The organism is Vibrio sp. D431a, assembly GCF_030248655.1.
Classification (GTDB): domain Bacteria; phylum Pseudomonadota; class Gammaproteobacteria; order Enterobacterales; family Vibrionaceae; genus Vibrio; species Vibrio alginolyticus.
Window position 1 is genome coordinate 1 of record NZ_JAHGAP010000051.1, and the last position, 49,357, is coordinate 49,357.

46 protein-coding genes and 5 tRNA genes are annotated in these 49,357 nt (G+C 46.0%); 39 read left to right on the forward strand and 12 right to left on the reverse strand.

The window, feature by feature from the left end:
• The first annotated feature begins 54 nt into the window (after positions 1–54).
• The 5 genes from KJB35_RS26365 (at position 55) to KJB35_RS26385 (ending at position 596) form a co-directional block, all read left to right on the forward strand.
• Positions 55–131: transfer RNA gene (locus tag KJB35_RS26365), tRNA-Met, on the forward strand.
• Between the two features lie 30 nt (positions 132–161).
• A tRNA-Gly gene (locus KJB35_RS26370) sits at positions 162–237 on the forward strand.
• Positions 238–273: 36 nt separating this feature from the next.
• A tRNA-Gly gene (locus tag KJB35_RS26375) sits at positions 274–349 on the forward strand.
• A gap of 36 nt (positions 350–385) precedes the next feature.
• Positions 386–461: transfer RNA gene (locus tag KJB35_RS26380), tRNA-Gly, on the forward strand.
• A 58-nt stretch (positions 462–519) separates the two neighbouring features.
• Positions 520–596 (forward strand) — tRNA-Met (locus KJB35_RS26385).
• Positions 597–1,216: 620 nt separating this feature from the next.
• Here KJB35_RS26385 and queG read toward each other — a convergent pair.
• Positions 1,217–2,344 (reverse strand): tRNA epoxyqueuosine(34) reductase QueG, encoded by a 1,128-nt coding sequence (queG, locus tag KJB35_RS26390; protein WP_065274931.1) that lies wholly within the window; start codon positions 2,342–2,344, stop codon positions 1,217–1,219.
• 276 nt (positions 2,345–2,620) lie between these two features.
• Here queG and tsaE point away from each other — a divergent pair, with 276 nt between their 5' ends.
• From tsaE to hflC, 8 genes are all read left to right on the forward strand, one after another.
• On the forward strand, positions 2,621–3,085 hold the full coding sequence (gene tsaE / locus KJB35_RS26395) for a tRNA (adenosine(37)-N6)-threonylcarbamoyltransferase complex ATPase subunit type 1 TsaE (protein WP_005381372.1): 465 nt from the start codon (positions 2,621–2,623) through the stop codon (positions 3,083–3,085).
• Positions 3,079–4,788, forward strand: a complete 1,710-nt coding sequence (locus tag KJB35_RS26400; protein WP_005381374.1) for an N-acetylmuramoyl-L-alanine amidase — start codon at positions 3,079–3,081, stop codon at positions 4,786–4,788. Before tsaE ends, KJB35_RS26400 begins: the two co-directional genes overlap by 7 nt.
• Positions 4,789–4,806: 18 nt before the next feature.
• Positions 4,807–6,819: a DNA mismatch repair endonuclease MutL gene (mutL, locus tag KJB35_RS26405; RefSeq protein WP_213908166.1), complete on the forward strand. Its 2,013-nt coding sequence runs from the start codon at positions 4,807–4,809 to the stop codon at positions 6,817–6,819.
• Positions 6,816–7,748 (forward strand): tRNA (adenosine(37)-N6)-dimethylallyltransferase MiaA, encoded by a 933-nt coding sequence (gene miaA, locus KJB35_RS26410; protein WP_005381378.1) that lies wholly within the window; start codon positions 6,816–6,818, stop codon positions 7,746–7,748. Before mutL ends, miaA begins: the two co-directional genes overlap by 4 nt.
• Before the next feature lie 194 nt (positions 7,749–7,942).
• Positions 7,943–8,206, forward strand: coding sequence for an RNA chaperone Hfq (hfq, locus tag KJB35_RS26415; protein WP_005381379.1), 264 nt, complete (start codon positions 7,943–7,945; stop codon positions 8,204–8,206).
• Positions 8,207–8,244: 38 nt separating this feature from the next.
• Positions 8,245–9,534 (forward strand): ribosome rescue GTPase HflX, encoded by a 1,290-nt coding sequence (hflX, locus tag KJB35_RS26420; RefSeq protein ID WP_005381380.1) that lies wholly within the window; start codon positions 8,245–8,247, stop codon positions 9,532–9,534.
• 45 nt (positions 9,535–9,579) lie between these two features.
• The gene (gene hflK / locus KJB35_RS26425) at positions 9,580–10,785 is read left to right on the forward strand and encodes an FtsH protease activity modulator HflK (protein WP_017633728.1); all 1,206 of its coding nucleotides are present in this window, start codon (positions 9,580–9,582) and stop codon (positions 10,783–10,785) included.
• Positions 10,786–10,787: 2 nt separating this feature from the next.
• Complete coding sequence (gene hflC, locus KJB35_RS26430) at positions 10,788–11,768, forward strand: protease modulator HflC (RefSeq protein WP_005381382.1); 981 nt, start codon at positions 10,788–10,790, stop codon at positions 11,766–11,768.
• A gap of 63 nt (positions 11,769–11,831) precedes the next feature.
• On the opposite strand, the gene KJB35_RS26435 is transcribed toward hflC, so the two are convergent.
• Entirely contained in the window at positions 11,832–12,017 is a 186-nt protein-coding gene (locus KJB35_RS26435; RefSeq protein ID WP_005381383.1) for a DUF2065 domain-containing protein, read from the reverse strand.
• A gap of 172 nt (positions 12,018–12,189) precedes the next feature.
• Between KJB35_RS26435 and KJB35_RS26440 the strand changes: the two genes are divergently transcribed.
• Positions 12,190–13,506 carry an adenylosuccinate synthase gene (locus KJB35_RS26440; RefSeq protein WP_005381385.1) on the forward strand — a complete coding sequence of 439 codons (1,317 nt, stop codon included), beginning with the start codon at positions 12,190–12,192 and terminating at the stop codon, positions 13,504–13,506.
• A gap of 216 nt (positions 13,507–13,722) precedes the next feature.
• Complete coding sequence (locus tag KJB35_RS26445; protein ID WP_005381388.1) at positions 13,723–14,358, forward strand: tetratricopeptide repeat protein; 636 nt, start codon at positions 13,723–13,725, stop codon at positions 14,356–14,358.
• A gap of 80 nt (positions 14,359–14,438) precedes the next feature.
• Here KJB35_RS26445 and hmpA read toward each other — a convergent pair whose 3' ends face one another.
• Positions 14,439–15,623: an NO-inducible flavohemoprotein gene (hmpA, locus tag KJB35_RS26450; protein WP_047103962.1), complete on the reverse strand. Its 1,185-nt coding sequence runs from the start codon at positions 15,621–15,623 to the stop codon at positions 14,439–14,441.
• Positions 15,624–15,780: 157 nt separating this feature from the next.
• Here hmpA and nsrR point away from each other — a divergent pair, with 157 nt between their 5' ends.
• The 5 genes from nsrR to trpS all read left to right on the forward strand — a co-directional run bounded on the left by nsrR (position 15,781) and on the right by trpS (position 21,573).
• Positions 15,781–16,206 (forward strand): nitric oxide-sensing transcriptional repressor NsrR, encoded by a 426-nt coding sequence (nsrR, locus tag KJB35_RS26455; protein WP_017633731.1) that lies wholly within the window; start codon positions 15,781–15,783, stop codon positions 16,204–16,206.
• A 115-nt stretch (positions 16,207–16,321) separates the two neighbouring features.
• The gene (gene rnr, locus KJB35_RS26460; RefSeq protein ID WP_258488485.1) at positions 16,322–18,829 is read left to right on the forward strand and encodes a ribonuclease R; all 2,508 of its coding nucleotides are present in this window, start codon (positions 16,322–16,324) and stop codon (positions 18,827–18,829) included.
• A gap of 70 nt (positions 18,830–18,899) precedes the next feature.
• Complete coding sequence (rlmB, locus tag KJB35_RS26465; protein WP_005381395.1) at positions 18,900–19,643, forward strand: 23S rRNA (guanosine(2251)-2'-O)-methyltransferase RlmB; 744 nt, start codon at positions 18,900–18,902, stop codon at positions 19,641–19,643.
• Between the two features lie 110 nt (positions 19,644–19,753).
• Positions 19,754–20,440: a phosphoglycolate phosphatase gene (locus KJB35_RS26470; RefSeq protein WP_005382834.1), complete on the forward strand. Its 687-nt coding sequence runs from the start codon at positions 19,754–19,756 to the stop codon at positions 20,438–20,440.
• Positions 20,441–20,556: 116 nt separating this feature from the next.
• Complete coding sequence (gene trpS / locus KJB35_RS26475; protein ID WP_213908164.1) at positions 20,557–21,573, forward strand: tryptophan--tRNA ligase; 1,017 nt, start codon at positions 20,557–20,559, stop codon at positions 21,571–21,573.
• 57 nt (positions 21,574–21,630) lie between these two features.
• On the opposite strand, the gene KJB35_RS26480 is transcribed toward trpS, so the two are convergent.
• The gene (locus KJB35_RS26480) at positions 21,631–22,005 is read right to left on the reverse strand and encodes a hypothetical protein (protein ID WP_172563468.1); all 375 of its coding nucleotides are present in this window, start codon (positions 22,003–22,005) and stop codon (positions 21,631–21,633) included.
• Positions 22,006–22,548: 543 nt separating this feature from the next.
• Between KJB35_RS26480 and KJB35_RS26485 the strand changes: the two genes are divergently transcribed.
• From KJB35_RS26485 to KJB35_RS26510, 6 genes are all read left to right on the forward strand, one after another.
• Positions 22,549–25,503: an ExeM/NucH family extracellular endonuclease gene (locus KJB35_RS26485; protein WP_176311187.1), complete on the forward strand. Its 2,955-nt coding sequence runs from the start codon at positions 22,549–22,551 to the stop codon at positions 25,501–25,503.
• A gap of 189 nt (positions 25,504–25,692) precedes the next feature.
• Positions 25,693–26,280, forward strand: a complete 588-nt coding sequence (locus KJB35_RS26490; RefSeq protein ID WP_017821744.1) for an aminodeoxychorismate/anthranilate synthase component II — start codon at positions 25,693–25,695, stop codon at positions 26,278–26,280.
• Between the two features lie 361 nt (positions 26,281–26,641).
• Entirely contained in the window at positions 26,642–27,853 is a 1,212-nt protein-coding gene (locus KJB35_RS26495) for an aspartate aminotransferase family protein (RefSeq protein ID WP_005381420.1), read from the forward strand.
• Between the two features lie 109 nt (positions 27,854–27,962).
• The gene (gene astA, locus KJB35_RS26500; RefSeq protein WP_005381422.1) at positions 27,963–28,982 is read left to right on the forward strand and encodes an arginine N-succinyltransferase; all 1,020 of its coding nucleotides are present in this window, start codon (positions 27,963–27,965) and stop codon (positions 28,980–28,982) included.
• Positions 28,983–29,010: 28 nt separating this feature from the next.
• On the forward strand, positions 29,011–30,468 hold the full coding sequence (gene astD / locus KJB35_RS26505) for a succinylglutamate-semialdehyde dehydrogenase (RefSeq protein ID WP_053303044.1): 1,458 nt from the start codon (positions 29,011–29,013) through the stop codon (positions 30,466–30,468).
• Positions 30,469–30,716: 248 nt separating this feature from the next.
• Positions 30,717–31,508 (forward strand): DUF1338 domain-containing protein, encoded by a 792-nt coding sequence (locus tag KJB35_RS26510; protein WP_005381426.1) that lies wholly within the window; start codon positions 30,717–30,719, stop codon positions 31,506–31,508.
• Between the two features lie 136 nt (positions 31,509–31,644).
• On the opposite strand, the gene crp is transcribed toward KJB35_RS26510, so the two are convergent.
• From crp to KJB35_RS26540, 6 genes are all read right to left on the reverse strand, one after another.
• Positions 31,645–32,277, reverse strand: a complete 633-nt coding sequence (gene crp, locus KJB35_RS26515) for a cAMP-activated global transcriptional regulator CRP (RefSeq protein ID WP_005381432.1) — start codon at positions 32,275–32,277, stop codon at positions 31,645–31,647.
• A gap of 240 nt (positions 32,278–32,517) precedes the next feature.
• Positions 32,518–33,387, reverse strand: a complete 870-nt coding sequence (locus KJB35_RS26520; RefSeq protein ID WP_005381434.1) for a phosphoribulokinase — start codon at positions 33,385–33,387, stop codon at positions 32,518–32,520.
• 125 nt (positions 33,388–33,512) lie between these two features.
• A complete protein-coding gene (locus KJB35_RS26525; protein ID WP_005381436.1) occupies positions 33,513–33,725 on the reverse strand; it encodes a YheU family protein in 213 nt (70 codons plus the stop codon).
• 33 nt (positions 33,726–33,758) lie between these two features.
• Positions 33,759–34,766, reverse strand: a complete 1,008-nt coding sequence (locus KJB35_RS26530; protein WP_086047073.1) for a hydrolase — start codon at positions 34,764–34,766, stop codon at positions 33,759–33,761.
• Between the two features lie 87 nt (positions 34,767–34,853).
• Positions 34,854–35,342, reverse strand: coding sequence for a TIGR02444 family protein (locus tag KJB35_RS26535; RefSeq protein WP_033907158.1), 489 nt, complete (start codon positions 35,340–35,342; stop codon positions 34,854–34,856).
• Positions 35,339–37,258, reverse strand: coding sequence for an ABC transporter ATP-binding protein (locus KJB35_RS26540; RefSeq protein ID WP_042523641.1), 1,920 nt, complete (start codon positions 37,256–37,258; stop codon positions 35,339–35,341). Before KJB35_RS26540 ends, KJB35_RS26535 begins: the two co-directional genes overlap by 4 nt.
• 209 nt (positions 37,259–37,467) lie before the next feature.
• Between KJB35_RS26540 and kefG the strand changes: the two genes are divergently transcribed.
• From kefG to KJB35_RS26565, 5 genes are all read left to right on the forward strand, one after another.
• Positions 37,468–38,061, forward strand: a complete 594-nt coding sequence (kefG, locus tag KJB35_RS26545) for a glutathione-regulated potassium-efflux system ancillary protein KefG (protein WP_213963179.1) — start codon at positions 37,468–37,470, stop codon at positions 38,059–38,061.
• Entirely contained in the window at positions 38,045–39,841 is a 1,797-nt protein-coding gene (gene kefB / locus KJB35_RS26550) for a glutathione-regulated potassium-efflux system protein KefB (RefSeq protein WP_017633740.1), read from the forward strand. The genes kefG and kefB overlap by 17 nt, the downstream gene beginning before the upstream one ends.
• A gap of 33 nt (positions 39,842–39,874) precedes the next feature.
• Entirely contained in the window at positions 39,875–40,075 is a 201-nt protein-coding gene (locus KJB35_RS26555) for a YheV family putative zinc ribbon protein (protein WP_005381449.1), read from the forward strand.
• A gap of 92 nt (positions 40,076–40,167) precedes the next feature.
• Positions 40,168–40,719, forward strand: coding sequence for a peptidylprolyl isomerase (gene slyD / locus KJB35_RS26560; protein WP_005381451.1), 552 nt, complete (start codon positions 40,168–40,170; stop codon positions 40,717–40,719).
• Positions 40,720–40,849: 130 nt separating this feature from the next.
• A complete protein-coding gene (locus tag KJB35_RS26565) occupies positions 40,850–41,791 on the forward strand; it encodes an isoaspartyl peptidase/L-asparaginase family protein (RefSeq protein WP_031812779.1) in 942 nt (313 codons plus the stop codon).
• Between the two features lie 83 nt (positions 41,792–41,874).
• On the opposite strand, the gene KJB35_RS26570 is transcribed toward KJB35_RS26565, so the two are convergent.
• Both KJB35_RS26570 and KJB35_RS26575 read right to left on the reverse strand, forming a co-directional pair.
• Positions 41,875–42,102 carry a SlyX family protein gene (locus KJB35_RS26570; RefSeq protein ID WP_005381455.1) on the reverse strand — a complete coding sequence of 76 codons (228 nt, stop codon included), beginning with the start codon at positions 42,100–42,102 and terminating at the stop codon, positions 41,875–41,877.
• On the reverse strand, positions 42,099–43,085 hold the full coding sequence (locus tag KJB35_RS26575) for a WD40 repeat domain-containing protein (protein WP_017633742.1): 987 nt from the start codon (positions 43,083–43,085) through the stop codon (positions 42,099–42,101). The genes KJB35_RS26570 and KJB35_RS26575 overlap by 4 nt, the downstream gene beginning before the upstream one ends.
• Positions 43,086–43,213: 128 nt before the next feature.
• Here KJB35_RS26575 and fkpA point away from each other — a divergent pair, with 128 nt between their 5' ends.
• The 8 genes from fkpA to fusA all read left to right on the forward strand — a co-directional run bounded on the left by fkpA (position 43,214) and on the right by fusA (position 49,189).
• The gene (gene fkpA / locus KJB35_RS26580) at positions 43,214–43,996 is read left to right on the forward strand and encodes an FKBP-type peptidyl-prolyl cis-trans isomerase (RefSeq protein WP_017821751.1); all 783 of its coding nucleotides are present in this window, start codon (positions 43,214–43,216) and stop codon (positions 43,994–43,996) included.
• Positions 43,997–44,139: 143 nt separating this feature from the next.
• Positions 44,140–44,862: a transcriptional regulator gene (locus KJB35_RS26585; RefSeq protein WP_005382804.1), complete on the forward strand. Its 723-nt coding sequence runs from the start codon at positions 44,140–44,142 to the stop codon at positions 44,860–44,862.
• Positions 44,859–45,254, forward strand: a complete 396-nt coding sequence (tusD, locus tag KJB35_RS26590; protein WP_017633744.1) for a sulfurtransferase complex subunit TusD — start codon at positions 44,859–44,861, stop codon at positions 45,252–45,254. The genes KJB35_RS26585 and tusD overlap by 4 nt, the downstream gene beginning before the upstream one ends.
• Entirely contained in the window at positions 45,251–45,607 is a 357-nt protein-coding gene (gene tusC, locus KJB35_RS26595) for a sulfurtransferase complex subunit TusC (RefSeq protein ID WP_054730477.1), read from the forward strand. The genes tusD and tusC overlap by 4 nt, the downstream gene beginning before the upstream one ends.
• Positions 45,608–45,614: 7 nt before the next feature.
• Positions 45,615–45,890 carry a sulfurtransferase complex subunit TusB gene (gene tusB, locus KJB35_RS26600; RefSeq protein WP_042523643.1) on the forward strand — a complete coding sequence of 92 codons (276 nt, stop codon included), beginning with the start codon at positions 45,615–45,617 and terminating at the stop codon, positions 45,888–45,890.
• Between the two features lie 177 nt (positions 45,891–46,067).
• Positions 46,068–46,442: a 30S ribosomal protein S12 gene (gene rpsL, locus KJB35_RS26605; protein ID WP_004399892.1), complete on the forward strand. Its 375-nt coding sequence runs from the start codon at positions 46,068–46,070 to the stop codon at positions 46,440–46,442.
• Between the two features lie 101 nt (positions 46,443–46,543).
• The gene (gene rpsG, locus KJB35_RS26610) at positions 46,544–47,014 is read left to right on the forward strand and encodes a 30S ribosomal protein S7 (protein WP_005382796.1); all 471 of its coding nucleotides are present in this window, start codon (positions 46,544–46,546) and stop codon (positions 47,012–47,014) included.
• A 75-nt stretch (positions 47,015–47,089) separates the two neighbouring features.
• Positions 47,090–49,189: an elongation factor G gene (gene fusA / locus KJB35_RS26615; protein ID WP_005382794.1), complete on the forward strand. Its 2,100-nt coding sequence runs from the start codon at positions 47,090–47,092 to the stop codon at positions 49,187–49,189.
• Positions 49,190–49,357 lie beyond the last annotated feature (168 nt).

A 49,357-nucleotide genomic window follows, 5' to 3' on the forward strand; every position in this document is an offset into this window, starting at 1 on the left:
TGTGTCGCTCCAGTTATATAGTTCTCACGGTACTCAACGGTGACACAATACGGACGCGGGGTGGAGCAGCTTGGTAGCTCGTCGGGCTCATAACCCGAAGGTCGTCGGTTCAAATCCGGCCCCCGCAACCAAATTCCATTAATAGCGACTGCTGTTAATATGCGACACTAGCTCAGTTGGTAGAGCGCAACCTTGCCAAGGTTGAGGTCACGAGTTCGAACCTCGTGTGTCGCTCCAATATATAGCCCTCATCGTGCTCAACGGTGACAAAATGCGACACTAGCTCAGTTGGTAGAGCGCAACCTTGCCAAGGTTGAGGTCACGAGTTCGAACCTCGTGTGTCGCTCCAATATATAGCCTTTATCGTGCTTAACGGTGACACAAGGCGACACTAGCTCAGTTGGTAGAGCGCAACCTTGCCAAGGTTGAGGTCACGAGTTCGAACCTCGTGTGTCGCTCCAGTTTCTTTTTATAAATGAAAGCAAAGCCTTCATCATCAACGAAGATGAAGCACTCGGACGCGGGGTGGAGCAGCTTGGTAGCTCGTCGGGCTCATAACCCGAAGGTCGTCGGTTCAAATCCGGCCCCCGCAACCAAATACAAGACGATAGATTGAGTACTTATTTAGTATACAATTGTTAAGTCGTCTACGGATGCGCCGCTTGATTCAACGCCTGCTTCTCGCAACCAATCACATCGCTCTTTTCATAATGCTGCGAAGCATGAATCCCCAAAAGCTAAACTTTTATCCGCATCATATGATGTCGGACGATTTCGTTTGTGTTTAAAACACGATATGAATCGGCTGACGTACAAGTATGATGAGGCTTCGCGTGTTTTATCTACTTTAATTAACAGAGTTATCCACATACGTCGTTCTGTGGATAAGTTGGTTGATAAAGTGTTTTTAGCTTGACTTTTTATGATGGGGAAGAAAGATCTTTTCTCTAAAGTGAAGTGGAAACAACAAAGAAATATCAATTAAATCTTTGTTATATAAAGAAAAAATAAGTTTTTTGTCGGATCGAGTACGTTAAAATACGATCATTAACTGGTATTTTTTTGATCCTAGTCATTTCTCCGAGCTGTGTTTAACTTTTTTCTGCTAGCTTGTTTTTCTTGAATCTCAAATTTTTTTCCACATTACAAAATTGAGAACAAGGTCATGAATTGAACATGCAAAAGTACTTTCAATCTCTTGCATATAGACTACGCTCTATGCGTCTCTCGGCAGTCCCTTCTCGACTATCCTTATTAAGCGTTGCTTTTTCGTCTCTATAGATGAATTACTCTCAGTGGGGAGTTGATTCAGTTGCTCTGTCAAAGCCCATTTAATGTGCTCATCAAGTAATTTATTTTCACCTTGCCGACTTTCCAGCGCATCTATGATTCGCTGACTATATTCTGCATTACCAAGTGCGACAGCGATGTTACGTAGCCACTGTATATGACCAATACGACGGATAGCGGAGCCTTCCATATTTTTTAGAAAAGTCGCTTCATCCCAGTTAAACATGTCGACGAGGTCAGGGTTTTTGAAACTGTCACGACGGTGGAAATCATCTTGCTCCGTTATGTCGGCGTAGCGGTTCCATGGGCAAACCAATTGACAGTCGTCACAACCATAAATGCGGTTACCCATTGGCTTTCGAAACTCTTCAGGAATCACGCCACCGAACTCGATGGTGAGATAAGAGATACAACGCCTGGCATCGACAACTTTGTCTTCAACGATGGCTTGTGTTGGGCATGATGTAATGCATGCTTTGCATTTACCGCACTGATCAACGCTTGGCTCATCAACGGGTAGTGGTAAGTCGATAAGTAGTTCACCTAAAAAGAACCACGATCCACAGTCTTGATCTAAAATCAGGGAATGTTTCCCGGTCCAACCTAAGCCCGCTTTTTGGGCGAGAGGTCGCTCTAATATTGGTGCGGAATCAACGAAAGGTCGGTAACCATATTGACCAACCTCTTGTTCAATAAGTTTGCCGAGCTTATTTAGCTGCTTTCTGACGAGCTTGTGATAATCGCGCCCTAGTGCGTAGCGGCTAATATAGGCATGACTTTTATTCGCGAGGTTCGAAGCGAATTGAGCCTCTGGTGGCAGATAGTCCATCCGGACGCTGATAACACGAACGGTTCCCGGGAGTAGCTCATGGGGTCTAGCACGCATCATACCGTGACGAGCCATCCAATCCATTGAGCCGTGATAGCCTGCATCAAGCCATTTTTGTAGTGCTGCTTCATGTTCACTCAGATCAACGTCGCAGATCCCAACTTTTTGGAAGCCGAGTTCTTTTCCCCAAACTTTGATTTGTTGTGCGAGTTGTTCGTAGTTCATGTTAACCACCGGAATAAAGGGGGGCGGATCTTAACGGATCTCTGGCTTTGGTGCTACCCAGTTAGGTACGTTTTTGATGTTGTGAATACTGCTTATTGACGTCATTTGCATATATTCTAAATCTAGGTCGATACTAAGATGATTAAGATACCGTTTATTGGATACTTTTTTCGCACATATGACATTTGAAAGCTTGTCTCTCAAAACCAACACGGTTTACTATTCCTGTTCTTTTGATTTTTATATAGTCAACGATCATTAGTTAGAGAAGCATCAATGAGCACGAAACAATTCAATTTAAAAGATGAGCATGAAACGGTTGCACTAGGCACCGCTTTGGCTCAGCTTTGTTCCCAGCAAACCACAATTTATCTGCATGGTGATTTGGGTGCAGGTAAAACAACCTTTAGTCGTGGTTTTGTCCGTGCTCTTGGTCATCAAGGTAACGTGAAAAGTCCAACTTATACTCTAGTCGAACCGTACCAGTTGGATCAGTGGCAAGTATATCACTTCGACCTTTATCGTCTTGCGGATCCTGAAGAGCTTGAGTTTATGGGTATTCGAGACTATTTCACAGACGATGCGATTTGCTTGGTTGAATGGCCTGAAAAAGGGCATGGCTTACTGCCACAACCGGATCTTGATGTAAACATTCGCTACCAAGGTGAGCAACGTGTAGCCGAACTAACAGCTAATAATGATTATGGTGTGCAGTTACTCAGTCGATTGGAGCTATGTTGAGTTTTTCAAATTTTAGAGTAGTGGCGACGTTTGTCGCCACTTTTCTCCTTCTCATCCCCAATTTAGCATTTGCTAACGTCGTTAAGAGTTTTCGAGTTTGGCCTTCACCTGATGAAACACGTGTTGTCATCGATTTAGGCTCGGAAGCTGACTATTCCTATTTCTCTTTATCAGGGCCGGATCGCCTTGTCGTGGATTTAAAAAGCACGACGATGCAGGCCAAACTGCCTGTTACTGTTACGGATAGCCCTGTTTTAAAACTGGTACGAAAAAGCTCGCCTCCAGAGAAGGGCACTTATCGTTTGGTGTTTGAACTAAAAAAGAGCGTTCAAGCGGAATTATTTAAATTAAGCCCAACACCAGGTGGGCAGTATGGTCACCGCTTGGTGATTGATTTACCGCACGGTAAGAAGGCATCGACCTCTAAACCGAGTAAGCCAGCGGCGGCCAGCAAAGACATGAGTTCAGTTCAACGAGCTCAAGAAGTGTTAATTGTTATCGACCCTGGTCACGGTGGGGAAGACCCTGGCTCTATTGGCCCTTCACGTCGTAAGTACGAGAAAGATGCGGTATTGAGTATCTCAAGAAAAATTGCTGCTCAGCTCGATGCGACTCCTGGTATTAAAACGCGCATGACTCGTACGGGAGATTATTTTGTAAACTTAAACCGTCGTGTCGCGATTGCTCGTGAAAATGATGCGCACTTGCTGATTTCCATTCACGCAGATGCGTTTACTTCACCGAAGCCTCGCGGTGGATCGGTCTTCGTACTAAATACTCGTCGTGCAAATACCGAAATTGCTCGTTGGGTCGAGAACCATGAGAAACAGTCTGAGTTATTGGGCGGCTCGGGTAATGCGTTCTTCACGAAGACAAAAGATCGTAACGTGAACCAAACTTTGTTGGACTTGCAGTTTAGTCATTCACAAAAAGAAGGCTATAAACTGGCAACAGAAATCCTAGGTGAGATGGGACGTGTTGCGCACCTGCATAACACCAAACCGATCAACACCAGCCTTGCGGTTTTACGCTCTCCACAGATTCCGTCTGTGCTAGTGGAAACGGGCTTTATTTCTAACCCAACAGAAGAGCGTTTACTGTTTCAACGAGCGCACCAAGATAAGTTAGCTCAGGCTATCACTAAGGCGGTCGTCAAGTACTTAAAAGATAACCCACCAGAGGGTACGGTGTTCTCGCCTTCAGCGAAGCCAATGGTACATATTGTAAAGCGTGGCGAGTCATTATCGGTGATCGCGAACAAATATGGGCTTAGCTCTAAAGCGCTGATGTCGGCAAACAACTTGAAGTCGACAGGCTTGGCAATTGGTCAGAAGCTCAACATTCCTTCTGCTGGTACGATTAAAGTGCCAAGTAAACCGATTACTGTTGAGACAGAAACCATTACGCACAAGGTTAAGTCTGGTGAGTTCTTAGGTAAGATTGCGAATCACTATAAAGTGAAGGTTTCAGATATCCGCCGAGAGAATAACTTGAAGTCAGATACCTTGTGGGTAGGGCAAAAGTTGAAGATAACGGTCGCGGTAAAAGATAAACCGATTCGTAAGCACAAGGTTTCTCGGGGTGAGTTCCTTGGCAAAATAGCGTCCAAATACGGCGTTAGCGTATCGAGCATTCGTAAAGCGAATAACTTACGCTCTGATCAGCTAGCGGTTGGGCAAGTCCTGATCATTCCAAACAAGTAGGTGAGCTCCTAACTCATTATGACGATTAAAATTTTGCCAGCCAGACTTGCAAACCAAATCGCCGCAGGGGAAGTGGTCGAAAGACCTGCTTCTGTGATTAAAGAGCTGGTTGAAAATAGTCTTGATTCTGGCGCAACTCGAATCGATATCGATATCGAGAAAGGAGGCGCAAAGCTGATTCGTGTTCGTGATAACGGAAAAGGTATCGCGAAAGATGAACTCGGCTTAGCGCTCAGTCGTCATGCGACATCTAAGATACATACCTTAGATGATCTCGAAGCCATTATGAGTCTAGGTTTTCGCGGTGAAGCGTTAGCCAGTATTAGCTCAGTCTCGCGTTTGACGCTCACGTCGCGTCCTGCGGCACAAGAAGAAGCCTGGAGTGCCTACTCCGAAGGGCGTGATATGCAGGTGAAGCTTAAGCCAGCAGCGCACCCGATTGGCACTACCGTTGAGGTGTTGGACTTATTTTTTAATACTCCAGCGCGTCGCAAGTTTCTTCGTACGGAGAAAACCGAATTTGCTCATATTGATGAGTTATTGAAACGCATTGCGTTAAGCCGCTTTGATGTCACCATCAATGTGCGTCATAACGGCAAGATCATCCGTCAATATCGCGCGGCGAAAAATCAGCTTCAAACCGAAAAGCGTATTGCTGCTGTCTGCGGTAATGCGTTTGTGCGGCATATGCTCAGAATCGAGCTTGAGCATCAAGGGTTAAAGTTACATGGGTGGATTACCACACCAGAGGGAGCAAGGCAGCAAAGCGATTTACAATATTGCTATGTGAATGGCCGAATGATGCGTGACAAATTAATCAATCACGCGATTCGTCAAAGCTATGAAATGAGCTTAAAGCCAGATCAGTTTGCTGCGTATGTGCTCTTTATTGAGCTAGATCCGCACCAAGTAGATGTGAATGTTCACCCTGCTAAGCATGAAGTGCGTTTCCACCAAGCTCGTTTGGTGCATGATTTCATCTATCAAGCTTTGACGGATGCACTTTCACAAAGCGCTGTGATTGATAAACCACAGGTGAATGAATCGGCATTTCATCGCGTGGAACCGACTGAATCCGAAGAGATTGAGCATTCGCCAGAGCCTGAAAAAGTACAAGAGCCAGCATCTTCACCGGTGCCAGAGCGGGTTTATCAAGCGATAGAGAGTACACCGGCTTATCCTAGACGCAGTGATTATGAAGTGAAGCCTCGTAATAGCGGTCCTAGTGAGACCTCCGTGCGAGAGGCGCGCGTAGTGGAGTCATTCAAACGTAATGATTGGGTGGAATCCAAACCTGCACCAAAGCCAAGTCACAGTAAAGAGCGCCACGTAGAACCAGCGCCAACTAAACAAGAAGTACGCGCTTATCACGAGCTGCTGAAAACGCCAGAGTTTGAGGCTCAGGCAGTCACTCCAATAGCGCCCCAAACGATAACTTCGCACACATCAATGCCATCGATTACTGCATTAGGCAAAGCGCTGATGGTGGTCGATGAACAATTTGTTTTGATGAGCAGTGACAGTGGGGCGGCGTTAGTCTCGTTACCTAGAGCAGAATTTTATCGTGTAAAAGGCCAGCTCACTCCAAGCGATGGTGCACTCAAGGCACAACCTCTGCTTGTTCCTCTATCTATTAAGTTAGAGCCCAAATTAGTGAGACTGGCCCAAGATTATCAACAAGATTTGGCATTGCTTGGTATTCAATTGAAAGCGAGAAACGAGCACGCCTTAATGGTGATGGGCGTCCCAGCTCCGCTGCGTCAACAAAACTTACAAAATTTAGTACCAGATCTGTTATCTTACGCGCAATCTTGTGTGAACGAAGGTATAGCAGCGGCTCAGATGCTGTCTGAGTTGATAGATTGGCTCGCATTACAGGTCACGACAATGAAGAGTCACTATACTTTTTCTGAAGCCATTCAAATTATTGCGGAACTTGAACAGCTAAGACATGGTCAATTGCCATTAGAAGATACAAAATTCGTATCCGCTGTTGATTTCTCTGCCACGATAGCCAAATTAAAACCATGACAGATAAACTACCTTTGGCGCTATTTTTAATGGGGCCAACTGCATCAGGCAAAACTGAGCTGGCGATTCGTCTTCGTCAAAAATTTCCGATTGAGATCATCAGTGTTGATTCTGCTTTGATCTACAAAGGGATGGATATCGGTACGGCGAAACCGGATGAAAAAGAGTTAAGTTTGGCGCCTCATCGCTTGATAGATATTTTGGATCCAAGTGAATCTTACTCTGTCGCCGACTTTCGTCGAGATGCATTGAAAGCGATGGATGATATTGTTGCAGAAGGAAAAATTCCACTTCTTGTGGGTGGAACAATGCTGTATTACAAGGCGTTACTTGAAGGTTTATCACCACTTCCTGCTGCAAATCCTGAAATTCGTCAGCAAATTGAACAAGAGGCATTGACTAAAGGTTGGTCAGTGTTGCACGATGAACTAAAAGAGGTTGATCCTGTGTCAGCCGCGAGAATCCATCCCAATGATCCCCAACGTTTATCTCGGGCATTGGAAGTTTTTCGCATTTCAGGTAAAACTTTGACTGAATTGACTCAAACGAAAGGTGAAAGCCTACCATACCGAGTCAAGCAGTTTGCAATAGCTCCCAAGGATAGGGCAGAACTTCACCGTCGGATTGAACTCCGTTTCGAGAAGATGATGGAAGCGGGCTTTGAAGAAGAAATGAAAGCGTTACATTCGCGAAAAGATCTTCACCCCGATCTTCCTTCCATACGATGCGTCGGTTACCGACAGATGTGGGAGTATTTAGATGGGGAGTGTACACGTGACGAAGCGGTATTTCGTGGCGTATGCGCGACTCGTCAATTGGCCAAGCGTCAAATCACCTGGTTACGCAGCTGGGATGATTTAACTTGGTTGGATAGCGAGAACATTGAACAGGCATTAGAAACGATGTCGGAAGCAATAGCATCTGATTGACATAGCTGTGTATAATGTGATCGTTTTTGCGTGAACGCACTCTCAAAGGATCTGTTGTTGGCGGTTTTTATACTATGCTGCTAATTACTTAGAGTGCATTTTTGATTCGTTTAGCTCAGATGCAAAAGCCGTATCTTTTGCATTGCACCACTAGCTAAATAATTACAACTACAAATTAAATAAGGAAAATAAAAATGGCTAAGGGGCAATCTCTACAAGACCCATTTCTAAACGCGCTACGTCGTGAGCGTATCCCGGTATCTATCTACCTTGTGAATGGTATTAAACTACAAGGTCAGATCGAATCATTCGATCAATTTGTGATCCTGCTGAAGAATACTGTTAACCAAATGGTGTACAAGCACGCGATCTCAACAGTTGTGCCGGCTCGTCCAGTGAGCCATCACAGCGGTGAACGTCCACAAGGTGAGCGTCCACAAGAGAAATCTGAAGATTAATTCTTCATCGAGTATTTTTAAAATAAGGAGTTGATTGCTTGTTTGACCGTTATGAATCCGGTGAGCGAGCCGTACTTGTTCATATCAACTTCACGCAAGAAGGTGAATGGGAAGATCTGGCTGAGTTCGAAATGCTGGTTTCTTCTGCTGGGGTAGAGGCGCTACAAGTGGTAACTGGTAGTCGTCAATCCCCACACCCGAAATACTATGTCGGAGAGGGTAAGGCCCAAGAGATTGCTACAGCGGTACAATCAACTGGTGCCGAAATTGTGATTTTTAATCACGCCCTCTCTCCTGCCCAAGAACGTAACCTCGAAGCACTGTGCCAATGTCGAGTTCTCGACCGCACTGGTCTTATTCTCGATATCTTTGCTCAACGAGCTCGAACACACGAAGGTAAGCTACAGGTAGAGCTGGCTCAACTTCGTCATATCTCTACTCGTTTGATTCGTGGTTGGACACACCTTGAAAGGCAGAAAGGTGGTATCGGTTTACGTGGCCCGGGTGAAACCCAGCTGGAAACCGACCGTCGCTTATTGCGTGACAGAATCAAAGCCATCCTGCGACGCTTAGACAAAGTAGCGAAGCAGCGTGAACAAGGGCGCCGCGCCCGAAATCGAGCTGAAATCCCAACGGTTTCACTTGTGGGTTACACCAACGCGGGTAAGTCGACACTCTTCAACCGTATTACAGAAGCTGGCGTGTACGCGGCTGATCAATTATTTGCTACTTTGGACCCGACTTTACGTAAGATAGAGTTAGCAGATGTTGGTCCTGCCATCTTGGCAGACACGGTTGGTTTTATTCGACATTTGCCACACGACTTGGTTGCGGCCTTCAAGGCAACCTTGCAGGAAACGCAAGAAGCTGACATTTTGTTACATGTTGTTGATGCCAGTGATGAGCGTTTTCGTGAGAATATTCAAGCTGTTCATGAAGTACTAGAAGAGATCGACGCGCATGAAGTGCCGACTCTGGTTGTCATGAACAAAATCGACAATCTAGATTCGCAGAAACCACGTATAGAACGAGACGAGGAAGGCGTACCTCGCGCAGTTTGGGTTTCAGCAATGGATGGGTTGGGCATTGATGTCCTGTTTGAGGCTCTGACGGAACGTCTGGCGTCACAAATGGTCGAGCATCAGTTGCGAATTCCTCCACAGTATCAAGGACGATTCCGTAGTACCTTCTTCCAAATGAAGTGTATTCAACGTGAGGAATATGACCAGGATGGTAACTTGTTGATCGATATTCGAATGCAGCAAGTAGATTGGTCTAGACTTGAAAAAAGAGAAGGGGCAGTTTTGACTGGCTTTATAGTCACTTAAAGGACTGCTACAGTATAACGTCATATCAAATGATGGAGCTTTCTAATGGCGTGGAATGAGCCTGGAAATAACAACGGCAACAATGGCCGCGATAATGACCCTTGGGGTAATAATAATCGTGGTGGCCAGCGTCCTGGTGGCCGAGATCAAGGTCCGCCAGATTTAGATGAAGTGTTCAACAAACTGAGTCAAAAGCTGGGCGGCAAGTTTGGTAAAAAAGGCGGCGGTGGTTCTCCAATCGGCGGCGGTGGTGGTAGTGCAATTGGCTTTGGCGTGATTGCTCTGATTGCTGTTGCGGTTTGGTTTTTCGCTGGTTTTTACACCATCGGTGAAGCAGAGCGTGGTGTTGTACTGCGTTTAGGTAAATACGATCGTATCGTAGACCCAGGTCTTAACTGGCGTCCTCGCTTTATTGATGAGTACGAAGCGGTAAACGTACAAGCGATTCGTTCACTACGTGCATCTGGTCTAATGCTGACCAAAGATGAAAACGTTGTAACAGTTGCGATGGATGTTCAGTACCGAGTGACTGACCCATACAAATACTTGTACCGTGTAACCAATGCAGACGACAGCTTGCGTCAAGCAACGGATTCTGCACTACGTGCAGTAATTGGTGACTCATTGATGGATAGCATTCTAACCAGTGGTCGTCAGCAAATTCGTCAAACTACGCAAGAAACACTGAACCAAATCATTGATAGCTATGATATGGGTCTGGTACTTGTTGATGTGAACTTCCAGTCTGCTCGTCCACCAGAGCAAGTGAAAGATGCGTTTGATGATGCAATCGCAGCACGTGAGGATGAAGAGCGTTTCATTCGTGAAGCTGAAGCATACAAGAACGAAATCTTGCCTAAGGCAACGGGTCGTGCAGAGCGTTTGAAGAAAGAAGCACAAGGTTACAATGAGCGTGTCACTAACGAGGCTCTTGGTCAGGTAGCACAGTTCGAAAAACTACTACCAGAATACCAAGCAGCGCCTGGTGTAACGCGTGATCGTCTGTACATCGACGCAATGGAAGAGGTGTACTCAAGCACTTCGAAAGTGTTGATTGACTCGGAATCAAGCGGCAATCTTCTTTACCTTCCAATCGATAAGTTGGCGGGACAAGAGGGCAAAGCAGATACCAAACGTAAATCGAAGTCATCTTCAACCTATGATCAAATTCAACTTGAGTCAGATCGTACACAAGAAGACACTTCGAACACGCAGTCTCGTTCAACAGGTTCACGTCAAGGGAGATACTAAGAATGCGTAAGTTAATGATCCCTGTACTGGTAATCGCACTGGCATTAATGTTGATGTCTTTGTTTGTGATTCCTGAAGGTGAGCGCGGTATCGTGGTTCGATTTGGTCGTGTCTTGAAAGACAACAACGACATCACTCGAATTTACGAGCCTGGTCTGCATTTCAAGATGCCTTTGTTTGACCGTGTGAAACAACTTGATGCACGTATCCAAACAATGGATGGCCGTGCAGACCGTTTCGTAACGTCTGAGAAAAAAGACGTTATCATTGATACCTACGTGAAGTGGCGTATTGAAGATTTTGGTCGCTACTACCTCGCGACTGGCGGTGGTAACTCGCTAACGGCAGAGGCACTACTTGAGCGTAAAGTGACGGACGTGCTTCGTTCTGAAATCGGTGCTCGTGAAATCAAACAGATCGTATCTGGTCCACGTAACGATGATGTGCTACCAGAAGACGCAAGTGCCGATGTTGTCGCAACTGAAGCGGCTCGTGAGGCGCTTGAGATTGATGGTGAACGCGACCTAATCATGTCTGAAGTATTGAAAGACACGCGTGAAAGCGCAATGAAAGACTTGGGTGTTCGTGTCGTTGATTTCCGAATGAAGAAAATCAACCTGCCTGATGAAATCAGTGAGTCTATCTACCGTCGTATGCGTGCGGAGCGTGAGTCCGTTGCTCGTAAGCACCGTTCTCAAGGTCGTGAAAAGGCGGAAGTTATTCGTGCTCAAGCAGAACTAGAAGTAGCAACTATTCTAGCTGAAGCTGATAAAACTGCGCGTGTGACACGAGGTGAAGCGGATGCTGAAGCTGCGAAGATTTATGCTGAAGCGTACAACAAAGACCCTGAGTTCTTTAGCTTCCTACGCTCGCTACGTGCGTATGAGAAGTCCTTCAGCTCTAAGAGCGATATTCTGGTGCTTGATCCGAAGAGTGAGTTCTTCCAATACATGAACCAGTCGAAGGGCAGCATGGAGAAATAATCTCCGCGTCTCATTGAAATAAAAGGCTCCTTAGGGAGCCTTTTTTGTATCTGATGCTAAGTGTTAGCTCATCATGATGGCGATGACGGCTCCAGCAACTACTAGGCAGCCACCGATGCGTCGTAGCTGATTGTTGGGTTGTTCACTTAATTGAGCCACCATATTCCGCCAACCGTTAGGAGCAATCAGTGGCCCAATGCCTTCCACGATCAAGACGAGCCCAATCGCCAACCATATGGATTCAGACATAGCGCTTTCCAGTCGAATAGAGAAAGCTAAATACTATCAGTGATATGCTGATTTCAAAATGAACAAAGCGGCAAGATGACATTCTGGTAGCGACTCTGTGAACAAAAAATGACTGCAAGAAGTGAGATTCGGTGCTAGAATCCATTTTTAACTAGCAATCAGACTTGGAAAGATGGGAAATAACGTAGTCGTTCTAGGCACCCAATGGGGTGACGAAGGTAAAGGTAAAATCGTAGACCTTTTAACTGAAGATGCAAAATACGTGGTACGCTACCAAGGCGGTCACAACGCAGGTCACACTCTCGTAATTGACGGTGAAAAAACCGTTCTTCACTTAATTCCATCAGGTATCCTTCGCGATAACGTAAAATGTGTTATCGGTAACGGTGTTGTACTATCACCTGAAGCTCTACTTAAAGAAATGAAGCCTCTTGAAGAGCGCGGTATTCCAGTACGCGAGCGTCTTTTCATTTCTGAAGCATGTCCGCTAATTCTTCCTTACCACGTTGCAATGGACCAAGCTCGCGAAATCGCTCGCGGTAAAAAAGCTATCGGTACTACTGGTCGTGGTATCGGTCCAGCATACGAAGATAAAGTTGCTCGTCGCGGTCTACGCGTTGGCGACCTATTCGATATGGCGACTTTCGCAGAGAAGCTAAAAGAAGTCATGGAGTTCCATAACTTCCAACTAGTTAACTTCTACAAAGCGGAACCAGTAAGCTACGAAGAAGTACTTGAGCAAGCGAAAGGCTACGCTGAACTACTAACGTCAATGGTTATCGACGTAACTGACGAACTAGACGCAGCACGTAAGCGCGGCGACAAGATCATGTTCGAAGGTGCACAAGGTACACTACTTGATATCGACCACGGTACTTACCCGTACGTAACGTCTTCTAACACGACTGCTGGTGGTGTTGCTGCAGGTTCTGGTTTTGGTCCTCGTCACATCGGTTACATCTTGGGTATCGCAAAAGCGTACTGTACTCGCGTTGGTGCTGGTCCATTCCCGACTGAACTATACGACGGTTTAGATAAGCAAGATCCAATTGGTAAGCACTTAGGTGAAGTTGGCCACGAGTTCGGTGCGACAACTGGTCGTCTACGTCGTACAGGTTGGTTCGATGCTGTTGCTATGCGTCGTGCAATCCAAATCAACTCTGTATCTGGTTTCTGTCTAACTAAACTAGACGTACTAGATGGTCTAGAAGAGCTAAAAATCTGTACTGGTTACAAGATGGAAGATGGCTCTGTGCTAGAAGTTTCTCCGATGGCTGCTGAAGCATTCGAAAAAGCAACGCCAATCTACGAAACAATGCCTGGTTGGTCTGAGAATACATTTGGTGCTAAGTCACTAGATGCTCTACCACAAGCAGCTCTTGACTACATCAAGCGTATTGAAGAGCTAACTGGCGTTCCAGTAGACATCATCTCTACAGGTCCTGACCGTAACGAAACTATCATCAAAGTTCACCCATTCGAAGCTTAATTGATAGCCGTTAAAGATTGCAAAAGCCGACCTTATGGTCGGCTTTTTTGTATCTGAACAAAAACAGCGTGACTCTCATATGGCAAGCTTTTGCCTCTTAGCCTAAATCAGAGGCAAAAATTGTCTAAAGCTTAGCTGTTTTTTGCCGATAAGGTTATCAAGCAGAGGAGATCCTTCACCGATCTTTGGTTTCTTAGATACCTTAAGGGTACGTTTATGAAGTTACGAACAGTGGCTGCTTCACTGTTGTTGACCTTGGTTGCTACCACAGTGAAAGCCAATGTTGCTGATGTGGGGGCACCAGTTCCGATCTATACCGAAGCAGAGCTGATAAAGCTTATTGAGCAAAATAAGCACTTACAACGTGTGCGCGCTGATAACTGCCAGCTGGTGGAGGATATCGTAGCTCGTGCGACTCGAATTAACTTACCCGCTTATGAATTTCTGTACGGAGATATGTTGGCTTGGGGGGTGTGTGTCGAGCAAGATGTCGAACTGGGTCTTTACTACATCGAAAATGCAGCGCATCAGGGGTTACCAGCTGCACTAGAGCAGATTGGCCGATACTATTCGCGTGGCACTTTAGTACAGCAAGATAAAGAACGTGCAATTCCATATTTGCGAGAAGCTGCGTCAATGGGAAACCTAAACGCGCGTATTCATCTGGCCGAGTTGCTTTTACGTGATTATGGCAGTCCACTCGATTACGAAGATGCGTATCGTTGGTTATATAACTCTGTCACAGCAGATAAGCGGCAGCATAAGCGCATAACTGTATTGAGAAACGGCCTTGAACAGCGCATGCCACAAAACGTTATTGCTCGAGCTAAACGGCGAGACACCTTTTGGTAACGCTTCAATATTGCAAACAACTTCATACAACAAAGCCCACGTCACGTGGGCTTTGTTGTTTTCCCGATAGCTGATAGCGCTTAAACCACTTTGTGTGGACCGAAGCATTCGTAATGGAATTGCTCTTCTGGTACGCCAAGTTCTAATAGCTGTTTCGCTATGTGCTGCATAAATCCTACAGGGCCACAGAAGTACACCTGCACGTTATCTTGCTTTAATGCAGCTTCAATTTCATACAGATTGACAAAGCCCGTGAAGTGGAAGTCTTCACCTAGTTTGTCTTCTGCCGTTGGTTGGTTATACCAAATGAGCGCGTTCATATTTTCTTTTTCTGCAACGAGTTGGTTTACGTGTTGCTTGAAAGCATGCTGTTGGCCATTTTCGGTTGCATGAACCCAGGTTACAGGTGCTTGATGTGCTGAGAGACTTTCTAGCATTGACAGCGTTGGAGTAAGTCCCACACCAGCAGATATTAGAACAACGGGTGTTTGTGGTTCGGCATCCATAAAGAAGTCACCGGCAGGGGCCGCAAGCTGCACTTTTTCGCCAATGTTCAGGCTATCGTGCAGGTAGTTCGACACTTTTCCGCCTTCTTCACGTTTTACCGAGATACGGTAAGTGTTCTCTTGGACCGCAGAAGACAGACTATATTGGCGAATTTCTTGGTTTTCTAACTGGTCACTGTTGATGTAGATGCCAAGGTATTGTCCCGGTTTATACGGCGCCACTTTTTGACCATCGGTTGGCTTGAATACAAAGCTGCAAATGTGTTCGCTCTCAATCTTTTTATCGACTAATTCAAATTCGCGTAGACCGCGCCAGCCGCCTTCCAAAGCTTCATTTTGTTGGTAAATTTGTTCTTCGCGCTGAATAAATACATTCGCAAGTACGCCGTAAGCCTCAGCCCAAGCATCCAACACCTCTTGACCTGGATTAAAAAGCTCATCGATTGTCGCAAGTAAATGCTTACCAACGATTTGGTACTGATCTTCTGTGATCAAAAAGCTCGTGTGCTTATGCGCAATTTTCTCTACTGCGCCAAGCAGAGCTGGCAAATTTTCAATATTGGCAGCATAGGCACAGATAGCGTTGAATAATGCTTCACGCTGATCGCCGTTACGCTGGTTACTCATGTTAAAAATATCTTTCAACTCAGGGTTATGAGTAAACATACGCTCGTAAAAGTGCGCGGTCAGTTTTGGTCCTGTTTCGGCGATGAGTGGTGCGGTCGCTTTGACGATCTCGATAGTTTGATTGCTGAGCATAAGGGCTTCCTACTTTAAGTTGTATTTATAATGCATGTTTAAAGTTGTATCTCAAATGTATCTTTCGATCAAGAAAAGATTTACACTTTTATCGATAGCTCAAGTTTGGGGTTTTAGCATCACCAGCGGGTTATTGAGTCGCACTTTGGGAGAGAATATGCAGTTAACTAGTTTCACTGATTATGCGTTGAGAACCTTAATTTTCTTGGCTTCGTTGCCGGAAGATGAGTTAACCAGCATTACCGAAGTGACGGATTTATTTGGTGTGTCACGCAACCATATGGTTAAAGTTATCAATCGGTTAGGGCAGTTGGGTTATGTCCATACCGTGCGCGGAAAAAACGGTGGTATCCGGCTGATGAAGCCAGCGTCTGAAATCACAGTTGGTGGTGTTGTGCGCGATTTAGAGCCGTTAGATTTAGTCAACTGTGGTGTGGATTTTTGCCATATTACCCCTGCTTGCCGCCTCAAAGATAAATTGGCGAAAGCAAAAAGTGCCTTTCTGGCGGAGTTGGATAACTGCACGATTGAATCCTTGCTCAGTGACAATTCTGAACTTTTGATCTTGCTGGCTCGTCCTTAACTCATTTGCATGCCTAGAGTCGATCTCGATCATTCTTTTTTCAAAGCAATTCTGTAGCTTATCGAGAGACTCAGATATACTAGCCATATACCTTCCTTGCTAGATAGGCGTGCCTATGTCAGACAATATTCCAAACGATCCTTTTGCAGATCGTGAATCCAAAAATTACGAAAATCCAATTCCAAGCCGAGAGTTTATCATCGAGTTTCTAGAGCAAGCGGGCGTTCCAATGAATCGTAACGACTTGTTTGAGGCACTAAAGCTTGAGGGCGAAGAGCAATACGAAGGGTTGCGTCGTCGGCTACGTGCGATGGAGCGAGATGGCCAACTGGTGTTTACCCGCCGTCAGTGCTATGCATTGCCTGAAAAACTTGAAATGGTGAAAGGTTACGTGATTGGTCATCGTGATGGCCATGGTTGGGTACGTCCAGAAGGCAGCGTCGGCAAGGATGATGATATTCTGTTACCGCACCATCAGATGAAGAACATCATCCACGGTGATTTTGTCTTAGTGCAACCGACAGACAACAGCAAGCGCGGCCGCCGTGAAGGACGTTTGGTGCGTGTGCTAGAGGAGCGCAATGATCAAATCGTTGGTCGTTTCTTCCTTGAATATGGATACTCCTATGTTGTCCCAGATGACTCGCGTATCAGCCAAGATATCCTGATCCCAAATGAGTACAAAGCGGGTGCACGCATGGGTAACGTAGTCGTAATTGAAATTACTGATCGTGGCTCACGCTCACGCGGCATGATGGGTAAAGTGGTTGAAGTCCTTGGTGAAAACATGGCACCAGGTATGGAAACACAAATTGCGATTCGTACACACCAAATCCCTCACGAATGGCCAGAAGCCGTCGATAAACAAATCGAAAACTTAGGCGAAGAAGTACCAGAAGAAGCGAAAGTTGGTCGTGTGGATCTACGTGATTTGCCACTAGTGACCATTGACGGCGAAGACGCACGAGACTTTGATGATGCCGTTTACTGTGAAAAGAACAAAGAAGGTGGTTGGCGTTTATGGGTAGCGATTGCTGACGTCAGTTACTACGTTCGTCCTGACTCTGCGTTGGACAAAGAAGCGATCAATCGTGGTAACTCAGTATATTTCCCTTCGCAAGTTGTGCCAATGTTGCCAGAAGTACTGTCGAACGGTCTATGTTCGCTTAACCCGCAAGTAGATCGCTTGTGTATGGTGTGCGAAATGACCATTTCCGATACAGGTAAGCTGTCTGGTTACAAGCATTACGAGGCGGTGATGAACTCGCACGCTCGTCTCACATATAGCAAAGTGAGCGCGATTCTAGAAGGGGATGAAGAACTACGTGAGCGCTACCAGCCGCTTGTTTCTCATCTAGAAGAGTTGCACAAGATGTACAAAGTGCTGAAAGAAGCACGAGATCAACGCGGTGCAATCGAATTTGAAACCGTTGAAACCAAATTTATTTTCAATGCGGAACGTAAAATCGAAAGCATTGAGCCAGTAATTCGTAATGACGCGCATAAGATCATCGAAGAATGTATGATTTTAGCCAACATTGCTTCGGCATCGCTGGTAGAAAAAGCGAAAGAGCCCGCGCTTTATCGTATCCACGAATCTCCAGGTGAATTACGCCTGCAAGGTTTCCGTGACTTCTTAAGTGAACTTGGTCTTGAGCTAAAAGGTGGTTTAGAGCCTTCACCAACGGACTATGCTGATCTCGCACGTCAAATCTCCGGGCGTCAAGATCAAGAGTTGATTCAGACCATGCTGCTACGCTCAATGAAGCAAGCGGTATACAACGCAGATAACGCGGGGCACTTTGGGTTGGCATTGAAACGCTATGCGCACTTTACGTCGCCAATTCGTCGTTACCCTGACTTGTTACTTCACCGTGCAATCAAGTATCTGATTGCTAAAGAAGAAGGTCGTAATCAAGATCGCTGGACACCAACAGGTGGCTATCATTACTCGTTTGACGACATGGATTTTTACGGCGAACAATGTTCGATGACAGAGCGCCGTGCTGATGATGCAACACGTGATGTTGCGGATTGGCTGAAGTGTGAATATATGCAAGACCACGTCGGTGACGAACTAGACGGTGTTATTGCTAATGTCACTAGCTTTGGCTTCTTTGTACGTTTAACGGATTTGCACATCGATGGTTTGGTGCATATTTCTACCCTTGCGAACGACTACTATCAATTTGACCCGATTGGTCAACGACTTATTGGTGAAAGTTTCGGTAACATCTACCGCTTAGGTGATGCAGTAAAAGTAAAAGTACTGGCTGTTAACCTCGATGATAAGCAAATTGACTTTGAATTGGTCGAAACAAGTCGTAAGCTACGCGGCGAAGGTAAGACTGCGAAGAAACGCGCAGCGGAAGCAAAGCGCAAAGCGAAAGATAAAAAACGCGCTGCGACTCGCTCTTCATCGAAGGAAGGTGGCGCGGCTCGTGCAGTTCCTGCGATAGAGCCAACTAAACGCCCAGAAGAAACGGGCGCAACGAGTAAGCGTAATGGCCCAAAACGTGGTGACGCCGAAGGCAACGAGAAGCCTAAAGTGAAAAAAGCACGTAAAAAGAAGCCGCACAGTAAGCCGAAGAAAACCAAGCGCACTAAAAAAGAAGCGCAGTAGTAGGTTGAAGCGCCAACTTAGTTCAAACTTGGTTGGCGCAGGCAATACGACCAGAACAACAGGTTAAACAATGAGTAACGAATTTATCTACGGCATTCACGCAGTGAAGGCGGTATTGGAGCGCGAACCAGAGCGTTTTATCGAGGCGTACGTTTTAAAAGGTCGTCAAGATGATCGCCTAATGCCAATCCTAAATGATCTTCAGGTTTGTGGTGTTTCTATTCAGCAGATGACACGTAAAACTTTGGATGACAAAGCGCGCGGTGCAAATCACCAAGGCATCATCGCTCGTGTGAAACCAGCGAAGCAGCTGAATGAGAACGATATAGATGACATCCTGGCGCAGCACGAATCACCACTGCTATTAGTGTTAGACGGAGTGACCGATCCACACAATCTTGGTGCGTGTTTACGTAACGCAGATGCGGCAGGTGCTGCGGCGATCATCGTACCGAAAGATCGTTCTGCGCCAATGAATGCGACGGTAAGTAAAGTCGCTTGTGGTGCAGCTGAAGTCGTACCATTGATCCGAGTAACGAACTTGGCTCGTACTATGCGTACATTGCAAGAGAAAGGCATCTGGTTTGTTGGTACTGCGGGTGAAGCAACGCACGACATCTACCAAGCCAAACTGACTGGACCCCTTGCTATCGTAATGGGGGCAGAAGGTGACGGTATGCGTCGTCTGACTCGTGAAACCTGCGACGATTTGATTAAGATCCCAATGGCTGGTAGCGTTTCAAGCTTGAACGTATCTGTAGCATCCGGCATCTGTTTGTTTGAGGCAGTTCGTCAGCGTATTGCTGCAAAGTAACGACGAAACAAACAGTTACTGTAGAATCAGACATAATGATAAAAACAAAGGATGGGGTGCCATCCTTTGTCGTTTTCACCGATTTATAAATAAAAATCCTCAGGGAAGTTATGACTCAACAAGACATTAAATTCATCGCCTTCGATCTAGATGGTACTTTGCTTGATAGCGTGCCAGATCTAGCTGTCGCGGCAGACCAAGCAGTACAGGCGCTTGGCTTTCCATCGGTTTCAGAAGAACAAGTTCGTGATTACGTGGGTAACGGTGCAGACGTGCTTATTGGTCGCTCATTAAGCCAAAGCCTGACCATCAACCCGGAGCTGAGTGAAGAGCTTCGTGCTAAAGCGCGTGTATTGTTTGATGATTACTACGAGCAAAGCGGTCACAAGCTAAGTCATCTTTACCCAACGGTAAAAGAGACACTAGCAGAGCTGCACAAAGCGGGCTTTGTTATGGCGTTGGTGACTAACAAACCTTCAAAGTTTGTGCCTGACGTTTTGGAAAAGCACGACATCGCAAAATACTTCGTTGATGTCCTTGGCGGTGATGCATTCCCAGAGAAAAAACCAAACCCAGTAGCATTGAACTGGTTGATGGAAAAGCACCAAATCCAACCAAGTGAAATGCTGATGGTTGGCGACTCGAAAAACGACATTCTCGCAGCAAAGAATGCAGGCTGTGCCTCATTTGGTCTGACATATGGTTACAACCACGGTGAACCTATTTCAGCATCAAATCCAGATTTCGTCGCTGACAGTTTGGCAGAATTATTGGACGTTGTAGCGGTTTCTGCATAACGGCTACAAAAGAGCTTCCAAAATACTCGTTAATGAGTACACTGAGTAAACCGTGCACCTATTACTGCACGGTTTTTTTCATTTAATTAGATTAAGAAGTCAAAGGAATCATTCTAATGAGCAAACCCATTGTATTGAGTGGTGTTCAACCTTCAGGTGAACTAAGTATCGGTAACTACTTGGGTGCTCTACGTCAATGGCAGCAGATGCAAGACGATTATGATTGCCAATATTGTGTGGTAGACCTTCACGCGGTTACGGTTCGTCAGGACCCTAAAGCGCTGCATGAAGCAACTCTAGACGCACTGGCAATTTGTCTGGCAGTTGGTGTTGACCCGAAGAAGAGCACGCTATTTGTTCAGTCACATGTACCAGAGCATGCTCAATTAGGTTGGCTTCTTAACTGCTACACTCAAATGGGTGAGCTGAGCCGTATGACTCAGTTTAAAGACAAATCGGCACGTTACGCGAATGACGTAAACGTCGGTCTATTTGACTACCCGGTGTTGATGGCGGCTGACATTTTGCTTTACGGTGCACACCAAGTACCTGTAGGCAGTGACCAGAAGCAACATCTAGAATTAGCGCGCGATATCGCAACGCGTTTCAACAATATTTACTCGCCAGAGCAGCCAATCTTCCAAGTTCCAGAGCCTTACATTCCGACAGTAAATGCGCGTGTAATGAGCCTTCAAGACGCAACGAAGAAGATGTCTAAATCTGATGACAACCGTAAGAACGTTATCACGCTGCTGGAAGAGCCTAAGTCGATCCTTAAGAAGATCAACAAAGCGCAAACCGATACCGAAACGCCACCAAGTATCCGTCATGATATCGAGAACAAGGCGGGCATTGCTAACCTAATGGGTCTGTACTCCGCGGCGACAGGCATGAGCTTCGAAGAGATTGAAGCGAAGTACCAAGGCGTAGAAATGTATGGCCCATTTAAGAAAGATGTTGGTGAGGCAGTTGTAGCAATGCTTGAGCCAATTCAAGCAGAATATCACCGTATTCGCGCTGATCGTGCTTACATGGACGAGGTAATGCAGCAAGGCGCTGAAAAAGCCTCGGCACGAGCGGCTGAAACGCTTAAGAAAGCATACGAAGCAGTAGGTTTTGTAGCTCGCCCATAGTTGCTAAGAACGAATACGAAAAAGCTCCACTTTGGTGGAGCTTTTTTTATGCCTGTATTACTGAAATGGTGTGTCTTTCATACAGCGTTCCATGTCGTAATATTCAACACGTCCTCGAGCCCCTAGAAAGGCAGACTTCACAACCATGCCTCTATCAATGAAGTAACTAAGCTGTACGCATGATATATCGTAGCTGAGTTCTTTAATTCTCGCTGGAATCCAGTAGGTTCCTGGCGTTCTTAGACGCTGAGTAAAGGTAATAACACCCTCGTCACTGACTTCTAGCTCTTCAATACCATCCAGTTCATTTTTGGCTGATTCGATGATGTCTTGATTCGCCGTAGGTTGAAGTGGCTCACTGGCGGTCAACTGACACCCCGCTATCAAGCCAAGTAGGGAGATAGCTAGCACACTGCGTTGAATTTTTTTCATTTGTCGTTCCTGGGTTTACAGCTAATGAGATCTTATTGTCTCGCGCAGGTGTTATATCTTTTGTGTATGTTTTTGGCTAGTGAGTAATGAAAAGTTATTGAATAAATCATGAAAACTTTGAAGTATGAGGGGCCTGTATAAGAGAGAACGAAGCGAGTAATAGATTCTTGGGCTTGAACAGTGATACAAGTGAAAATTAAAGCATTCTAAATTAGTGACTAATTATATTTTTTATTTGTAACGGAACGGTTGGGTTAATAAGCCACTCAACAAGTGATGTATTTTCTACTCCTTAACATGAAGTGAAAAAGTAAACTGAGTAATCAATCTAAATTCTGACTTGTTTATCAATAGCGCTCTGTATTTATTACAAAAAATGTTTGAATGGGATGCTCTGGCATATTTTCTTATATTCACATGTGATTCATTTCACGGCTTTAATTACTCATTCTTATTTATTTCATAAATAAACCTGATAGTAGACGCAAATGGCAGGCTCTAACCAGAGCTAAGTTTGCATTTACATAAATATCAGGTATGACAATGGACACGTTAATCAAACCCTCAATACTCGCATTAACCATCGCCAGTGCACTTAGTGCAAACGCGAACGCAGAGATTATTATTTCCCAATACGTAGAAGGCGGCGCTTATAATAAAGCGGTAGAGATCGCTAATACGGGTGATACTGCGGTGACACTCACTGGCTACGAGTTGGCGAAATCATCAAACGGTGGTGGTACTTGGGGTAGCACATTCGACCTTAGCCAAGTGACGCTACAAGCTAACCAAGTGTATGTACTGGCGCATGGTGACGCGAGCGATACCATCAAAGCTGTCTCGGATATCACAGATAAAAGCGTTGCGAACTTTAACGGTGACGACCCGATCGCACTGCTTAAAGATGGTGAAGTGCACGACATCATCGGTGTGATGGGTGACGTAGATTTTGGTAAAGACACCACATTAGTTCGTAACAGTGATGCACTAACCCCTTCTGCTACTTATGATGCATCTCAGTGGACGGCATTTGAGAAAGACAACATTGACGGCCTTGGTGAGCTGAATGCGACTGAGCCACCAGCCCCATTCGCCTGTGAAGTAGACGGTCAGCAACCTAAATTCACTACCATTCAAGATATTCAAGGTGAAGGCGACACATCTCCATTCATTGATGGTTACCCATACATTACCGGCGAAGATCACTTCGTAACGGGTGTCGTGACTGCTGTTACTACAGGCTTAACCAAAGGTTTCTACCTACAAGCATTGGAAAGCGACAACAACGACAAGACCTCAGAAGGCTTGTTCATTCATACCGACGCGGCGGACACGGCGCTGAAAGCTGGTGATGTTGTTTGTGTGAAAGGTAAAGTTCAAGAGTATTACAGCAATACTCAGCTTGCTTCTGATGCTAACAGCTATGTGAAAACAGGCACCTCTGAAACCCCTCGAGTTACCGATCTTGTTATCAAAGAAGGTGAGACACTACGTGATGCGCTAGAGCGTCATGAAGGGATGCAAGTTGAGTTAACCTCGGCAAGTGACTTGTTTGTAACTCGCAACTTCTCTTACGACTACGATTCACGTCGTAACAATATGATGCTCTCTCATGAAGCGCCATTGTTAAAGCCGACTCAATTACACGCGGCAGAGAGCGATGCAGCCGTTGAGCTAGCAAAAGACAACGCAGCAAACCGCGTATACCTAGAATCAGATGGCAAAGCACCAAACGGCCAAATCCCATACTACCCAGATTTTGCTAAAGATGCAGACCAAGATGGCTCTTCAGAGCAGCACATTCGCCTTGGTTCTCGAGTAGAAGGTCTTCAGGGTGTCGTGGCTTACAGCTACAACGAATACCGCCTGATTGCGACCAATGAAGTCGATAACACCAACTTTGTGACTTCAGGTGAAGGCTTCGATGTGGCTCGTAAAGATGCCCCAGCGATTGCGGACTCAGATTTGCGTATTGCAAGCTTCAACGTACTGAACTACTTCAACTCCGTGGCTGACAGTGGCCATGAAAACCCAACCGGACAAAACCGTGGTGCGACTAACCTAGATGAGTTCCTGATCCAACAAGCGAAAATCGTTGCGGCGATGAACAAGATGGACGCTGACATCATTGGTTTGATGGAAGTGGAAAACAACGGCTTTGGTGATGGCAGTGCTATCCAAAACTTAGTTGATGCCCTAAATGCTGAGATTGATGACGCTGAAGATCATTACACGTATGTCGAAATCGAAGAGCAAGACAAATACCAAGACGAATACTTTGGCAGTGATGCGATCATGGTGGCGATTTTATATCGTGCTAACGCAGTAACGCCAAAAGACGCTGCAAAAGTGATCATCACGCCAGAGCAGCACATTGCAGAAAACACAATTACTCGTAAAGAGGGCACAGAAAGTAACCCTGCTTACGATAAGTACCAACGCCACAGTCTACTTCAGACCTTTACGGTGAAAGAGACGGATGAAGATTTGTCTATTGTCGTAAACCACTTTAAGTCGAAAGGCTCTGAGTGTATTGAAGAGTGGATTGCCGGTGTAGAAGATTCTGAGCCAGCGGATCTGCAAGGCAACTGTAACAACTTCCGCGTTTCTGCTGCGCACGCAGTGGGTGAAGCGTTGAAAGAGGTGAAAGGCGATGTATTGCTCATGGGCGACCTCAATGCTTATGGCATGGAAGACCCACTTCTGACACTGACTGATTACTCGAAAGAGAAATACGGCCGTGACATTTATACTGCTGCTTACACAACCATTGGTGATGGTGAACTTCAAGTAGAGAAGACCAAAATTGAAAAAGGTTACGGTCTGCACAACTTAAACACGTTGCTGCACGGCACTGATACGTTTTCTTACACCTATTCGGGCGAGCTGGGTAATTTGGACCACGCATTGGCAAGCAGCAGCCTAGCGCAAAAAGTGGTAGCAATTGAAGATTGGCACATCAACTCACTAGAGAGTAACTTGTTCGAATACAGCAGCAAGTACACAGGTGATATGCCGAAGTACAAAGATGCGTTCTCTGCTTCTGACCACGATCCAGTGATCATCGCGATTGATTTACCAGATGATGACATCGATTTACCGAAAGCAGGTGACAACTTAGCAGTCGATGTCCGTTTACCACCAACGGCGGTTGTGGGCGATATTGTTACGGTGAACTTAACGCCATCCACACAAGCGGCTGCGGCAAGCAGCGATACGAAAGCTTACTCGGCTAGCCAAACTTTAGTTCAAGCTGATATTGATGCGCGTAGCGTGAATATTGAGTTTGAACAAACGCCAGAGCAAGGTAATTATCAGTTAGAAGAGAAAGTGACTGACTCGACAGGTAATATCGTGAAGTTTAGCTCTGTTCGTGATGTTTCAATGACGCAAACTGAAGCTGGAACAGAAGTGTCGAAGGATTCAGATGGTGGTTCGTTTGGTTTTGGAGCGCTATTTGCGCTGCTAGGTCTCGGCTTATTCCGCCGTCGCCGCTAAGCGAATTTATTTCCTGATAAACCTTTCCTAAATAGCTGTAAAGACCAAAGGCCAGCCTATGCTGGCCTTTTTATTCAGCAAAAACTTGCCTTTCTTGCTTGGTATAGCAAAATACCGCCCTTGATTGTCACGAACGTGGCGATTCACTACGTAAGCATTGCCAAAACGGATTGGAGCAACCGACCCTTTATGTTGTTGATCATCGATAACTACGACTCTTTTACCTACAACCTTTACCAATACTTCTGCGAGCTTGGTGCAGACGTAAAGGTGGTGCGTAACGATGAAATCGATATCCAAGGCATTGAGGCGCTCAACCCAACTCATTTGGTGATCTCGCCAGGGCCATGTACGCCGAACGAAGCAGGTATTTCACTGAAAGCGATAGAACACTTCGCTGGTAAGCTTCCAATATTGGGTGTTTGCCTTGGCCATCAAGCGATAGCGCAAGTGTTTGGGGGCGAAGTGGTACGTGCACGACAAGTGATGCACGGTAAGACCTCGCCGATTCATCACAACGGTCGTAGTGTGTTTAAAAATCTGAATAACCCACTCACGGTAACCCGTTATCACTCTCTTGTGGTGAAAAACGGTACTTTACCCGACGTGTTTGAACTGACCGCATGGACAGAACTGCCTGACGGAAGCATGGATGAAATAATGGGTTACCAACATAAAACCTTGCCAATTGATGCGGTGCAGTTCCACCCAGAATCAATCAAAACTGAGCAAGGTCACGAGTTGCTTGCGAACTTTTTAGCACGCAAAGCGATCTGATCGCGATCACTTTTCTTAACAAATCATTCATCTTTTTGCTGAGGTGAGCGGATTGCAAAACTATGCGATTCTCTCGAGTCTCTTTGTCTATTCATGTCTTTTTAAACCTTCTATCCCCTGTATTACATAACATTTATAAAAAATCACTTCTCTATTTTACTTTCTTGATGCATAAATAGTCATAAGCAGTGATTAATGGAAGTTGCTTTCGAGAACGAAAAGAATAAATCACTATTGAAATGGTTAATTAAATGTAAATACAATGCCGCAATAGCTTAAATGCAAAACATTATTTGCTGGCAAAGAGAGCCGGTTAAATTCGCTTATCTGCTACGCATGCGGTATCAAGAAGGAATGTGCAATGACAACGGAAATTAAAGTAGAGCGCGGTTTATTCGATGAGGTAATGGTACCTTGCTATAACCCGATGGAAATGATCCCTGTTAAAGGTGAAGGTTCACGTGTTTGGGATCAGGAAGGTAATGAATACATCGACTTTGCTGGTGGTATTGCAGTGAGCTGTCTTGGCCATTGTCATCCAGTAATGGTAAACGCGCTAACAGAGCAAGCTAACAAGCTTTGGCACTTAAGTAACGTTATGACGAACGAACCAGCCCTTCGTCTGGCGAAAAAGCTAACAGAAGTGAGTTTTGCTGAGCGAGTGTTCTTTGCTAACTCTGGCGCAGAAGCAAACGAAGCCGCTTTGAAGCTGGCACGTCGTTATGCAGCAGACGTTCATGGCACTGAGAAATCTGAAATCATTGCATTCAAACAAGGTTTCCACGGTCGTACATTCTTTACCGTAACGGTTGGTGGCCAAGCGGCATACTCTGACGGCTTCGGTCCTAAGCCAGGCGACGTGACACACCTTCCTTACAACGATATCGAAGCTTTACAAGCACACATGTCTGATCGTACTTGTGCGGTCATGATGGAGCCACTACAAGGTGAAGGCGGCATCGTGCCACCAACGCCTGAGTTCGCTCAAGCGGTTCGCGAGCTGTGTGACAAACACAACGCCTTACTGATCTTCGATGAAGTGCAAACTGGTAATGGCCGTACAGGTAACTTCTACGCTTACCAAGGTTTAGGTATCACGCCAGATATTCTAAGTACTGCGAAATCACTTGGTGGCGGTTTCCCAATCGGTGCAATGCTAACGACAGCAAAATTGGCAGAGCACATGAAAGTGGGCACTCACGGTTCTACATATGGCGGTAACCCACTAGCGTGTGCGGTTGCAGAAGCGGTTGTAAATGAAGTTACCAAGCCAGAGGTGTTGGCTGGTGTGCTAGAACGCGAAGCAATGTTCCGTGAAGGTCTAGAGAAGATCAACGCGAAGTACAACATCTTCTCAGAAGTGCGCGGTCAAGGCCTATTACTTGGCGCTGCACTAAATGAAGAATGGCAAGGCCGTGCGCGTGACGTGCTGGTTGCTGCAGGTAAACAAGGTCTCATGGTATTGGTTGCGGGTGCCAATGTCGTACGTTTCACACCATCACTCGTTATCACACAACAAGAAATTGAAGAAGGCTTGGCGAAACTGGATAAAGCGATCGCGACTTTAGTTTAAGCGCGATATCAGTTTAAACGTCAACGCAGACACCCCCGTCAAGGATCTCTGATGGGGGAATTGTTCCTACAATATAGTTAGGATCTTCTTGCATCTGGAGGGAGTATTGATGCTAGTAGTTCGCCCTATCGCGATGTCGGATTACGACGCACTGCACACTTGTGCGGTGGAGTCTGGTCACGGATTTACATCTCTACCGGTTAACGAAGAACTGTTAACCAATCGAATCAAACATTCAGAGTACAGCTTTGGTAAGCCAGATGTGGCAGAACCAGGCGATGAAGGCTACCTGATGGTTGGCTTTGACTCTGAAACGGGTGAGGTTGCGGGTACCACCGGAATCGAAGCATCTATCGGCTGGGATGTCCCATTTTACTCATATCACATTAGTAAAGTCGTGCACTCGTCGCCAAAGCTTGGCGTTAACAACGTCGTTAAACTGCTTACTTTTGGTAATAACTACACGGGTAACAGCGAAATTTGTACCTTGTTCTTGCGTGAGAAATTCCGCCAAGGTCTGAATGGTCGTCTAATGTCGAAGTGTCGTTTCCTAATGATGGCAGAGCACCCAGAGCGCTTCTCTGAAACGATCTTTGCGGAGATGCGTGGCGTTTCAGACGACGAGGGTAATTCACCATTCTGGCAATGGCTTCAAGAGCATTTCTTCTCTATCGATTTCACGCTTGCAGATTACCTGACAGGTATCGGCAAGAAAGGCTTTATCGCCGACTTGATGCCGAAACTGCCTATTTACATCAACCTGCTCAGCCCAGAAGCGCAAGCCGTGATTGGTCAAGTACATGACAACACGCGTCCAGCGCTGAAGCTGCTTGAGCGTGAAGGTTTTACCAACCGAGGCTACGTCGACATCTTCGATGGTGGCCCAACGGTTGAGTGTGATCTGCGTAATATTGAGTCGGTACGTCATTCATTCCGCGCGCAAGTCAAAATCTCTGAACATTCCAGCACACAAGACTTCTTGATGTGTAATTCATCTTTCGAGAACTTCCGTGCGACAGTCACTAAGGCGGCGTATGACGCAGAGACACAGAGCGTAATGATCGCACCAGACGTTGCGGATGCACTTTCGGTTGAAGAAGGGGATTTCGTTCGCCTTCTTCCGCAGTAACAGACGACAGAATTTAAGGATAGAAACAATGACACATTGGATTGCAGGTGAATGGGTACAAGGTCAGGGTGAAGCATTTACGTCTCTGTCGCCGTACAACCAAGAAGTGATCTGGCAAGGCAAAGGTGCAACGGCAGAGCAGGTGAACCAAGCGGTATCTGCAGCGCGTGAAGCGTTTATTGACTGGAAAAAGCGTTCATTTTCAGAGCGTGAGGCAATCGTGTTGGCTTTTGCGGAGAAAGTAAAAGAGAACAGCGAAAAAATCGCCGAAGTGATTGCCAAAGAAACCGGTAAGCCGATTTGGGAAACGCGCACTGAAGCAGCAGCCATGGCAGGTAAAATTGCCATTTCGATTCGCGCTTATCATGACCGCACTGGTGAGGCGAGCCGTGAAGCAGCAGGCAACCAAATCGTATTGCGCCACCGCCCATTGGGCGTTATGGCGGTGTTTGGTCCTTACAACTTCCCAGGCCACCTACCAAATGGTCACATTGTGCCTGCGCTACTGGCTGGTAACACGGTAGTCTTCAAACCGTCTGAGCAAACGCCATGGACGGGTGAATTGGCAATGAAGCTATGGGAAGATGCCGGTCTGCCGAAAGGCGTGATTAACCTTGTTCAAGGCGCGAAAGAAACTGGTATCGCCCTCGCTGACGCAAAAGGCATTGATGGCGTACTGTTTACGGGTAGCGCGAATACGGGGCATGTATTACACCGTCAATTTGCGGGTCAACCGGGCAAGATGCTCGCACTAGAAATGGGTGGTAATAACCCGATGGTGATCTCTGATAAATATGGTGATTTGGATGCCACGGTTTATACCATCATTCAGTCAGCGTTTATCAGTGCTGGGCAGCGTTGTACGTGTGCTCGTCGTTTGTATGTGCCATTGGGTGAAAAAGGCGATGCGCTTATCACCAAGCTCGTTGAAGCGACACGCAATATTCGCGTAGACCAACCATTTGCAGAACCTGCGCCATTTATGGGACCGCAAATTTCGGTCGCGGCAGCCAAGTTTATTCTTGATGCACAAGCTAATCTACAGTCTCTTGGCGGTGAAAGCTTGATTGAAGCGAAAGCAGGAGAGGCGGCGTTTGTTTCTCCTGGCATCATTGATGTAACGAACATTGCTGAGTTACCAGATGAAGAATACTTCGGCCCACTTCTGCAAGTGGTGCGTTACGAAGGGTTAGACAAAGCCGTGGCGCTAGCAAACGATACGCGCTTTGGCTTATCTGCTGGTTTGGTCTCAACCGACGACCAAGAATGGGAATACTTCGTTGACCACATTCGTGCTGGCATCGTGAACCGTAACCGCCAGCTCACTGGTGCAAGCGGTGATGCGCCATTTGGTGGCCCGGGGGCGTCGGGTAACTTGCGCCCAAGCGCTTACTACGCAGCAGATTACTGTGCGTACCCAATGGCATCAATGGAAGGTCAAGAAACTGTCTTGCCTGCAACATTGAGTCCAGGTGTAGCGCTATAAGTTTTAATAATAGAGTCGCAACTATGCATTGCGGCTCACCTTGCCGGCGCATCATTTAGGTATGGGTTGTAGTGATCGTTGGCAGAACACGAAAAGTGAGCAAAGACTCGGAAAAGCGTGTTGACTGACTGGCATTTACCGTCACAGGTTGATGGTTGCTCGTTCATTATTCTGGACAACTTTTGTTGTGAACGGGCAGCCAACTTCCGCTTACCTTTAAACTCTACATCTCGTAACAAGGAGTCGTTATGACGCCCGATGTGTTATTTGAATCGCTATGGCAAGATTACATTCAACGTCTTTGCCCTTCGGCTGCTAAAGTGCATCAGCTGCTTCAAGAAGATGAGCCTCTGATTAATGATCATATAGCTTTACGTACCTTCAATATCGCGCCTCTTGGTATTGAAACTCTAGCTAAGCCATTTGTAGCTATTGGTTACAAGGCGTGTGGTGATTACGTTTTCGAAAGCAAAAAGCTGGTTGCTAAGCACTATGAGCACCCAGATCCGAAGCAACCTAAAGTCTTTATTAGTGAGCTAAAAGTTGAAGAGTGCTCGTCTGAGCTACAAGAGATTGTGAAAAATTTGGTGGCACAAGTCGATGCTGACAAGCTGAACGATAGCGCATTCTTACATGGTGGACGCTTGTGGGATTTAAGCTTTGCTGATTACCAAACGTTGGCTAAAGAAAGTGAGTACGCATCTTGGCTTGCGGCGCATGGTTACGGAGCAAACCACTTCACGGTGAGCGTTAACCAGCTCAATGAATATGAAGAAGTGAAGCAGGTAAACGATCATCTGCGTACCGCTGGGTTTACCATTAATGAAAATGGTGGTGAAGTGAAGGGCACTCCTGAGGTGTTGCTAGAGCAGTCATCGACCATGGCAGATAAAGTAGCGGTTCGTTTTAGCGAAGGCACTGAAATTATCCCTGGCGGGTTTTATGAATTTGCTAAGCGCTATCCGATGGAAAATGGTGATTTGTACCCAGGTTTCGTGGCCGCTTCAGCTGACAAAATCTTTGAAAGTACGAATGGCTAAGTTTTAGGGTTAACCTGTTAAGCTTACTCATTAGTGTTCGCTGCACCCTATCTCATTTGGTCATGAGTAAATAAAAAGCCACCAATGTTGCCATTGGTGGCTTTTATAATTTTGTTCGTGTCACTCTAGTTCGAGATTAACGAGTACCGTAAACCACGATGGTTTTACCGTGAGCAGAGATTAGGTTCTGCTCTTCTAGCATCTTCAAGATACGACCTACTGTCTCACGAGAACAGCCAACAATTTGACCGATTTCTTGACGAGTGATCTTGATTTGCATGCCGTCTGGGTGAGTCATTGCGTCTGGTTGTTTTGCAAGGTTCAGAAGCGTCTGAGCGATACGACCAGTTACGTCTAGGAACGCCAGGTCACCCACTTTTTGGCTAGTTACTTGAAGACGACGAGCCATCTGCGCAGAAAGACGCATTAGGATGTCTGGGTTTACTTGGATAAGCTGACGGAACTTCTTGAAAGAAATTTCAGCAACTTCACAAGGAGATTTAGCACGAACCCAAGCTGTGCGCTCTTGGTCTTCCTCGAATAGACCAAGTTCACCAATAAAGTCTCCTTGGTTTAGGTAAGAAAGGATCATCTCCTTACCTTCTTCGTCTTTGATAAGAACCGCAACAGAACCTTTAACGATGTAGTACAAAGTTTCTGCCTTTTCGCCCGCGTGAATTAGCGTGCTCTTTGAAGGGTACTTATGAATATGACAGTGTGAAAGAAACCACTCTAATGTTGGGTCGGTTTGAGGTTTACCTAGAACCATAATATCTCACTTCCTCTGCAGGGTACGCTTGCGCTATCCATATTTTAGCTAAGCCTGAATTAGGCCTACTAGAATAAGAGCACTTTTTATATGCTGCAAGCTCTCTTGTGTTTCGGTAAGAAATAGTATCCTTTTTCGAAAACGATTTCTTGATTTTAATCGTGCCATGATTGAGATTTTGTAAGCAAAACTGTGCACATGATCACGGTATGAAAAGTAAACATCTTCGCTGGCAGGTTTTTAGCCAATTTTCCCTGTTTCGATGAGCTGTTGTAGGATAGGCCGAACTATGAGCTCCATTGCAAAGCTCATCTTACCGCCGGGTACGACAATCGTGTTGTGGCGTGACATGAATGAGCCATCAATCATGGCCAGCAGATATGGGAAGTCGACATTCTTGATACCGCGTAGGCGAATCACCACAAAACTCTCATCCAAACTAGGGATGCCTTTTGCATTAAGTGGGTTGGAAGTATCAACGGTCGGTACGCGCTGGAAGTTGATGTGAGTACGAGAAAACTGAGGAGTGATATAGTTGAGGTAATCGTCCATGGATCGCACGATTGAGTCCATTACCGCTTCACGCGAATGGCCGCGATCGCGAGTGTCGCGTACGAATTTTTGTATCCACTCTAAGTTCACAATCGGCACCATGCCAATTAAGAAATCCACATGTTGAGCAACATTAACATCGCCATCGACCACGCCACCATGTAACCCTTCATAAAACAGAACGTCGCTGTTTTCGGGTAAGTCTTGCCACGGTGTAAACGTGCCTGGCATTTGATTGTAGGGAACCGCTTCGTCAAACGTGTGCAGATAACGGCGCACGCTGCCAGTGCCGTCATGCCCGAACTTACGGAAAAACTCTTCTAATCCCGGGAAGTCATTAGCTTGTGGGCCAAAGTAGCTAATGTGTCGACCTTGCTCGCGGGCTTTGCGGATTTCGATGTCCATTTCTGGGCGAGTAAAGCGATGGAAGCTATCGCCTTCAACCCATGCGGGTTTAACGTTCATCATATTGAACATTTTACGGAAGGCTTCAGATGTAGTGGTCGTGCCGGCACCGGACGAACCAGTAACCGCAATAATTGGGTGTTTAGCTGACATGACAAACCTTGTCGAAAATTACTTACCTGTAATGTGCAGTAGAGTTACTACTGCACGGTCGATATCCCACTATAGCACGTAACAATACCTTGTCATCGAGTGGGATACGGTAAAATGTGAAGGGTCTAAAATTTTGTTTTATGCTGAATATCGACGGTTTCGTGTAGCTCAGAGAACACGATAACCGCTTCACCTTTTTCCAATTGAGCTTTAACTTGATCAATTTTGTCATGCAAAGAAACCTCGACGGTTCCGTAATCCGTTCCTTCGCGTAAGACGAATTCACGAATTAAGTTTTCCAATGTTTCCGGCGCAATGTCTTGCCATGGAATGATCATAAATACCTCTAACTTTTATGATGAGCGGCTAGTTTACTGCGTTCGTTGCTTGGATACAGCAGAAAGGTAATCTGCGGCGATACTTTCGTAATACGCGGGCAGCGCTTCCTCCAACCAAAACTTAGGTTTTAACGCCGTTCCTGTCAGGAAGCCAACATGGCCACCGTGCTCAAAGAGACGGTAATCAATATTATCTGGCAGAACAAACTTCGGTATCACATCATCGGTCATGAACGGATCGTCTTTGGCATGGATGATCAGTGTGGGTAGCGTGATTTGCTGTAGTTTACTTAAGCCAGAGCATTGGTCGTAATAATCTTGTGCGTCTTTAAAGCCATGCAATGGTGCGGTAATCAAATCATCGAATTCATACAGCCGTGTGACACGTTTGATTGAGTTGTAGGACAGCGCCAGCTCGCCATGCAGTAGATGATGCTTTTGTAACGCGTTACGTTTCAGTGAAGAAAGCAGATAACGGCGATACACTTTTGAAAAGCCTTGTTCTATACGGTTCGCACACGCCGCTAGGTCTAAAGGCGCTGAGATAATAGTCGCTGCATTCAAAATAGGGTGGTCTTTATATTGGGCTAAATAATTCGCCAACATGTTACCGCCAAGAGAAATACCAACCGCAACCTTGGGGTTATCAGGAAAGCGTTGCTCAAGGTGCTCTAAGAAGTGGCGGGCGTCAGTCACTTCACCAGAATGATAGGCGCGAGCTTTCTTGTTTGGCTTACCGCTACAACCGCGGAAATGCATCATCACCGACAGCCATCCAGATTGAGCAAATGCATTCATTAGCCCATTGGCATAAGGGCTATAGAAGCACCCCTCTAATCCATGAAATAAAACAAAAATCGGCTTTTTTTGTGCAGGCTCTTGGGTTGGGTTCTCGCTCCACGCGAGATCGAGAAAGTCGCCATCGGATGTATCGAGGGTTTGCCAAATCGGCGTAAATAACGCTTTTTTGCGAATAAAACGCGGCAAAAGCGTTTGGAGATGCGGGTTTTTGATCCCGGCGGCTGCGAAAAATTGTGTCATACCTAACTGCTCTTATGCGGTCCTTCGGTGTCCGTTGAAGAACTTATTAATATAATCCTTTATAAAGATTATAGGTATTCTACAGATTTATGGGCGTTTTGGTGGTTGAATGTTTGGCACCGGAATAGCAAAGGCTTGCTGCAAATGCTCCCCACCGAGTTGACGACAGTATCTCAACGTCAGTGGGTCACCATCATTTTTGAGTAGTGCAAGTGAGTTAATGCAGTCCACCAAATCCGCTTGTTGCTGCTTTTCTAGTTGCAGCTCAAACTGCAAGGTCTCACGATACAAAGCGTCATTGACTTGAGACTTAAGGTGGCGACGAAGGTCGCGAAAGGAGTGAAGTAAAGTTTCGCTTCTACCTAGACAGTCTTGCACCAAGGGCCAGTCTTTTTCTTGGAAAATGAGTTGCTGCTCATCGAGCCATCTGAGCAGCAGGAGTAGGTTCACGTTACCGTGGTAGTTGTTTTGCAATGATAAGCACGCCTCTTTCACTTCTCGCACACCATAAAATTGCAGACTAAACTGCCAAAGGTGTTCTAGGGTGAGTGTGTATTCAGCGTGTTGATTACTCATTGATTAAACTCTAGCTCCATCTGCTCCAATGTTTCTTGAGCAGACATCCATTCCATTTCAATTTCTTCGAGCTCAGCCTTACTAGAAGCTTGAAGTGCCAGCACTTGGTTAAGTTTAGCTTTATTTTCGGCCGCATACAGTGAGTTGTCCGCCAATTGTTCTTCAGCTTCGGCCAGTGCAGCACCTAACTTATCCATTTTATTTTCTAGTTGTGTCAGCGTTTTGCGAATTGGCGCTGTCTGTTTTCGAAACTCTGCATCGCGACGTTTTTGCTCTTTCTTCGCAGCTGCGCTGTTGGCCGTATCTTTGCTTGGCTGCGCAGCCTGCGCTTCTTTGCGTTCCGCTCTTTGTTGCTCGGTTAACCACTTGTAGTAGTCGTTTAAGTCACCATCGAACGGCGCAACTTGTCTATCATGCACTAAATACAAGTCATCGGTTGTAGCACGCAATAGGTAACGGTCGTGCGAAACAATCACCATTGCACCTTCGAACGTTTGCAGTGCCATCGTCAATGCCTGACGCATGTCCAAATCCAAGTGGTTGGTTGGTTCATCAAGTAGCAACAGGTTTGGCTTTTGCCACACAATTAAAGCCAATACCAAACGGGCTTTTTCGCCACCAGAAAACGGCGCAACTTTTTCTAGTGCTTTGTCACCTTGGAAGCCAAAGCTACCTAGGTAATCACGTAGCTGCTGTTCGGTTTGATCGGGTGCGATTTGCATCATGTGTTGCAGCGGCGTTTCTTCAGGGTGAAGCGTTTCTAACTGGTGCTGAGCGAAGTAACCAATTTTCACGCCTTGTGAGTAAGTTAGGTCACCACCTTGCGCGTTAAGTTCACCAGAGAGCAGCTTGATTAAGGTCGATTTACCCGCACCATTACGGCCGAGTAGACCAATACGACTGCCAGGAACCAAGTTCAAGCGGATCTTCTCTAAGATGAGGTTGTCACCGTAACCTGCAGATACTTCATCCATCATCATGATTGGGTTTGGCAGCGCAGCTGGCTCACGGAATTGAAAGCTAAATGGGTTATCGAATTGAGCTGGCAGTACTTTTTCCATGCGCTCCAAAGCTTTGATACGGCTTTGGGCTTGGCGTGCTTTTGATGCTTTGTAACGGAAGCGGTCGATGTAGCTTTGCATGTGCGACATCTGCTTCTGTTGCTTTTCAAACATCGCTTGTTGCAACACCATCTTTTGTGCGCGTTGGTTTTCGAATGACGAGTAGTTACCCGTGTATTCGTTCAGCTGCTGATTCTCGATGTGAATGATGCGACCAACGATCGGATCCAAGAAGTCACGGTCGTGCGAGATCAGAATCAGCGTGCCTGGGTAGTTTTGTAGCCAACGTTCAAGCCACATTACCGCGTCCAAATCCAAGTGGTTGGTTGGTTCGTCGAGTAGCAGTAGATCAGAACGACACAATAGCGCTTGAGCCAAGTTAAGACGCATACGCCAACCACCCGAGAATTGGGTCAAACTCCAACTCATTTGCTCTTGGCTGAACCCTAAACCATCGAGCAGTTCTGCCGCGCGAGCGCGAATGCTGTAACCACCAATGGTTTCAATTTTACCGTGTATCTCGGCAACTAGGGTTCCGTTGTCTTGTGTTTCTGCTTCAGCTAACTGCTTTTCGAGAGCGCGGTATTCGCGATCACCATCAATGACGTATTCCAGTGCAGTGCGCTCTAGCGCAGGCGTTTCCTGTGCGACCCAGGCCAACTCCCAATGTTGAGGTTGGCTAAATGAGCCTGCATCAATTGACAGTTCATCTTTCAGTAGGGCAAACAGCGTTGATTTACCGCAGCCGTTTTTGCCCACAAGACCGACTTTATCGCCAGGGTGAATAGTCGCAGAAGCTTGGTCTAAAAGAGGTTTACCGCCACGCAGTAACTGAATATCAGAGAAGGTAATCATAAAGTTTTCATTCACTTTGCGCAGTGCGCGTTGCTTGGTTACATAGCGAAGTGGTTTCAATCGTTTTTAAAGCCACTTGGGTATATATCTAGCGGTGAATAGTAGGGGTATTGACCGGAAAAGTCGATTGATTCGCTTTAATTGCATTATGCTGTACAAAAAAGTATAACAATTTGATAACGGATAAAAATAACCACAAGGACGACCATTTGGCTGTTGCACCGTCTACTCTCCCAAAAGTTCTGGTCATTTATGCTCATCCAGAGCCACATAACTCGATTGCCAATCAAGTGATGATAAAAAAAGCTCAGTCGCTTGATCACGTCACTGTGCACGATCTTTACGGTGTTTACCCCGATTTCTTTATTGATGTGAATTACGAACATGAGTTGTTGCTCGCTCACGATGTGATCGTATTTCACCACCCACTTTATATGTATTCATGTCCTGCCCTATTAAAAGAGTGGCTAGACCGAGTGTTAGGTAAAGGCTTTGCGTTTGGCGGAGGTGCGGCGCTAGAAGGAAAATACTGGCGCAGTGTCATTACAACAGGTGGTAAAGAAGAAGCCTTCAGCGCGAAGGGGTACAACAAATACCCACTTGAGCAAATCTTGCAACCGTTTGAACTGACGGCAGCCCTATGCCAAATGCACTGGATTGAACCTCTGGTGTTGTATTGGTCAAGAAATGTTTCGGATATTGAACGCTACGAACATGCCGAGTTATACCGTGGATGGCTGAGTAACCCACTTGAAAACTGGCAAGCGGCAGATCGAGGAGGTCAGTATGGCGATCACCAGTGAGTTTCTTCAAAGCAGTGTGGTCTTTCTTTCGGCTGCGGTTATTGCGGTGCCGATTGCTCAGCGCCTTGGGCTTGGCTCGGTTTTAGGTTATTTACTCGCTGGTGTGTTGATTGGCCCATGGGGGCTTGGCTTAATTAGCGACGTTGATGCCATTTTGCATTTTGCCGAGCTTGGGGTTGTGTTGTTACTGTTTTTGATAGGGCTGGAATTAAACCCTAAAAAATTGTGGCAGATGCGAGGGCCGATTTTAGGTTTAGGCGGTGCGCAGGTTGTGGTCACGACCGCCGTGATTGGTAGTGTCGTCAGTATGTTTGGCGTAAGCATGCAAGTGAGTTTAGTGATCGGGATGGGGTTGGCGCTGTCCTCGACGGCGATTGCGCTTAAAGTCATTGAAGAGCAAGGGCTTAATGGTACCGAAACGGGGCAATCTGGTTTTGCGGTGCTGCTCTTTCAAGATATTGCAGTGATCCCGATGCTGGCGATGTTGCCCTTGCTAGCAGGCGGGCATAGTGGTGGAAGTTGGTTGGATGTCTTCACTATTTTAGGCAGTGTGGTAGCACTGTTGATTGGAGGTCACTTTTTACTACGTCCGCTATTTCGTTTTGTCGTGATGAGTGGTGTTCGTGAGCTCTTTACCGTTGCTGCACTTTTAGTCGTGCTTGGCATTTCGGTCGTGATGCAAAAGCTCGGCCTTTCGATGGCATTGGGGACTTTTTTAGCAGGCGTTTTGCTGGCAGAGAGTGAGTATCGCCATGAGCTGGAAATCGCGATCGAGCCATTTAAAGGTCTGTTGTTGGGGTTATTCTTTATTGCGGTGGGCATGGCGGTAAACTTGGGGTTATTGGCATTACATCCTTTAGAGATTCTCGGTGCGGTGGTGGCTTTGGTCGTGGTTAAGGGTTTGGTTTTGTATGCATTGGCGAGAGCTGCCCGTGTCGGAGCCAAAGCGAGAAGCCGTATGGCTGCAATTTTGAGCCAAGGCGGTGAGTTTGCCTTTGTCATATTTACCGCGGCGAGCCAAGAGGGCATTTTGTCCAAAGAGCAAGTGGCGTTTCTGTTGGTGGTGGTCAGTCTATCCATGGTGACGACTCCTCTTTTGCTGATGGGACAAAAGAAGTGGTTTGCTCATACCCTGAATCAAGAAGAAGAGGGCATGACCACGAAAGTCGTGGATCGCCGACCACGCGTTATCATTGCAGGCTTTGGACGTTTCGGTCAGATCGTCGGACGTTTAATGTATGCCAATAAAATCAAAGTGACAGTATTAGAAAGTGATGCCAGCCAAATCCACCTATTACGTAAGTATGGTTACAAAGTGTTTTATGGCGATGCTACACAAATTGACCTATTGAGGGCTGCTGGCGCTGATAAAGCGGAAGCATTGATTATTTGTACTGATTCACCTGATGAGGTGATGGCCATCGTGGACATTTGTCGCGTGCACTTCCCGAAACTTAAGTTGTTAGCTCGAGCAAGAAGCCGTGTCGAGGCTTACCAGTTAATGAGTCATGGTGTAGAGAATTACTCTCGTGAAACATTTTTAGGGGCGCTAGATCTCGGTCGCCAAGCGCTCGTAGAACTGGGTATGCATCCTTATCAAGCAAAGCGGGCAGAAGCACATTTTCGCAAGTTGGATAATGCTATGCTTAAGGACTTATTGCCTCAACACAATGAAGATAAGAAATTAGCTCAAAGGGCGAAAGAGGCCCGCAAAGAGCTAGAAGAAATATTTGGTCGTGAAATGGAGAGCGACCATCAGTCACCTAATCATTGGAAGTAGTACTTGAGCCAAGACTCAAGCTAAGGAAATAGCGTGAAAATCAAGAAACGTTTTATTGCCGGCGCTAGCTGCCCAAATTGCAGCCAGCAAGATACCCTGCGCTGGTGGATTGAAAATAACATCGAATTAGTTGAGTGTGTCGAGTGTGAGTTTACAGAGCAGCGTAAACCACAATCTGTAGAGAAAAATAAACACTCAGATCAGGAAATGATCGGAATTTTTAAGCCGGAGTAATTGAACTTCGATAATTGATCCCCATAATACACCCAGATATCTCAGTACTTAACCCCATTCAGGTTAAGTCAATTAATCTCCCTGGAGTTAGTATGAAAATTGAAAAGAACGTTGTTGCAAGCCTTGCATACAAAGTAATGATGGAAGACGGTGTCGTTGTTGATCAATCAACAGCAGAAGCACCCCTAGATTACCTTCACGGTCACAACAACCTAATCACAGGTCTTGAAAAAGAACTTGAAGGTAAAGTGGCTGGCGACAAGTTCTCAGTAACGGTAGCTCCTGAAGAAGCTTACGGTGAGCACAACGATGCGCTAGTACAGCGCGTTCCTGCGGACGTGTTCCAAGGCGTTGAGCAAATCGAAGTGGGCATGCGCTTCCTAGCTGACACTGACCAAGGTCCAATCCCTGTTGAAGTAACAGAAGTTGACGGCAACGAAGTGGTTGTTGACGGTAACCATATGTTAGCTGGTCAAACACTAACTTTCGAAGTAGAAGTTATGTCTACACGTGAAGCAACAGCAGAAGAGATCGAACACGGTCACATCCACCAAGGTGGTGGCTGTTGTGGTGGTCACGATCATGACCACGATCACGAAGAAGAAGGCGGCTGCTGTGGCGGCGGTAGCTGTGGTTCTCACTAATCATAAGCTCCTTCACTAGATAATCTTATCTAGCAAAGCTTTGAAAAGCGCAAGTTGAGTTTCAACTTGCGCTTTTTGTTTATCTAAGGTGTAGTGCCAACCATACAAGGAATAACAGTTGGACAAAGCGATGACGAAACCTTTCTCGATTGCCATTCATGGCGGTGCAGGCACCATCTTGCGTGAACAGATGAGCGATGAGCTGCAACAATCCATCTTGGCGGATTTAGAAGCTGCGGTAAAAGCGGGACATCAAATTCTAGACACGGGCGGTGAAGCCTTAGATGCAGTCGTAGCGGCAGTGAAAGTATTGGAAGACTCTCCTAACTTTAATGCGGGTAAAGGCTCAGTGCTGACCAACAACGAAATGGTTGAAATGGACGCTTCTGTGATGGATGGGCGAAACCTTGCAGCAGGTGCGGTCGCAGGGGTTCGTCATATCAGAAACCCAATTGAGCTCGCTCGTGACGTGATGCGAAACAGCAATCATGTGCTGTTGGTGGGTGAGGGCGCAGAGAAGTTTGCTTTTGAGCAAGGCCATGAGTATACCGAGCAAGATTACTTCTTTACTGATCGCCGTTATGAGCAGTTGCTGTCTATGCGTGAGAAAGGACTGTTTGCTTTGTCGGAATCTCGTTACCCAGATGACCGTAAGCACGGTACGGTTGGTGCGGTAGCGTTAGATCAACAAGGCAACTTAGCCGCTGCCACCAGTACGGGTGGCGTGACGAATAAGAAATACAACCGAGTCGGAGATTCGGCTCTTATTGGTTGTGGTACGGTGGCCGAAAATGGCGTCGTGGCAGTTTCCACTACGGGTGTCGGCGAGTTCTTTATTCGTAAACGTGTTGCGGAAGACGTTGCAGCACGTATGCGTTACTTACAAGAAGATATTCATACGGCTTGTGAACACATTATCCAAGGTGATCTCAAACAGATGGGCGGAGAGGGCGGTTTGATTGCCATTGATGCTAAAGGTGAGATGCACTTTGCGATGAACAGTTCTGGCATGTACCGAGCAGGCATTAATACGCAAGGCGAGCTGAGCGTTAAAATCTACGCCGACGAATAGCTTCCTCTTGAGTACCTTCTTAAGTAATTAATACAACAAAGCCCAGAACATGTTCTGGGCTTTATGCTATTTGAGCCTGCATTTTAATAATGCGGTGGTGGGGTTTCTTCTGACGGATCGGCTAAATTCGACGAGTCCATATTTTTTACTTTACCTACCACATATTTCATCTGATCGAGCATCTTGGTAATTTGCAGTTGTTGCTGCGATAAAGCTCCGTTCAGATCTTCAATAGTCTGTTCTTGGAACGCAAGCTGACATTCTAAGTCATTAATGCGTGCTTCCAATTGCTGAATGATTTTTTCTGTCATGATCCGTTCTCTAACTGCCAAGCTTGGGCAATACCTGCTGAAGTAGCAGTAATTACGCGTTGTTTTGAATCAAAGGCTGCATCATACACGACCGCACGTGGAGGGCGAGTGTCTTTTTTGGGCTCCACTTCAAATCCACTCATTCGTTTTCCGGTTTGAGTATCCCATATCGACACACGGCCAGAAGGGCTTCCTGTGACTAGTTGAGTCCCGTCGTCAGAAAATCGTGCGGTAGAGAAAATTAATTGGCGTGACCAACTGCTCAACTGTGTGACTTCTTGTCCAGTTTTTAAATTCCAAACAATCGCTTGGTTTCCGCCATCAGATGTCATTGCTAATTTTCCATCTCTTTGCAGGGCCACGCGAACAATTCGTTGTTCATGTTCGAAGGTTCGTAGTACTTGTCCGGTTTCGGTATCCCACAGATACGCTTTATAGTCATTACCTCCGGTTAGGGCGAAGCGCCCATTAGGAGAAATGGCCACGGAATTGACTTTTTCACGATGCGCAAGGAACTCCATGCGACGCCCGGTGACTAAGTTGACATAAATTGCTTTACCGTTGGATAACCCAAGCAGAACTTGTTCACCATTACTGGTGATATCAACGTCGCGAATGAGCGCATCAGAGATAGACCAAAGGCCTTCGGATTGCGTCCAGCCTAGGTCCCAAACTGCGAAGTTCATTTGGCTTGCTGTAATTGCGTAGCGACCATTGTCAGATATGCGGATATGGGAAACCACATTGGCATCGGCATCGAGTTCACCCAGATTGGCTAGTTGTTCATTTTGCTCTAGGTCCCACAACATCAAATGACGTTGTTGAGAATAGAGCAGAGCAAACCGTCCATCTCTGCTAAGTGCGAAGCTCGTCGCACCTTGAGGTTCTATCGGCCAACGCTGCACTTCACGCTCGGCGAAAAAGCAACCATTTAACGTGGTGATGACAATTAAATATAGGAATAAATGAAAAATTCTTTGCATCACATCTAATAATCCGGTTTGTGTCTTAAGACATATAGCTAGTATATTGGTATAACGATTGTCTTCACTAGTCTCATAGAAGATTTGTGCACAACAACCAATGGCAGAGCCATTATTGGGAGAATTTAATGAAATCAGTTTTAAAAGTGTCGCTACTTGCTGCAACAGTTATGCTAGCGGTAGGTTGTCAGAAAGAAGAAACTAAAACAGAAACCGCACCTCAAGCAGAACAAGTTCAAGCAGAAACCGGTAAAGCGGTTCACTTTAAAACCGACGACGACAAAGCGGCATACGCAATCGGTGTTTCATTTGCTAACTACCTAAGCACAAGCATCGACAAGCCAAGCGAAATCGGCATTAATCTTAACAAAGATTTGGTACTAAAAGGTATCGAAGACGTCTTCAAAGGCAATGCTGAATTGAATGAAGAAGAAACACGTGCAGCACTAGAATCTCTAGACAAGCGTGTTGCAGAAAAGATGCAAGCACAAGCGGCTGAGAAAGCAGCTGAAGCGAAAAAAGCTGGCGATGATTTCCGTGCTGAGTTTGAGAAGCAAGAAGGCGTAGTGAAGACAGATACAGGTCTTCTATACCAAGTAATGACACCAGCTGAAGGTGAGAAGCCAAAAGACACTGATACGGTTCAAGTACACTACAAAGGTACTCTGATCGACGGTACTCAGTTCGACAGCTCATACGATCGTGGTGAACCTGCAACGTTCCCACTTAACCGTGTAATCCCAGGTTGGACAGAGGGTGTTCAGCTAATGCCTGTGGGTTCTAAATTCAAATTCGTTATCCCGCCAGAGCTAGCATACGGTGACCAAGACACACCAAGCATTCCTGCTAACTCAACGCTAGTATTTGAAGTTGAGCTGCTAAAAGTTGAGAACGACAACGCAGAGCAATAACAATAAGCTGCGATAAGTTATTGAAAAAGGTCCGTTTAACGGGCCTTTTTTGTTCTAGGTCACTAGTTGGTGAGTTTGCTAGGTTGCTTTTCAAATTTTCTGATAAACTTACACCAATTTGTTGATTTTTCGCTCGAAGGCTTATGACAACTACAGAAACAATAAACGCGGAGATGTTGCTCGAAATGGAATCCGTTAACGTGATGCCGTTTACCGAGCACGACAAAATCATTTTAAGATCTTATGAGGCGGTCGTGGATGGTATCGCCAGCCTGATAGGTCCATTTTGTGAAATCGTTCTTCACTCTCTAGAAGACTTAAATACCTCTGCAATTAAAATCGCTAACGGTGAAAATACGGGGCGCCAAGTCGGCTCACCAATCACTGATTTAGCGCTTAAGATGCTAAAAGACATCGAAGGCTCGGAGCGCAACTTCTCACGTTCGTACTTTACCCGTGCAAAAGGTGGCGTGTTGATGAAGTCGATTACTGTCGCCATTCGTAATGGCGAAAATCGCGTGATTGGTTTGTTGTGTATCAACGTCAACTTGGATGCGCCTTTCTCGCAAGTTCTTCAGTCTTTCATGCCGACGCAAGAAGCGAAAGAAGCGGCTTCCTCGGTCAACTTTGCTAGTGACGTAGAAGAGCTGGTGGACCAAACTGTTGAACGCACCATCGAAGAGATCAATGCGGATAAATCCGTGTCTAACAACACCAAAAATCGCCAGATCGTGATGGAGTTGTACGACAAAGGTATCTTCGATATTAAAGATGCCATCAACCGTGTTGCGGATCGCCTTAATATTTCAAAACACACCGTTTACTTGTACATTCGTCAACGTAAAACCGAGGATGATGAAAGGTGAGTAAACTGACTTACACGTTAGTGGTGAATGGTCCCGTTTATGGCAGCCAGTCAGCGCGCAGTGCTTATCAGTTCGCCAAAGCGTTGATAGAGCAAGGCCATCAGCTAGTGAGCGTCTTCTTTTATCAAGATGGTGTGACTAATGGTACTGCTTTGAGTGTGCCAGCCAACGATGAATTTGATCTCAATAAGGCGTGGCAGTCTTTGGCTAAAGAGCATGGTGTTCGCCTAGAAACTTGTGTCGCGGCCGCTTTGCGTCGCGGGATTGTAAGTGAAGAAGAAGCGAATCAACATGGTTTGGTTCAGAACAATCTAGCCGATGGTTTTGAACAAGCAGGCTTAGGTAGCCTAGCTGAAGCGATGTTAACCCAAGACAGAGTGGTACAGTTTTGAGTCAGTTAACTTATCTATTTCGTAGTGCGCCACATGGCAGTGCAGCTGGTCGTGAAGGTGTGGATGCACTGTTAGCCGCGTCGGCTTACTGTGAAGATATCAGCGTCATTTTCATGGGTGACGGGGTATACCAGCTTCTACTCGGGCAAGACCCCAACAATATTTTGAGTAAAGATTACGCGCCGATGTTAAAGCTTTTCGATTTATACGACATCGAACAAGTCTTTGTGTGTTTAGAGTCGTTAACCCAGCGAGGTTTGGCGCAAGCGGATTTAGTCATTGAAGCCCAAGCGTTAAGCTCAGAACAGCTCAAAGATAAGTTACAACACGCTGGCAAGCTACTGTCTTTTTGAGGAAGTTATGTTACACATCATAAAAACAGTCTCTGCTCTAGAAGACGCTATGCCTTTATGCAGTGAACAGGATGACATCTTACTTATAGAAGATGCAGTGTACGCTGCTAACTCGCAACATAACGCATTTTCCCACCTAAAAAACCGCAGCGTATTTGTGTTAGAGAGCGATGCACAAGCTCGCGGTATTGCAAATCGTATCAGTCCATCGCTGACGATTGTGAATTATTCAGGCTTCGTTGAACTAACAGCAAAACAGGATAAATCCCTAACTTGGGATTGAACAAGATTTGCTGTCGACAAAGCTTTACGGATGAATTGTTCTAATTGAACAAAAAAGATCCGTATATTTCTTGACACACCTCTCACTGCTGCATAGAATTTTGCGTCCCTAACTGCATTGGCAGTTGGGGATAGATTTTTCACAAAGCTTACTTTCAAGTAAATCAGGAGCTAGTTAATGGCAACTATTAACCAGTTGGTACGTAAGCCACGTGCAAAGCAAGTTGTTAAAAGCAACGTGCCTGCACTAGAAGCGTGCCCACAAAAACGTGGTGTATGTACTCGTGTTTACACTACTACACCTAAAAAACCTAACTCAGCACTTCGTAAAGTTTGTCGTGTACGTCTGACAAACGGCTTCGAAGTTACATCGTACATCGGCGGTGAAGGTCACAACCTTCAAGAGCACTCAGTTGTTCTAATCCGTGGTGGTCGTGTTAAAGACCTTCCAGGTGTGCGTTACCACACTGTTCGCGGCGCACTAGACTGTGCTGGCGTAAATGACCGTAAACAAGGTCGTTCTAAGTACGGTGTGAAGCGTCCTAAGTCTTAATGGATTCCGTTAAGTAAGGCCAAACACTAAATTATTTTTAATTTTTTGAAAAAACTGAAAAGTTTTGGATAAAACCTGAAGAAGACAACGGAGATAAATCCATGCCACGTCGTCGCGTCATTGGTCAGCGTAAGATCCTTCCAGATCCAAAATTCAAATCTGAATTGCTGGCAAAATTCGTTAACATCCTAATGGTTGACGGTAAAAAATCTACTGCAGAGAAAATCGTTTACACTGCACTAGATGCTATGGCTGAAAAGTCTGGTAAAGACCACTTAGCTATTTTTGAAGAAGCTCTTGAAAACGTTCGCCCAGCGGTAGAGGTTAAATCTCGCCGTGTTGGTGGTTCAACTTACCAAGTACCTGTAGAAGTACGTCCGGTTCGCCGTAACGCACTTGCTATGCGTTGGTTGGTTGAAGCTGCGCGCAAGCGTGGTGAAAAATCTATGGCTCAACGCCTAGCTGCTGAAATGCTAGACGCGTCTGAGAACAAAGGTACTGCGGTTAAGAAACGTGAAGACGTTCACCGCATGGCTGACGCAAACAAAGCGTTCGCTCATTACCGTTGGTAATACCTTCTGTGCTGCGAGGTTCTCTCGCAGCACTTTTCTATACTCTAAGGTACACCTTAGTAAGAGGATACAATCGTGGCTCGTAAAACTCCTATTGAGCTATACCGTAATATCGGTATCTGTGCTCACGTAGATGCAGGAAAAACAACCACAACTGAGCGTATTCTGTTCTACACTGGCCTTTCTCACAAAATCGGCGAAGTTCACGATGGTGCAGCAACCATGGACTGGATGGAGCAGGAGCAGGAGCGTGGTATCACTATCACATCCGCTGCTACTACTACATTCTGGCGTGGTATGGAAGCACAGTTCCCTGAGCATCGCGTAAACATCATTGATACCCCTGGACACGTTGACTTTACTATCGAAGTAGAGCGTTCTCTTCGTGTACTTGATGGTGCTGTGGTTGTGTTCTGTGGCTCATCTGGTGTTGAACCTCAGTCTGAAACTGTATGGCGTCAAGCAGACAAATACCACGTTCCACGTTTGGTATTTGTAAACAAGATGGACCGTGCGGGCGCAGACTTCCTACGCGTTGTGAACCAAATTAAGAATCGTCTTGGTGCGACTCCTGTTCCAATCCAGCTGAACGTTGGTGCGGAAGATGAGTTCAGAGGTGTCATCGACCTTATCAAGATGAAAATGATCAACTGGAATGATGCCGATCAAGGCACTTCGTTTACTTACGAAGACATCCCAGCTGACATGATTGAACTTGCTGAAGAGTGGCGCAACCACATGGTTGAATCCGCTGCTGAAGCTAGCGAAGAGCTGATGGACAAGTACCTTGAAGAAGGTGAATTGACTGAAGCTGAGCTCAAACAAGCTCTACGTACTCGCACACTAAATAACGAAATCGTACTGGCTACTTGTGGTAGTGCGTTTAAGAACAAAGGTGTTCAAGCGGTACTGGATGCAGTAGTTGAGTTCTTGCCATCGCCTGTTGACGTACCTGCAATTAAAGGTGTCGACGAAAGAGAAAATGAAGTTGAGCGTCATGCTGACGACAACGAACCTTTCTCAGCGCTAGCGTTTAAGATTGCGACTGACCCATTCGTGGGCACGCTAACTTTCATGCGTGTTTACTCCGGTGTTGTAAACTCGGGTGACGCTGTTTACAACTCAGTAAAAGAGAAGAAAGAGCGTTTTGGTCGTATCGTTCAGATGCATGCGAATAAGCGTGAAGAAGTGAAAGAAGTTCGCGCTGGTGATATTGCAGCTGCTATCGGTCTGAAAGACGTAACAACAGGTGACACACTGTGTGATCAGAACCACAAAGTGATTCTAGAACGCATGGAGTTCCCTGAACCAGTTATTCAGATTGCTGTAGAGCCTCGTTCTAAGGCAGACCAAGAGAAAATGGCTATCGCGCTAGGTAAACTAGCCGCGGAAGATCCATCATTCCGCGTGGAAACGGACGACGAATCAGGTCAGACTCTGATCTCAGGTATGGGTGAACTTCACCTAGACATTATCGTTGATCGTATGAAGCGTGAATTCAGCGTTGATTGTAACGTTGGTAAACCTCAGGTTGCTTACCGTGAAACCATTCGTGGTAAAGCGGAAGTTGAAGGTAAGTTTGTTCGTCAATCAGGTGGTCGTGGTCAATACGGTCATGTTTGGGTCAAACTTGAGCCTTCTGAGCCTGGTGAAGGTTTCGTATTCGTAGACGAAATCGTGGGCGGTGTGATTCCTAAGGAATACATCAGTTCGGTATCGAAAGGTATCGAAGAGCAAATGAATAGTGGTGTTCTAGCGGGTTACCCTGTACTAGATATTAAAGCTACACTATTTGATGGTTCTTACCACGATGTAGACTCAAGCGAGATGGCGTTTAAGATCGCTGGCTCGATGGCATTCAAGAAAGGTGCACTAGAAGCACAACCTGTGATTCTAGAACCTATGATGAATGTCGAAGTAACCACTCCGGAAGACTGGATGGGTGACGTTGTTGGTGACCTAAACCGTCGTCGCGGTATCATTGAAGGCATGGACGAAGGTGTGGCTGGTCTTAAGATCATCCGTGCTCAAGTACCACTATCCGAAATGTTCGGTTACGCAACTGATCTACGTTCTGCAACTCAAGGCCGTGCGTCTTACTCTATGGAGTTTCACGAGTACGCTGAAGTGCCGAAAAACTTCGCAGATAAAATTATTGCAGAGCGTGGTTACTAATTGACGATTGAACTGCAAAAAGTTTACGACTTTTTGCGAGATCAGGGCGTCCAAATATTGCGCTAACGGGCGTTGGCGCATAAAATAACAATTTCTGGCGCGTCGTCGATCAATAATGATCACGACGAATCATAACTAGGAAGGAACACGATCGTGTCTAAAGAAAAA

What these genes read in the sequence shown, in the direction of transcription:
- hflK (WP_017633728.1), top strand. Translation starts at nt 9,580, where the DNA reads ATGGCGTGGAATGAGCCTGGAAATAACAACGGCAACAATGGCCGCGAT.
- tsaE (WP_005381372.1), top strand. Translation starts at nt 2,621, where the DNA reads ATGAGCACGAAACAATTCAATTTAAAAGATGAGCATGAAACGGTTGCA.
- slyD (WP_005381451.1), top strand. Translation starts at nt 40,168, where the DNA reads ATGAAAATTGAAAAGAACGTTGTTGCAAGCCTTGCATACAAAGTAATG.
- KJB35_RS26570 (WP_005381455.1), bottom strand. Translation starts at nt 42,102, where the DNA reads ATGACAGAAAAAATCATTCAGCAATTGGAAGCACGCATTAATGACTTA.
- KJB35_RS26585 (WP_005382804.1), top strand. Translation starts at nt 44,140, where the DNA reads ATGACAACTACAGAAACAATAAACGCGGAGATGTTGCTCGAAATGGAA.
- queG (WP_065274931.1), bottom strand. Translation starts at nt 2,344, where the DNA reads ATGAACTACGAACAACTCGCACAACAAATCAAAGTTTGGGGAAAAGAA.
- KJB35_RS26565 (WP_031812779.1), top strand. Translation starts at nt 40,850, where the DNA reads ATGACGAAACCTTTCTCGATTGCCATTCATGGCGGTGCAGGCACCATC.
- KJB35_RS26525 (WP_005381436.1), bottom strand. Translation starts at nt 33,725, where the DNA reads ATGATCATTCCATGGCAAGACATTGCGCCGGAAACATTGGAAAACTTA.
- astA (WP_005381422.1), top strand. Translation starts at nt 27,963, where the DNA reads ATGCTAGTAGTTCGCCCTATCGCGATGTCGGATTACGACGCACTGCAC.
- mutL (WP_213908166.1), top strand. Translation starts at nt 4,807, where the DNA reads ATGACGATTAAAATTTTGCCAGCCAGACTTGCAAACCAAATCGCCGCA.
- trpS (WP_213908164.1), top strand. Translation starts at nt 20,557, where the DNA reads ATGAGCAAACCCATTGTATTGAGTGGTGTTCAACCTTCAGGTGAACTA.
- KJB35_RS26510 (WP_005381426.1), top strand. Translation starts at nt 30,717, where the DNA reads ATGACGCCCGATGTGTTATTTGAATCGCTATGGCAAGATTACATTCAA.
- miaA (WP_005381378.1), top strand. Translation starts at nt 6,816, where the DNA reads ATGACAGATAAACTACCTTTGGCGCTATTTTTAATGGGGCCAACTGCA.
- rpsL (WP_004399892.1), top strand. Translation starts at nt 46,068, where the DNA reads ATGGCAACTATTAACCAGTTGGTACGTAAGCCACGTGCAAAGCAAGTT.
- KJB35_RS26530 (WP_086047073.1), bottom strand. Translation starts at nt 34,766, where the DNA reads ATGACACAATTTTTCGCAGCCGCCGGGATCAAAAACCCGCATCTCCAA.
- kefB (WP_017633740.1), top strand. Translation starts at nt 38,045, where the DNA reads ATGGCGATCACCAGTGAGTTTCTTCAAAGCAGTGTGGTCTTTCTTTCG.
- astD (WP_053303044.1), top strand. Translation starts at nt 29,011, where the DNA reads ATGACACATTGGATTGCAGGTGAATGGGTACAAGGTCAGGGTGAAGCA.
- KJB35_RS26480 (WP_172563468.1), bottom strand. Translation starts at nt 22,005, where the DNA reads ATGAAAAAAATTCAACGCAGTGTGCTAGCTATCTCCCTACTTGGCTTG.
- hfq (WP_005381379.1), top strand. Translation starts at nt 7,943, where the DNA reads ATGGCTAAGGGGCAATCTCTACAAGACCCATTTCTAAACGCGCTACGT.
- rpsG (WP_005382796.1), top strand. Translation starts at nt 46,544, where the DNA reads ATGCCACGTCGTCGCGTCATTGGTCAGCGTAAGATCCTTCCAGATCCA.
- rnr (WP_258488485.1), top strand. Translation starts at nt 16,322, where the DNA reads ATGTCAGACAATATTCCAAACGATCCTTTTGCAGATCGTGAATCCAAA.
- KJB35_RS26520 (WP_005381434.1), bottom strand. Translation starts at nt 33,387, where the DNA reads ATGTCAGCTAAACACCCAATTATTGCGGTTACTGGTTCGTCCGGTGCC.
- KJB35_RS26535 (WP_033907158.1), bottom strand. Translation starts at nt 35,342, where the DNA reads ATGAGTAATCAACACGCTGAATACACACTCACCCTAGAACACCTTTGG.
- fkpA (WP_017821751.1), top strand. Translation starts at nt 43,214, where the DNA reads ATGAAATCAGTTTTAAAAGTGTCGCTACTTGCTGCAACAGTTATGCTA.
- crp (WP_005381432.1), bottom strand. Translation starts at nt 32,277, where the DNA reads ATGGTTCTAGGTAAACCTCAAACCGACCCAACATTAGAGTGGTTTCTT.
- KJB35_RS26485 (WP_176311187.1), top strand. Translation starts at nt 22,549, where the DNA reads ATGGACACGTTAATCAAACCCTCAATACTCGCATTAACCATCGCCAGT.
- nsrR (WP_017633731.1), top strand. Translation starts at nt 15,781, where the DNA reads ATGCAGTTAACTAGTTTCACTGATTATGCGTTGAGAACCTTAATTTTC.
- hflC (WP_005381382.1), top strand. Translation starts at nt 10,788, where the DNA reads ATGCGTAAGTTAATGATCCCTGTACTGGTAATCGCACTGGCATTAATG.
- KJB35_RS26490 (WP_017821744.1), top strand. Translation starts at nt 25,693, where the DNA reads ATGTTGTTGATCATCGATAACTACGACTCTTTTACCTACAACCTTTAC.
- KJB35_RS26445 (WP_005381388.1), top strand. Translation starts at nt 13,723, where the DNA reads ATGAAGTTACGAACAGTGGCTGCTTCACTGTTGTTGACCTTGGTTGCT.
- tusB (WP_042523643.1), top strand. Translation starts at nt 45,615, where the DNA reads ATGTTACACATCATAAAAACAGTCTCTGCTCTAGAAGACGCTATGCCT.
- KJB35_RS26440 (WP_005381385.1), top strand. Translation starts at nt 12,190, where the DNA reads ATGGGAAATAACGTAGTCGTTCTAGGCACCCAATGGGGTGACGAAGGT.
- hmpA (WP_047103962.1), bottom strand. Translation starts at nt 15,623, where the DNA reads ATGCTCAGCAATCAAACTATCGAGATCGTCAAAGCGACCGCACCACTC.
- KJB35_RS26495 (WP_005381420.1), top strand. Translation starts at nt 26,642, where the DNA reads ATGACAACGGAAATTAAAGTAGAGCGCGGTTTATTCGATGAGGTAATG.
- KJB35_RS26540 (WP_042523641.1), bottom strand. Translation starts at nt 37,258, where the DNA reads ATGATTACCTTCTCTGATATTCAGTTACTGCGTGGCGGTAAACCTCTT.
- KJB35_RS26435 (WP_005381383.1), bottom strand. Translation starts at nt 12,017, where the DNA reads ATGTCTGAATCCATATGGTTGGCGATTGGGCTCGTCTTGATCGTGGAA.
- KJB35_RS26575 (WP_017633742.1), bottom strand. Translation starts at nt 43,085, where the DNA reads ATGCAAAGAATTTTTCATTTATTCCTATATTTAATTGTCATCACCACG.
- rlmB (WP_005381395.1), top strand. Translation starts at nt 18,900, where the DNA reads ATGAGTAACGAATTTATCTACGGCATTCACGCAGTGAAGGCGGTATTG.
- KJB35_RS26470 (WP_005382834.1), top strand. Translation starts at nt 19,754, where the DNA reads ATGACTCAACAAGACATTAAATTCATCGCCTTCGATCTAGATGGTACT.
- KJB35_RS26400 (WP_005381374.1), top strand. Translation starts at nt 3,079, where the DNA reads ATGTTGAGTTTTTCAAATTTTAGAGTAGTGGCGACGTTTGTCGCCACT.